Source organism: Streptomyces sp. NPDC028289 (genome assembly GCF_055565975.1).
Window position 1 is genome coordinate 1 of the sequence record NZ_JBVHTI010000022.1, and the last position, 57,671, is coordinate 57,671.

Consider the following 57,671-nt stretch of genomic DNA (forward strand, 5'->3'; position numbering starts at 1 on the left):
GAGCCTGAAGGTGTACCCGGGCTTCCCGCACGGCATGCCGACCACGGAGGCGTCGACGATCAACGCGGATCTGCTGGAGTTCATCCGCTCCTGACGTCCGGAAGAGCCCGCCTCGTCCCGGTGCCGAGCGCCGGCCGCTCACCGTCACGACCGGGGTGCGGCCGCGCCGGTCCCGGGTGTGTCCCTCGGACGGCCGGCGGGGAAAGCCTGCCTCGCCCTCGCAGCCCGGAGTACCGGCTGACTCAAGATCGGCCGCAAGGCGCGCCCAGTCGTCTCGCGCCCGGCTCGTGTACCTGCTCGCGGATGGCGTTTCCACTGGTGAGAAGGGTGCTCATCTGGCCGCCCGCAAGGAACCGCGCGGGTTCGCGGCCCCCGGAGCGGGCGGTCGAAGGGGCCCCCGGGGAGCGGACGGGCAGGGGCGGCGGGGGCGAGGGAACGCGGCCCGCCCCGGACCGTGCCAATCCGGCGCACCCCCCACCCCCACCACTACACCCCGGACAAACGCACCCCCGCCCCCGCCGACCTACCGTGGACCCGAACACCCTGCACACCCACCCCCAACGCGGAAGGGCCGGGACCCGCACATGACCTCCACCCACGCCTTCTGGCTCGCCGGCCGCCAGGCCACCGGCGAGGACACCTTCGACGTCACCAACCCGTGGGACGCCCGTCTCGTCGGCAAGGTCAGCGTGCCCACCGACGCCCAGGTCGAGGAAGCCGTCGCCGCCGCGTACGCCGTACGGGACGAGTTCGCCGCCACCCCGGCCCACGTACGCGCCGCCGCCCTCGACCACGTCAGCCGCCGGCTCGCCGAGCGCACCGAGGAGATAGCCCAGCTGATCTCCGCCGAGAACGGCAAGCCGATCAAGTGGGCGCGCGGCGAGGTCGGCCGTGCCGTCTCCGTGTTCCGGTTCGCCGCCGAGGAGGCCCGCCGCTTCAACAGCGGCGAGGCCCAGCGCCTCGACACCGACCTCGGCGGCCAGGGCCGCCTCGCGCTCACCCGCCGCTTCCCGAAGGGCGTCGTCCTCGGCATCGCGCCCTTCAACTTCCCGCTCAACCTGTGCGCCCACAAGATCGCCCCGGCGATCGCGGCCGGCGCGCCGATCATCCTGAAGCCGGCCCCCGCCACCCCCCTCTCCGGCCTGATCATCGGCGACCTGCTCGCCGAGACGTCCGGTCTCCCGGCCGGCTCCTGGTCGATCCTCCCGGTCGCCAACGACAAGATGGCCGCCCTCGTCCAGGACGAGCGCCTCCCGGTCATCTCGTTCACCGGTTCCGAGAAGGTCGGCTACTCGATCATGGACTCGGTGCCCCGCAAGCACTGCACCCTGGAACTCGGCGGCAACGGCGCGGCCGTCGTCCTCGGCGACTACGCGAGCGACGCGGACCTGGACTGGGCCGCGACCCGCATCGCGACCTTCTCCAACTACCAGGGCGGCCAGTCCTGCATCTCGGTACAGCGGGTCATCGCCGACGCCGCCGTCTACGACCGTCTCCTCCCGCGCATCGTCGCCGCCGTCGAGGCCCAGGTCACCGGCGACCCCGCCGACGACAGGACCGACGTCGGCCCGCTGGTCAGCGAGGCGGCGGCCGAGCGGGTCGAGGCGTGGGTCAAGGAGGCCGTCGAGGCCGGCGCCACCCTGGTCACCGGTGGCGACCGCGACGGCGCCAGCTACGCGCCGACCGTCCTCGCCGACGTACCGGAGGACACCACCCTCTCCTGCGAGGAGGTCTTCGGGCCCGTCCTCACCGTGCAGAAGGTGCACGGCGAGGCCGAGGCGTTCGCCGCCGTCAACGCCTCCAAGTACGGCCTCCAGGCGGGCGTGTTCACCCACGACCTCCAGGGCGCCTTCCGCGCCCACCGCGCCCTCGAGGTCGGCGGTGTCGTCATCGGCGACGTCCCGTCCTACCGCGCCGACCAGATGCCGTACGGCGGTGTGAAGCAGTCCGGCGTGGGCCGCGAGGGCGTCAAGTTCGCCATGGACGACTACACCTACGAGCGCGTCCTGGTCCTCACCGGCCTCGCTCTCTGATCTGCCACGGACGGACCGGAGCGCGACGGAACGGCCGCAGCCCGCTGTGCGGGGGCTGCGGCCGTTCTCCATGTGAGGGGAGCCGTTTTCACGCGGGGGCCCGGCACGGGTGCCTTCCGGTGCCGGGCCCCTTCTCCGTGCCGGCCGCTTCGGACCCTCAACCGGAGAAGCCGACGTGCGCGAGCCGCAGTGGGCCGCGCAGTCCGATGCGGACGTCGTGCACGCCCTCGGCGGCGAGGGGGGCCGTGAGCGAGGTGTAGGTGTACGCGTCGGCGGTCGGCTCGTCGAGGACCAGGGCGGCGAGCGGCGGGGCGCCGTCGAGGGAGATCTCCAACGTGCCCGTGCCCGCCACCCGCGCGGTCACCTCGGTCACCCCCTTGCCGAAGTCGCAGTCCCGGTAGACGAGTTCTCCCGACCCGTCGCCCTGGGGCGTGACCGCGTCGCCGTCCGTCCTCGTGCGGTCCACGATCACGATGCCCGACTGCTCGTCGAAGTCGGCCGCCGCCAGGCCGCGTTCGGAGGCGACCGCCCGCGGCGCCGCCGGCTCGCCGTCCAGGACCACGGTCGTGCGCAGCCGGACGTCCTCGCTGGACGCACCGACCAGCACGTCGTACGCACCGCCCTCCAGGCGCCGTCCGCCGCGTGCCACGTCCCAGAACTCGAAGGCGGAGAGCGGGACTTCGAAGGTCACGCCGGTCCGCTCGCCGGGGCGAAGGGCGAGCCGGCGGTGGGCGAGGAGTTCGCGGCGCGGGCGTACCGAGGACGGTTCCACGGCCCGGGTGTAGAGCTGGGCCACCTCGTCCGCCGGTACGTCGCCGGTGTTGGCGACCGTGAAGGAGACGCGGAGTGTTCCGTCCGTCACCTCCGTCGCCAGGTCCGCGTAGGAGAAGGACGCGTAGGACAGGCCGTGGCCGAACGGGAAGAGCGGGACGCCCTCGAAGTAGAGGTAGGTCTGGCGGGCGCCCAGCACGTCGTAGTCGAGCAGGCCGGGAAGGTCGGCGTCGGAGGCGTACCAGGTCTGCGGGAGGCGGCCCGCGGGGGAGACGTCACCGGCCAGCACGCGGGCGAGCGCGGTGCCGACCGCCTGGCCGCCGTGGGCCGTCCAGAGCACGGCCGGCAGCCGGGCCGCGTCCACCGCGTACGGGTACGACGACACCAGCGCCAGCACCGTGGCCGGGTTGGCCGCGCGGGCGGCCCGCAGGAGGCGCTCCTGGTGCGCGGGCAGGGCCAGGGTCGTACGGTCCTCGGTCTCGCGGCCGTTGATGTGCGGGTCGTTGCCCGCGACCACCAGGACCGCGTCGGCCGCTGCGGCCACCCTGGTGACGGCGTCCGAACCGCGTTCAACGATGATCAACTCGAAGATCGAGGCGTTTTCGGCGGCAACCTTCACCCCGTCGGCGGCGACAGAGACGTGGCGCCCCGTGCCGAGGTGCCGGAGGAGGTGACCGTTCTCGTGGGGTTCCAGGCGGAACGTCTCCTGGACGACCCAGCCGCCGGGCTGGTCCGCGGCGGCGCGGACGAAGCCGTCCTCGGCGACGGAGAGGTAGCGGCCGTCCGGGGCGCGCAGCGTCAGCACCCCCTCGCCCCAGTCGACGAGGGCGAATTCGGTGCCGGTGGCGTCGGAGGTGAGCGGGGGCAGGTCCGTACGGCCCGCGAGCAGCGCCGGGTCCAGGGCGCCCGCCGCGCCGCGCACCTCGTCGGCGGACTCGGGAGCGGGCGGCACGTGCAGGAAGGTGCCGTCCGCGAGCCGCAGCCGGACCCGGTCCACCCCCTCCGCGAACTCCACGCGCTGCGCGCCGAACCGCTCGTACAGGCCCTCCAGAGGAGTGGAGCGGTGCAGCAGAGTGCCGCTGTACCAGTCGAGCTTGCACTCGTCGGCGAGCAGGCCGACCACGGCGATCCGGGCGTCGGGTGCGAGCGGCAGGAGGCCGCCGTCGTTCTTCAGCAGGACGACCGCCTGTTCCGCCGCCTCCTGGGCGAGGGCGCGGTGGGCCGGGGTGTCGAACTCGGCGGCATCCGGGTGCGGGGCGTCGTGCGGGTCGAACTCGCCGAGGCGGAAGCGGACCGAGAGCTGGCGGCGGACGGCCGTGTCGACGTCCTTCTCCGTCAGCAGGCCCTGGCCCAGTGCCCCGTTGACCCGGGCGATGATCTGCCCGCTGTCCGTGCCGTGGTCGGTGAAGCTGTCGACGCCGGCGAGCAGGGCGGCCGCCGTGGCTTCCTCGTGCGTGGCGAAGTAGTGCTCGTGGTCGACCAGGTTGCTGGGCGCGCCGGCGTCCGAGCAGACCAGCAGCTCCTCGTCCGTCCAGCTCCGCAACTGCTCGCGCAGGTAAGGGGAGACGTGGTTGGGGCGGCCGTTGACCAGGTTGTAGGCGGGCATCACCCCGGCCACCGCGCCCGCCTCCACGGTCTCCCTGAAGGCCCGCAGGTCGTACTCGTGCAGCACCCGCGGGCGGACCGAGGAGGAGGAAGTGGCCCGGTCCGTCTCGTTGTTGTGGGCCAGCCAGTGCTTCAGGACGGGGGCGGTGCGCCAGTACACCGGGTGGTCGCCGCGCAGGCCGCGGGTGTAGGCGGTGGCGATGGCGGAGGTCAGCTTCGGGTCCTCGGAGTAGCCCTCCTCGTTGCGGCCCCAGAGCGGGTGGCGGAGCAGGTTCACCGTCGGGGCCCAGACGTTGAGGCCGACCCGGTCGTCGCGGGCGCGCATCGCCCGGACCTCCTTGGACACGGCGTCCCCGACCCGTCGTACGAGATCGGTGTTCCAGGTCGCGCCGAGCCCCACCGCCTGCGGGAACACCGTCGCCGGGCCCATCCAGGCCACACCGTGCAGGGCCTCCTGGCCGGTGCGGAAGGCGGCGATGCCGAGGCGCTCCACGGCGGGCGCGAACTGGTGCAGGAAGGAGACCTTCTCGTCCAGGGTGAGCCGGGCCAGCAGATCGTCGATGCGCTTCGCGAACGGCAGGTGCGGATCGCGGAAAGGCGGCGCGGGCGGCGTTGTTGCGGTCACGTGCGGTTCCCCTTGCGATGGAGCGACGAGGAGCTTTCGAAGCGCTTCGATGCTCATTCGACGCAGGGGCGGGTGTCAAGAGACGCACATCGATATTTCAAGCAGCGCATACGAAGAGGTCAACCGCGTCGGCTTGGAGGAATCTTGGAAGCGACCCTTGTGCACCCCCGGGTGTTCACTTAACCTCGCAGCAACATCGAAGCGCTTCGACTAGCCGGTCCGCCCCAGCGACAGACGACAGGGGACGCACCACAGGGGTCGTAGGTCGGAGGGTCGCTTCAGCTCAGCCAGTTCCACTCGAGACACCGCAGCCGACGGCCACCGCCGGGTGTCCTGGTGCGCCCCGCCGTGCCCGCCAGCCAGCAGCACACCAACACCAACAAACACAACACGAAGGGTTGACGCATTGGCTTCCTCCCCTGCTTAAAGGCGTGGGATTCCAGCGGTCGCCCGCTGGGGTTCCTGCTTCACCGACGACCGCCCCGTCCGGGAGGACTCCCGTTGAGGTCTTACACCGTCTCCACAGGCAGACGCCGCCAGCCCGGCGGCCAGGATGTTGCGTGCCGCGTTCCCGTCGCGGTCATGGACCGTGCCGCAGCACTCGCAGGTCCACTCGCGGACGTTCAGCGGCAGTTTCTCGCGGACCGTGCCGCAGGTTCCGCACAGCTTGCTGGACGGGAAGAAGCGGTCGATCACGACGAGTTCACGCCCGTACCAGGCGCACTTGTACTCCAGCATGGAGCGGAGTTCCGTCCAGGCCGCGTCGGAGATGGCGCGCGCGAGCTTGCCGTTCTTCAGCAGGTTGCGGATGGTGAGGTCCTCGATCACGACCGTTTGGTTCTCACGGACGAGACGAGTCGACAGCTTGTGCAGGAAGTCGCGGCGCCGGTCGGCGATCCGCGCGTGGACCTTGGCGACGCGACGCCGGGCCTTCTCCCGGTTCGCCGAGCCCTTCGCCTTCCGCGACAGCTCACGCTGCGCGCGGGCCAGGCGGGCGCGGTCGCGCCGTTCGTGCTTCGGATTGGCAACCTTTTCCCCGGTGGACAGGGTCACGAGGGAGGTGATCCCGGCGTCCAGGCCGACCGCCGCCGTGGTGGTGGGGGCCGGGGCGATGCTGTCTTCGCACAGCAGGGACACGAACCAGCGTCCCGCCGCGTCGCGGGACACGGTGGCAGTGGTCGGTTCCGTGTCCTCGGGCAGTGGACGCGACCAGCGGATGTCCAGGGGCTCTGCCATCTTGGCAAGGGTCAGTTGCCCGTCGCGCCACTTGAAAGCGCTGCGGGTGTACTCGGCCGACACGCGGGACTTCTTCCGGCTCTTGTAGCGCGGGTACTTCGCCCGCTTGGCGAAGAAGTTCCCGAACGCCGTCTGAAGATGGCGGAGTGCCTGTTGGAGCGGGACGGAGGACACCTCCGTCAGGAAGGCCAGTTCATCGGTCTTCTTCCACTCCGTGAGTGCGGCGGAGGACTGCACGTAGGAGACCCGGCGCTGCTCGCCGTACCAAGCCCGGGTGCGCTCCTCCAGCGCCTTGTTGTACACGAGGCGGACGCAGCCGAACGTGCGCGACAGCTCAGCTGCCTGCTCGCCCGTGGGGTAAAAGCGGTACTTGAACGCCCGCTTGACCTGCCGCGTCATACCTCACACTTTATCAGCTCCCGTGTGAGCGGCCGGAATCGGTCAGTGGACGGTGGACGCCGGTCCGACCTGGCCGCGAACCGGCTCTTCCCGCCCTGCTCCGCAGGAGCCTCGTCTCTCCCCAGCAAGCGGGAAGTACCCCCACCCCAGCCTGAGGGCCGGGGTATCCACGAAGGAAGGCTCTGATGACGCCGAACGCCGCCACCGCCCCCTCCGGGCCGAGCCGGAGAACGTTCCTCGCCTCCACGGCAGTCGCCACCGCTGCGGTGGCGGGCGGGATGCCGCTGCTTGCCGCGTGCGGAGGGTCGGACAGCGGCTCGCGCGACGGGACCACGTCGGGCAAGGCCGCGGACAAGCTGCTCCCGAGCTACGTCACCAGCACCGTCGCCAAGCCGGACCTGCCGTCGAAGAACGGTTCCGCGGCCGGCTACACCGGCAAGGTCGACCTCACGTCTCTCGCCACCTCGGTCCCGGACAAACTCGGCACCGGAGCCCCCTTCAAGATCATGTCCCCGTTCTGGGGTTCCCCGCCGAAGGCCGACTGCGCCTACTACAAGGCACTCGACGCAGCGGCCGGCACCAAGGTCACCTGGCAGAACCAGGACGGCAACACTTACGGCCAGAAGCTCGGCGCCGTTCTCGCCTCCAGTGACATACCCGACATGGTGGTCGTGCCGAGCTGGGAACTGGTCGGCAAGATCTCGAACGCGGTCACCGCGAAGTTCATGGACCTCGGCCCCTACCTGGCGGGCGACAAGGTCAAGAAGTACCCGAACCTGGCTGCCATCCCCTCCGACGCCTGGCGCATGGGCATCTTCGGCGGTGCCCTGCGCGGCATCCCGATGCCGGCCGCCACCGCGAGTTTCATCGTGCCCTACTACCGCAAGGACATCTTCGACAAGAAGGGCTACTCGGTCCCCAAGTCGCCCGACGAATTCCTCAGCTGGGCCAAGGAGGCGACCAGCGCCAAGGCCAAGGTGTACGCCTGCGGCGACATGAACTGGACCGCGTGGAACATCTTCGGCGTCCGTCCCTCCGGGACGCTCGGCTGGAACATCGGGGACGACGGCAGGCTGACGTACCGCATCGAGCAGCCCGAGTACCTGGAGGCCCTGGAGTGGACCCGCAAGCTGTTCGACGCGGGCGTGGTCCACCCCGACGACAAGGCGCGCTCGGGCGACGCCGGCCAGCGGTTCACCGCCGGACAGATCCTCGTCTTCAACAACGACATGTCCACCTGGTACGGGAAGACCGCCGAACAGGCCACGGCCAACCCGGACTTCGAGATCGACGGTTTCGACATCTTCGGAGCCGACGGCGGCGACCCGAAGCTGTGGGCGGCCCAGCCGGCCGGCATCTGGTCGATGATCCGCAAGGGCGCATCCAGGACGACGATCGAGAACGCCCTGGCCGCCGCCAACTTCGCGGCCGCTCCCTACGGCACCAAGGAGCGGATGCTCGTCGACTATGGCGTCGAGGGCACCCACTACACGGTCAAGAACGGCGTCCCGGTCAAGACCGACCAGGGCAACTCCGAGGTGGTCAACGCCTGGGTGATGCTGGCCGCGCCGGCTGCCTACTACGCCCACCCCGACTTCCCGGACGTGGCCCGCAAGCAGGTCGAGTGGCAGCAACGGATGGGTGCCTTCATGAAGAAGACGTCCACGTACGGCATGAACATCGTCGAGCCGACCCGCTACGCCAACCTCTCCAGCCAGTTCGAGCAGCTGGAGATCGACTACGTGCGCGGCAACCGAAAGCTGTCGGACGTGCAGGCGGCCATCTCCACCTGGAAGTCCTCCGGCGGCGACAAGCTGCGCGACTGGTACAAGCAGCTCATCGACAAGAACGGCAGCGGCAACTGATGTCTCTCACGGCCCGGAGCAGGCCCGAGGGGACTCGCCCCGCCGCGGCCGTCGAGGAACCGACGGCCGCGGTCGCCGCCGCCGCGGCGAAGGACAAGACGCCGCGCCAGGCGAGCAGGGCCGGCAGAGCGGGCAAGGTCCCCTGGCGGATCCGGCTGCGCCGGGACCGGGCGCTGATCCTGATGACGCTCCCCGTCATCGTCCTGCTCCTGCTCTTCAATTACATCCCGTTGCTCGGCAACGTCGTCGCCTTCCAGGACTACGACCCGTACATCTCCAGCAACGGAATCACGGCGATCTTCCACAGCCCCTGGGTCGGCTTGGAGCAGTTCTCGCGGATGCTCGACGACCCGTTGTTCTGGAGCGCGGCGAAGAACACCGTCGTCCTGTTCGTGCTCCAGCTGGTCCTGTTCTTCCCGATCCCCATCGCCCTCGCGCTGCTCATCAACAGCGTGGTCCGGCCCCGGGTCCGGGCCGTGGCGCAGGCGATCATGTATCTGCCGCACTTCTTCTCGTGGGTCCTCGTGGTCACCGTCTTCCAACAGGTCTTCGGCGGGGCGGGCATCATCGCGCAGACCCTGGAGAACCACGGGTGGAGCGGCTTCGACCTGATGACCAACGCCAGCCTCTTCAAGTACCTGGTCACCGCACAGGCCGTGTGGAAGGACGCCGGCTGGGGGATCATCGTCTTCCTCGCCGCGCTGGCAGCCGTCAGCACCGACCTGTACGAGGCCGCCGCCATGGACGGCGCCGGGCGCTGGCGCCGCATGTGGCATGTGACCCTGCCCGCGCTGCGCCCGGTGATCGCGCTGCTGTTGGTCCTGAGGGTGGGCGACGCGCTCAGCGTCGGATTCGAGCAGTTCCTCCTCCAGCGGGACGCGGTCGGTGCGGGCGCCAGCGAGGTCCTCGACACCTACGTGTGGAACATGGGTATCCAGAACGGCGACTTCAGTTACGCGGCCGCGGTCGGCCTCGTCAAGGGAGCCATCGGAGTCTGTCTCGTCCTGGGCGCGAACAAGTTCGCGCACCTGCTCGGCGAGCAGGGGGTGTATCAGAAGTGAGCCTCAACACGCAGCTCATCCGCAGTCTCAAGGCTCCTGCCCGCCCCGTGTGGGAGGAGCAGCCCAACAAGGCCGGGCTCACCGCGAAGGGCGGCCTTCTCGTCCTGTGCTGCCTGGGCGTGCTGGGCCCGCTGTGGATCGTGATCGTCACGAGCCTCTCCCCGAAACCGGTGATCGACCGGGTCGGCGGTCTCGTGGTGATCCCCCAGGGCATCAGCTTCGTCAACTACACGGAACTGCTCGGCGGCGGTCAGGTCAGCCGGGCCATCATGGTCTCGGTCGGTGTCACGCTCGTCGGCACCCTGTTCTCGATGACGGTGTCGGTGCTCGCCGCCTACGGTCTGTCCCGGCCGGGCAGTCTGGGCCACCGGTTCTTCCTGATGACCATGATGGCGACCATGTTCTTCGGGGCCGGCCTCATCCCGACGTACCTGCTGGTGCAGTCGCTGGGCCTCACCGACACCTATCTGTCCCTGATCCTGCCGAGCGCGGTCAGCGTCTTCAACATCCTCGTCCTGCGCGCCTTCTTCATGGGCATCTCGCCCGAGCTCACTGAGTCGGCGCGCATCGACGGGGCGGGTGATCTGCGGATCCTCCTGACCATCATCATGCCGCTGTCCCGGGCGGTGCTGGCCGTCATCTCCCTGTTCTACGCGGTTGGGTACTGGAGCGCCTGGTTCAACGCCTCCATCTACCTGAGCGATCAGCAGATGATGCCGTTGCAGAACGTGCTCATCCAGCTGGTTCAGAAGAACACTCAGGCGCCTACAGGGCTTCAGCAGGCAGTGCGTACCGGTCAGCTGTCCGCGCTGGGGTTGCAGATGGCGGTCATGGTCCTAGCCCTGATCCCCGTCGCGATCGCTTCCCCGTTCGTCCAGCGGCACTTCAAGAAGGGGATGCTGACAGGGGCGGTCAAGGGGTAGCCGACTGCGCCTTCTGAGGGGGCGGCGGAGAGCGTCGGCGGCTGCGGGCGCGTGGGGGCCGTTCGCGCAGTTCCCCGCGCCCCTGGGTAGGAATCCGCGCCGCCCGCTGCGAAGTCACCCAGCCGCGGGCAGTCGTGCCTCCCCCAGTGCCTTAAGGGCCTGGCATGTGCCCCCAGGGCGGCACGGGTGGGCGCGGGCGGCACCCTGCCAGCGCCGGTAAGCGTCCCCACCCCCCAAGCCTCACCCCGGACCACCAACCCACCCACGCCCACCGAAGGTTCCCCATGCCCACCTTGAGCCGCAGGACCGTCCTTGCCGCCACCGCTGCGACCGCCGCTCTCACCGCCATCCCCGCCCTCCCGGGCACCGCCAGCGCGGCAACCCCCACCACGTACCGCTGGCGCAACGCGGTGATCGGCGGCACCGGATTCATCACCGGTGTCCTGTTCCACCCCACCACTCCCGGCCTCGCCTACGCCCGTACCGACATCGGCGGCGCCTACCGCTGGGACGACCGGACCGCTCGCTGGACCCCCCTCACCGACCAGCTCGGCTGGGACGACTGGAATCTGTTCGGGGTGGAGGCGCTCGCCGTCGACCCGGCGCACCCGGACCGGCTCTACCTGGCGCTCGGCACCTACGCCCAGTCCTGGGCCGGAAACGGCGCGATCCTGCGCTCGGAGGATCGCGGTGCCAGCTGGACCCGGACCGATCTCACCGTGAAGCTCGGCGCCAACGAGGACGGCCGGGGCATGGGGGAGCGCCTCCTCGTCGACCCCCGGGACAGCGACACCCTGTGGCTGGGCACCCGGCACGACGGACTGCTCAGGTCGACGGACCGCGGGGCCACCTGGGCGGCGGCGCCCGGCTTCCCGGCCGCCCCCGCCGCCTCCGGCCAGGGCGTCAGCCTGCTCGTGGCCGTCGGCCGTGCCGTCTACGCTGGCTGGGCGGACGGCGACGGCGGGGCGAGCGCCGTCAACCTGTACCGCACTTCCGACGGGGCGAGTTGGGAGGCCGTACCCGGCCAGCCCACCGGCACCTCCGCCAAGGTCCCGGTCCGTGCCGCCTACGACCGCCACGCCCGCGAGCTGTACGTGACGTACGCCGACGCCCCCGGCCCCAACGGTCAGGCGGACGGCAGCGTGCACAAGCTCGCCACCGGCACGGACAGGTGGACGGAGGTCACGCCGGTCCCACCCGGGGGCGGCGACACCTTCGGCTACGGCGGGGTCGCCGTCGACGCCCGCCGGCCCGGTACCGCCGTCGTCTCGACGAACAACCGGTGGACGGCCGTGGACACCCTCTACCGGACCACCGACGGCGGCCGTACCTGGACGTCCCTCAAGGACTCCGCCGTCTTCGACGTGTCGGAGACTCCCTTCCTCACGTGGGGCGGCGACCAGCCGAAGTTCGGATGGTGGATCCAGGCCGTCGCCGTCGACCCGTACGACTCGAAGCACATCGTCTACGGCACCGGCGCCACCCTCTACGGCACCCGCGACCTCGTCCACTGGGCCCCGCAGATCCGCGGCCTGGAGGAGACGTCGGTGCTTCAGCTGGTGTCGCCCCCGGTCGGGGAGGCACACCTGCTGAGCGGCTCGGGGGACATCGGCGTCCTGTACCACGAGCGGCTCGCCGCGTCTCCGTCCCGCGGTATGGCCACGAATCCCGTGTTCGGGTCGGCTACGGGGCTCGCGCAGGCCGCGGGCCGGCCGGCGTACGTGGTCCGCGCCGGCTGGGGCGACCACGGCAACGGCGCCTTCTCGGACGACGGGGGCCGGACCTGGACGCCCTTCGCCGCCCAGCCCTCCCTCGCCCACGACGCACCGGGGCCGATCGCCGCCAACGCCGACGGCAGCGTGCTGCTGTGGTCCTTCGTGCACTGGGACGGGACCAAGTACCCCGCCCACCGGTCGGACGACAACGGCGCCACCTGGACCGAGATCTCCTCTTTCCCGAAGGGCGCCACGCCGGTCGCCGACCCGGCCGACCCGACGCTCTTCTACGCGTACGACACCGACACGGGAACGCTCCAAGCCAGCACTGACAGTGGCCGTTCGTTCACGGCGCGTGCTACCGGTCTGCCCTCCGGGGACAGCCAGTTCCAGCTGGTCGCGGCCCCGGGCAGGTCCGGTGACCTCTGGCTCAGCGTCAAGTGGAACGGGCTGTACCGGTCCACTGACGGCGGGGCCGCCTTCGCCAAGATCGCCGGCTGCCGGGCCGCGTACACCCTCGGCTTCGGCAAGGCGGCGCCCGGAGCCGACTACCCGGCGGTCTACCTGGTCGGCTCCACGGAGTCCATCACGGCCGTCTACCGCTCCGACGACGAGGCGGGGTCCTGGACCCGCATCAACGACGACCGGCACCAGTGGGGCTGGACCGGGCAGGCCGTCACCGGTGACCCGCGCATGTACGGCAGGGTCTACCTGGCCACCAACGGGCGCGGCATCCAGTACGGGGACCCCGTCCGATGACCGCCGGACGCAAGCCGCCGGGCCTCTCCGACGCCACCCGCGGCCGCATCCTCTTCGGCGGCGACTACAACCCCGAGCAGTGGCCCGAGGAGACCTGGCACGAGGACGTCCGGCTGATGACGGCCGCCGGCGTCAACTCCGTGACCATGGGCGTCTTCTCCTGGGCGCGGCTCGAACCGCAGCCGGGGGAGCGGGACTTCGGCTGGCTGGACCGGCTCATGGACCTGATGCACGGCCACGGCATCGGCGTCGTCCTCGCCACCCCCACCGCGTCACCGCCGCCGTGGCTCGGCCGGCTGCACCCGGACACCCTGCCCCGGGACGCCGACGGCCGCACCGAGTGGTGGGGCGGCCGCCAGCACTTCTCGCACTCCAGCGCCACCTACCGCCGGTACGCCGCCGCCATCACCGAGGACCTCGCCGCCCGCTACGCCGGCCACCCCGCCCTCACGATGTGGCACATCAACAACGAGTACTGCACCTTCGACCACGGCGACGAGGCCGCCGCCGCCTTCCGCCGCTGGCTGCGCGAGCGCTACGGCACCCTCGACGCCCTCAACACCGCGTGGGGCACGGCGTTCTGGAGCCAGGGCTACGACACCTGGGACGGCATCCTGCCCCCGCGCCACGCCCACTACATGAAGAACCCCACCCAGGTGCTGGACTTCCGCCGCTTCACCTCCGACATGCTCCTGGAGTGCTACGCCGCCGAACGGGACATCGTCGCCCGGCACACCCCGCACATCCCGGTGACCACCAACTTCATGCCGCTCTGGATCGGCCAGGACGCCTGGCGCTGGGCCGCAGAGGAGGACGTCGTCTCCGTCGACCTCTACCCCGACCCGCGGGACCCCCTCGGGGCGCAGCACGGCGCGCTCGTCCACGACCTCACCCGTTCCCAGGCGCGCGGCCCCTGGATGCTCATGGAGCAGGCCGCCGGGCCGGTCAACTGGCGCGGGGTGAACCACCCCAAGCCTCGCGGCCTCAACCGCCAGTGGTCCCTCCAGGCCGTGGCCCGGGGCGCGGACGCCGTCTGCTACTTCCAGTGGCGGCAGTCGAGGCAGGGCGCGGAGAAGTTCCACTCCGGGATGGTCAGCCACGCGGGGGAGGAGGGCCGTACGTACCAGGAGGTCAGGCAGCTGGGCTCCGAACTGGCTGCGATAGCGAAAGAGGTGACCGGCCGTCACATCGGAGCCGATGTCGCGATCCTGCACGACTGGCACTCGTGGTGGGCCGGTGCCCACGAAGGCCGGCTCTCCACCGAGGTGGACCTCCCCGACGTCCTGCACGCCTGGCACCGGGCCCTGTGGGAGTCGAACCTCACCACCGACTTCGCCCACCCCGAACACGACCTGTCCTCCTACGGGCTGGTCGTCGTCCCGCAGCTCTATCTCCTCACCGACGCCGCGATCGGCAACCTCCTCGCCTACGTCCGCGGCGGCGGCACCCTGGTCAGCGGCTTCCTGACCGGCATCGCCGACGAGGACGACCGGATCCGCCCCGGCGGCATGGACGCACGGCTGCGCGAGCTCTTCGGCATCCGCACCCTGCACGAGTGGTGGCCGCTGGACGCGGGGGAGACCGTCGCGTGCGAGGGCTTCCGGGGAGCCCTGTGGTCGGAGGAGATCGAGGCCGCGCCCGGCGTCACGGAGACCGTGCCGTACCAGGGCGGTGAACTCGACGGGCTGCCGGCCGTGCTGCGCAACGGGCGCGCCTGGTACGTCTCCACGCTCCCGGAGCCGGAGGCTCTGCGAAGGCTGCTCGGCCGGATCGCGGCGGACGCGGGGGTGCGCCCGGTGCTCGAAGGGCTGCCCACGGGCGTCGAGGCGGTCCGCCGGGGTGAGCTGCTGTTCCTGTTCAACCACGGGCGTGATCAGGTAAAGGTGCCTGTCATGGGAACACATCGAGACCTGCTGACCGGTGCGACCGTCACCGACGAGACCGTCCTCGGCCGCTACGGAGTGGCGGTGCTCACGCCATGACCGCCACCGGCCCCGTCCACGGCACCTGGGAGCCCGCCCCCGCCGCCCGCTGGGAGGACGCCTTCCTGAGCGGCAACGGCCATCACGGCACCCTCGTGTTCGGTGATCCGAACGACGACCGTGTCATCGTCACCCATCACACCCTCGTCCGCCCGAACGGCGGCGAACACGCCCGCCCGCCCCGCCTGGCGGCCGAACTCCCCGACGTCCAGGACAGGCTGCTCGCCGGGGAGCACGCCGCAGCCGAGAGCCTCACCGACGGCCGTCCGCTCCAGTGGGTGCAGCCCTTCCACCCCGCCTTCCAGATCCGGCTGCGAAGGCCGCACGGCCGGCCCGGCGGCTACCGCCGCTCCGTCGACTTCACCACCGGTGAGGTCACCGCCACCGCCGCCGGCTGGTCCAGCCGGGTCTTCGTCTCCCGCGCGGACGACGTGATCGTGCAGCAGGTCACCGGCGCCGCCGCCCTCGACATCGCCCTCGACCACCGGCTGCCCGGCGCCCCGGCAGGCCTGGGCGTCGGCCATGGCGCGCTGCGCACCCCCGAGGGCGCCCTGCTCAGCCTCCGCGCCCGCTACCCCGACAGCGACCGCGCCTACACCGGCGTCACCCTGGTCGCCGTCACCGGCGGCAGCACCGGGCTCGTCCCGCCGGGCGTCCGCGTCACCGGAGCCGAGTCCGTCCTCCTCCTCACCCGGGTCCGCCGCCACACCGGCGAACTCGACGTGACCGCCGAGGCACGCGACCTGAGCGACCTGCTCGCCGACCGGGAGTCGTACGACGCGCTGCTCACCCGCCACCTCGGCCTCCACCGCTCCGCCTACACCCGCGTCACCCTCGACCTGGCCGCCGACCCGGCCGAACGCGCGCTGTCCGGATCCGAGCTGCTCGGGAAGCCGACCGAAGCGGCCCTCCTAGAGCGGCTCTTCGCCGCCGGCCGCTACCACCTGCTCTCCGCCTCGGGCCTCAACCCGCCCCGCCTGACCGGTCTGTGGACCGGTGAGTGGAACACCGCCTGGTCCGGTGCCTTCACCAACGACGCCAACGTCAACCTCCAGACGGCCTCGGCCGCGGCCGCAGCCCTGCCCGAAGTCACCGAGGCGTGCGCCGCACTGGTCCAGCGTCAGCTCGGCGACTGGCGGGAGAACGCCCGCGCCGTCTTCGGTGCCCGAGGCGTCGTCGCGCCCGCGCACAGCGACGGCGAGTCCGGACTGACCTACCACTTCAGCCGCGAGTACCCCCTGCACCTGTGGACGGCCGGTGCCGACTGGCTGCTCAAGCCGCTCGTCGACCACGACGAGATCCGCGGCGAGCACGATCCCCGTACGGCGGCGGTGCTGGCCGAAGTCGCCCGGTTCTACGAGGACTTCCTCACCCGGACCGACGCCGACGGCCACCTCGTGATCGTCCCCTCCTACTCGCCCGAGAACCGGCCCGCGAACGCGAGCTGGGGCGCGGTCAACGCGGCGATGGACCTCTCGGCCGCCCGGCACGCCCTGCGCACCGCGGCCGACTACCATCCGGGCCCGGACGCCGACCGCTGGCGTGCCCTCGCCGACCGGCTGCCCCCGCACCGGACCAACGCCGACGGCGCGCTCGCCGAATGGGCCTGGCCGGGCCTGGACGACACCTACGACCATCGCCACCTCAGTCACCTCTACGGCGTCTGGCCGCTCGACGAGATCTCCCCGTACGACACCCCGGAGCTCGCGGCCGCCGCCCACCGTGCGCTCGAACTGCGCGGCGCCGAGAACGACTCGGCCCACGGCCACCTCCACCACGCGCTCGTCGCGGCCCGCCTGCGCGACGGCGAGCGGGTCGGCGCCGCCCTCGACCGGGTCCTGGCCGGCGACTTCTTCCACGCCTCCCTGATGAGCGCCCACTACCCGCACCTCGACGTCTACAACGCCGACGCCGCACACACCCTGCCCGCCGTGGTCGTCGAAGCCCTCGTCCAGTCGACCCCGGACCGCCTGGTCCTGCTCCCGGCCCCGCCGGCCGCCCTGAGAAGGGGCCGGATCCACGGCATCCGCACGCGCTTCGGTGCCGAACTCGACCTCTCCTGGACCCCCGACGGCGCGCGGGCCGTCCTCACACCACACCGGTCGCTCCGCATCGACCTGTGGACTTCCTCCGGCAGTCGGCCGCTCGACCTCGTCGCCGGAGAAGACCACGTCCTCACCCTGGGGACGTGGTAGCCACCGCACCTCCCCCCACCCATGGAAGGGACACCATGGCAACACGCACGCACCGCAGGGTCGCCACCGCCCTGATCGCCCCCGCGCTCGCCCTCGGCGCCACCGTCGCCCTCGCCGCGGCCCCCGCCTCGGCCGCCGTCTGGAGCTCCTGCGACCAGTGGGGCAACACCACGCTGAACGGCTACACCCTCTACAACAACATCTGGGGCTCCGGCGCCGGCACTCAGTGCATCTGGGCCAACTCCGGTACCAACTGGGGCGTCAACGCCAACCACCCCAACACCGGCGGCATCAAGTCGTACCCCAACTCCAAGAAGGTGATCAACAAGACGATCACCTCTCTCGGGTCGCTGACCAGCAGCTACAACGTGACCGTCCCGTCGTCCGGCGCGTACAACACGTCGTACGACATCTGGGACACCGGCTACGCCAACGAGATCATGCTCTGGGTCAACAAGACCGGTGCCGTCGGCCCGCTCGGGACCTCGCAGGGCACCCTCACGCTGGGCAGCAACACCTGGACCGTCTACAAGGGCAACAACGGCTCGAACAACGTCTATTCGTTCGTCCGCAGCTCCAACTCCACCTCCGGCACGGTCGACATCCTGCCGATCCTGAAGTGGATCAAGGACACCAAGGGCTGGTTCGGCAATGTCACCATCGGTGACGTGCAGTTCGGCTTCGAGATCACGTCCTCGTCCGGCGGCCTGGACTTCACCGTCAACAGCGAGAGCGTGAGCAGCAGCTGAGCCGCCGGGGCGGCCCCGCCACCGGCGGGGCCGCCCCTTGCGCGGTCACGCCCGGTCGACCTCGGCGCGCAGCGCGTTGTAGTCCGCGAAGGCGGTGTCGACGTCCGCCCGGGTCAGGCCGTAGCGGGCCAGGTCGTAGCTGTGGACCCGGGTCCCCCTGGGGCGGGCGGCGACGGCCGGGAGGCGGGCCGCGTCGGCCTCGGTCCAGCGGGCGCCGACGGCCGCGTAGAGCTTCGGGGCGCCCGCGGCCGGGTCGGCGCCCAGCCAGGAGTACGGCACGTCGACGAGGGAGTCGCGGGGGATGCCGGCGCGGGACGCGAGGCCGCGGCGGGCCGAGCGGGCCAGCAGCTCCAGCCAGGTGGCGCCGATCCGTTCCAGGTCGAGGGGGCGGGTGTTCACCGCCATGCCGTGCTCGACCAGGCTGCAGAACGAGGCCACGGCGGTGGCCGGATCGCGGTGTGTCCACACGATCGTGGCGTCCGGGAAGACCGCCCGCAGCGCGTCCAGGTTCTCCAGGTGCAGCGGCGACTTCAGCACCCAGCGACGGCGCGGGCGGCCGTACTGGAGCACCTGGTAGACCTGCTTGAGGTAGCGGTAGTCGGCGCCGAAGTCATGGCTCTCGTGCCAGGGCAGGTACTCGGGGATCACCGCCTGGGACAGCGGCATCACCGTGTGCGGCAGCGCGAAGGTGCACTCCTCCGGGCCCTCGGGGCGCAGGTTGTGGATGTGGCGGAAGTCCGGGGCGAAGAGGTTGATGCCCCCGACCAGACGACGGGCGGTCGTGATCGCCTTCTCCCGTTCCGCGGGGTCCTCGTGGAGGCCGGGGGTCAGTAACTCCCGGAGCAGCGGGCAGCGGTGGTCCGCCGAGAGGGAGAGGATGCCGTGGGTGAGCGTGGTGGCGGTGCGCGGCAGGCCCACCACGAACACCGGGCGCTCGACGGGCTCGCGTCCGATCTCGGGGCGTTCGGCCAGCAGCCGGCGGATCCGGGCGCGGTTGGCGAGATGCCGGCCGACGTGCCCGCGTGCGGACAGCCAGCCGACCGGGGTCAGATGCTCGGCCGCCGCCCAACATCGCAGCAGGTGGCGGAAGTCGTCGGTGAACCGTTCGTCGCCCTCCGCCGGGCCGGCCGCCTCCAGCAGCCGGTCGAAGGCCCGGTCCGGGGTGCGGCGGGCGCGGAAGCCGGGTCTGAGGAGCAGGTTGGCGAGCGTGAGGGGGAGCGGGTCCAAGGCCACGGCAGCGGAACCCTTCGTGGGGGGACAGGGGAGGGGATACTGACTACCCCCTCCGACTGCCCGCCCACACCGCCGAGTTGAGACATTTACCGGCCGGTAACGGGAGGCGTCGCGATCCGGCCGGGCTACTCCGTGACCGGCAGCTCCGCCTCGTCGCGCAGGAACAGCGGGATGCGGTCCAGCGGCGCGTCCACCGTCACCGCCGTACCGCCCTCGTACGACTCGCCCGTCCACGCGTCCGTCCACCGGGCTCCCGCCGGCAGATACACCGTCCGGACCGTGGCGCCCGCCGTCAGCACCGGCGCCACCAGGAGGTCACGGCCGAAGAGGTACGCGTCGTCGACCGTCCAGGCCGCCTGGTCCCCGGGGAACTCCAGGAAGAGCGGCCGCAGCACCGGGAGGCCCTCCTCGTGGGCCTCCCGCATGACCCGCAGGACGTACGGCTTCAGGCGCTCGCGCAGCCGCAGGTACTTCTCCAGGATCGCGCCGGCCTCCGCGCCGTACGACCACACCTCGTTCGGGCCGCCGGTCATGTCGGGGCCCAGCGGCATGCCCGGGTCGCGGAAGCCGTGCAGGCGCATCAGCGGGGAGAGCGCGCCGAACTGGAACCAGCGGACCATCACCTCGCGGTAGGCCGGGTCGTCCGGGTCGCCGCCGTGGAAGCCGCCGATGTCGGTGTTCCACCAGGGGATGCCGGAGAGCGCGGTGTTGAGGCCGGCCGCGATCTGGTGGCGCAGGGTCGTGAAGTCGGTGCCGATGTCGCCGGACCACAGCGCGGCCCCGTACCGCTGACTGCCCGCCCACGCCGAACGGTTGAGGGTGACGACCTCCTCGCCCGCGGCCCGCAGGCCCTCGTGGAAGGTCCGGGAGTTCTCGGCGGGGTAGCTGTTGCCGACCTCCAGGCCGGGGCCCGCCCAGTAGCGTAGGTTCTCCTGGAAGCCCGGCTTCAGCTCGGGCTCGCAGGCGTCCAGCCAGAACGCCGTGATGCCGTACGGGTCCAGGTAGTTCTCCTTGACCCTCGACCACACGAAATCCCGGGCGTCCGGGTTGGTGGCGTCGTAGAAGGCCACCTGGACGGTCGACGCCACCTCCTTGTCCGGCCAGTCGGCGTGCGCCGTCGGGCCGTACTGGGTGCCGATGAAGTAGCCGCGCTGCTCCATCACCGGGTGGTTCTCGGACAGCGGCGACACGGACGGCCAGACACTCACCACCAGCTTGATGCCGAGCTCGTCGAGTTCGCGGACCATCGCGGCCGGGTCCGGCCACTCCTTCAGGTCGAACTTCCACTCGCCCAGGTGGGTCCAGTGGAAGAAGTCGCAGACGATCGCCGAGATGGGCAGCCCGCGTCGCTTGTACTCCCGGGCCACGGCGAGGAGTTCGTCCTGGGTGCGGTAGCGCAGCTTGCACTGCCAGAAGCCCGCCGCCCACTCCGGCAGCATCGGCGAACGGCCGCTCACCGCACTGTAGTTGCGCTGGCCGTCGGCCGGGTTGCCGACGGTGATCCAGTAGTCGAGCTGGCGCGCCGAGTCGGCCACCCAGCGGGTGCCGTTGCCGGCCAGCTCCACGCGGCCGATCGCCGGGTTGTTCCAGAGCAGGGTGTACCCGCGGCTGGAGACCAGGACCGGGATGGAGACCTCGGCGTTGCGCTGGACCAGGTCCAGGACGAGGCCCTTCTGGTCCAGGCGCCCGTGCTGGTGCTGGCCCAGGCCGAACAGCCGCTCGCCCTCGTAGGCGGCGAACCGCTGCTCCAGACGGTGGTAGCCGTTGCCGACCGCGGTGTACAGGCGCGAGCCGGGCCACCAGAAGTGGGCGCGCTCCTCGGCCAGCACCTCCGCGCGGTCGTCGGTGCGCAGGAAGCGGACCAGGCCCTCGGCGGAGACTTCGACGGTCAGGGCGCCGACCGTCAACTGCCCCTCTCCATCACCGATCTTGACGGTCGACCCGGTGGCGGGGGGCTCGTCGAGCAGGGCGCCCGGCAGTCCTTCGAGGATCGGACCGCCGAGCCGGGCCCGCACCCGGACCGCGTCCGGACCCCAGGGCTCGATCCGCAGCGTCTCCTGACGGCCGCTCCACTCCAGGGCCCCGTCCCGCTCGCGGAACGTGCCGACGGTGGGGGAGGACTGCGCGAGGCTGACCTTGGGCTGCGGCGTGGCAGACGGGTTTTCGGCAGGCTGATTCACGTGCGCGCTCCTGAATGAGTGCAGACATGGGGGTGCCCCGGCTCGGCAGGACAGGGTGAGAAGGGAGAGCGGTTCAGGACCCGGCCGGTGCCGGTCCCGTGCTCGCCCGTACCGTCAACTCGGGTGCGATCAGCACGACTTCTTCGCTGCCCCGGCCGTCCAGCTTGGCGACCAGGTGTTCCACGGCGTGCCGGCCCATTTCCTGCGCGGGGATGGCGACCGAGGTCAGCCGCACCGAGGCCTGGACGGCGACCTGGTCCGGGCAGATCGCGACCACGGACACGTCCTCCGGCACGGCCCGGCCCTGCTGGCGCAGCAGCGCGAGCAGCGGCTCCACCGCGGACTCGTTCTGGACGACGAAGCCGGTGGTGCCGGGGCGTTCGTCGAAGATCCGGGCCAGCGTGGCGGTCATCGCGTCGTACCCGCCCTCGCACGGCCGGTGCAGCACCCTCAGGCCCAACTCCCGGGCCCGGGACCGGAGTCCGTCCAGGGTGCGCTCGGCGAAGCCGGTGTGCCGCTCGTAGACGGCCGGGGCCTCGCCGATGACAGCGATGTCACGGTGACCGAGCTTCGCGAGGTGCTCCACACACAGCGCGCCGGTCGCCCCGAAGTCGAGATCGACGCAGGTCAGCCCGGAGGTGGAGGCGGGCAGGCCGATGAGCACGGAGGGCTGGTCGGTCTGCCGCAGCAGCGGCAGCCGCTCGTCCTCCAGCTCCACGTCCATCAGGATCATGGCGTCGGCGAGCCCGCTGCCGGTGACCCGGCGCACCGCGTCCGGCCCCTCCTCGCCGGTGAGCAGCAGCACGTCGTAGCCGTGCGCGCGGGCCGTGGTGGCCACCGCGATCGCGATCTCCATCATCACCGGCACGTACATGTCCGTACGCAGCGGGATCATCAGCGCGATGATGTTCGACCGGCTGCTGGCCAGGGCGCGGGCGCCCGCGTTCGGGTGGTAGCCCAGCTCCCGGATGCTCTGCTCGACCCGCTGCCGGGTGATGGCGGAGATGGACCGCTTGCCGCTGAGGACATAGCTCACCGTGCTCGCCGAGACTCCGGCGTGCTGGGCGACCTCGGCGAGGGTGACCATCCAGCTCTCCAAGCTTTGTGAAGCGCTTCGACAGTGCGCATTGCTGACAGGTGGCGAGTGAGGGTGGTTCGACAGTAGCTTCAGTGCGGGTGGGTGTCCATAGGATGTCGAAGCGCTTCGACAACGAATTGCCGGGGCGGCTTCGGCAATCTCTCCAGGGGGCGGCGGCCACAAAGAGGTCGTACGGCCGTCTGAGGGTCGTACCCGAACCGTCCCCCGGAAGGACCCCCCGATGCAACACCGCAGACCGCGCCTGTCCAAGACGGCGAAGACGCTGCTGGCCGCCTCGGCCGCGCTCGCCGCCGCCGCGGGCGTCACCGTGGCGCAGGCCGGCGAGCCGAGCAGGAGGTGCGCCACCTTCGACACCGTCACGCTCGGCAAGTATTACCTCAACAACAACCTCTGGGGGCAGGGCAAGGGCACCGGCACCCAGTGCGTCTGGGACGACTCCCAGGCGGGCTCCACCTTCTCCTGGGGGACGTCCTGCACCTGGGCGAACAACACCTTGAGCACGGACGCGGACGTCAAGTCGTACGCGAGTACGGTCCTCGGCTGGCACTGGGGCTGGAAGGTCGACAACGCGTCCACCGGACTGCCGACCCTGGTCCGCCGCAAGCTGCTGGGCAACGACAAGTACCTCTCCGGCATCGAGTCCGGCGCCGAGGTCTTCAAGGGCTCGGGGCGGCTGGACACCACGTCGTACTCCGTCGACATCGGCTGAGAAACGCGTCGGGGCGGCCGGCCCGTCAGCCGATCGGACCGCGAGGGCTGGTAGGTACGGCCCGTTTCGGGTACCAACGATCCAGTAGCACTGGTCGGTAACGAACGGTCCCCGACAACCCCTTTCGTGGCGAGGTGAGCCTCAATGTCCGCCCCCACCACCAAGAAACCCACCGTCACCGAGCGGGAGGCCCGCCAGGTGGCGGAGGCCGCCCGGGAACAGGACTGGCGCAAGCCCAGTTTCGCCAAGGAACTGTTCCTCGGGCGCTTCCGGCTCGACCTCATCCACCCGCATCCGCTCCCGGCGGACGAGGACGTGCAGCGCGGCGAGGAGTTCCTGGCCCGGCTGCGCGAGTTCTGCGAGACGAAGATCGACTCGGCGCTCATCGAGCGCGAGGCGCGCATTCCGGACGAGGTGATCGCCGGCCTCAAGGAGCTCGGCGCCCTCGGCATGAAGATCGACACCAAGTACGGCGGCCTCGGGCTCACCCAGGTCTACTACAACCGGGCCCTGTCCCTGGTCGGCTCCGCGAACCCCGCGGTCGGCGCGCTGCTCTCCGCCCACCAGTCCATCGGCGTCCCGCAGCCGCTGAAGATCTTCGGCACCCAGGAGCAGAAGGACGCCTTCCTGCCGCGCTGCGCCCGCACCGACATCTCGGCGTTCCTGCTCACCGAGCCGGACGTCGGCTCGGACCCGGCCCGCCTGGCCACCACCGCCGTACCGGACGGGGACGACTACGTCCTCGACGGCGTGAAGCTCTGGACCACCAACGGCGTGGTCGCCGACCTCCTGGTCGTCATGGCCCGCGTGCCGAAGACCGAGGACAACAAGGGCGGCATCACGGCCTTCGTCGTCGAGGCCGACTCTCCGGGCATCACCGTCGAGAACCGCAACGCCTTCATGGGCCTGCGCGGCATCGAGAACGGCGTCACCCGGTTCCACCAGGTCCGGGTCCCGGCCGCCAACCGCATCGGCGCCGAGGGTGCGGGCCTCAAGATCGCCCTCACCACGCTCAACACCGGGCGGCTCTCGCTGCCCGCGATGTGCGTGGGCGCCGGAAAGTGGTGCCTGAAGATCGCCCGCGAGTGGTCGGCGGTCCGCGAGCAGTGGGGCAAGCCGGTCGCGCTGCACGAGGCGGTCGGCTCCAAGATCAGCTTCATCGCGGCGACCACCTTCGCCCTGGAGGCGGTCGTCGACCTCTCCTCCCAGATGGCCGACGAGAACCGCAACGACATCCGCATCGAGGCCGCCCTCGCCAAGCTCTACGGCTCCGAGATGGCCTGCCTGATGGCCGACGAGCTGGTCCAGATCCGCGGCGGCCGCGGCTTCGAGACGGCCGAGTCGCTGGCGGCCCGCGGCGAACGCGCCGTCCCCGCCGAACAGCTCCTGCGCGACCTGCGCATCAACCGCATCTTCGAGGGCTCCACGGAGATCATGCACCTGCTGATCGCGCGCGAGGCCGTCGACGCCCACCTCTCGGTCGCCGGCGACCTCATCGACCCCGACAAGTCCCTCCAGGACAAGGCGAGGGCGGGCGCGAACGCGGGCGTCTTCTACGCCAAGTGGCTGCCCAAGCTGGTCGCGGGACCGGGCCAGCTCCCCACGTCGTACGGCGACTTCAAGCACGGCGTGGACCTCGCCCCGCACCTGCGCTACGTGGAGCGCCACGCCCGCAAGCTGGCCCGCTCCACCTTCTACGCCATGTCCCGCTGGCAGGGCCGGATGGAGACCAAGCAGGGCTTCCTCGGCCGGGTCGTGGACATCGGCGCCGAACTGTTCGCGATGAGCGCGGCCTGCGTCCGCGCCGAACTGCTGCGCCGCCAGGGCGACCACGGCCGCGAGGCCTACCTGCTCGCCGACGCGTTCTGCAGGCAGGCCCGCATCCGCGTCGACGAGCTGTTCACCCGCCTGTGGTCGAACACCGACGACCTGGACCGCAAGGTCGTCAAGGGCGTGCTCGGCGGCTCCTTCGAATGGCTGGAGCAGGGCATCGTCGACCCGTCGGGCGAGGGCCCGTGGATCGCCGACGCGACCCCCGGGCCGTCCCGGCACGACAACGCCCGCCGCCCGTTCAAGTGAGGCCCTGCACGTGAGGGCCCTCGGCTGAGGGCCCTCCGGTGAGTCGCTGAAGTAGCGATTCAGCAGTATTTGTCGCTCGGATCCCGCGTCGTCCAGGAGCAGGAGTCGACCTTGGCGCCACTCGCCTTGGTCAGCGTCGCCGTGTCGCTGGTGTTGTTCCACACGTAGGCGCGGCGGTTCTGGTACTTGTCCGACGCGGTGTCCGTGCCCCGGCCGGTGTGCACCTTCATCGTCTTGTGGGCGCCGATCTTGACGCTCTTGAAGACGTAGCGGTGGTTGGAGGCGTCCTTCAGGACCCAGCCCCCCAGCGAGACGGCCGAGCCGCCGGTGTTCTTGATCTGCACCCACTCGGCGTTGAGGCTGGCGTTGGAGCGGTTGTCGCTGCCCGGGCTGTCGAACCAGACGTGGTAGACGGTCACGCCGCCGGCCGCCTGGGCCGGGGTGCTGAACACGGTGCCGGTGAGCAGAGCGGCGCCCGCGAGCGCGGGCAGGGCGGTGCGTATGCGTACAGAACGCATGGAGAGATCCCCCCAGGATGTCTTCCGGTCGGACCGGTCGTCCCCGCCGGCCCGACAGAAGTGTTATCACATGATCTTCACGTGAACCTCACAAAGGGAATTACGCGCCATAGGGCGCTAAGAACTGATAAGGCACCCGGGTGAGGGACGCGCTGTCCTCCCGGCCCCCGGATGCGGCCACAATGGGGGGATGACCGACAGTCCCGCCAGTCCGGCACCCCTCGCCGACCCGCACCGCGTGTACGACCCGCTCGTGGGCGACGGCCCGAAGGACGTGGTGATCCTCGGCTCCACCGGATCGATCGGCACCCAGGCCATCGACCTCGTCCTGCGCAACCCCGACCGCTTCCGGGTCACCGCCCTGTCCGCCCACGGCGGCCGGATCGCCCTCCTCGCCGAGCAGGCGCACCGGCTGCGGGTGCGCACCGTCGCGGTCGCCCGCGAGGACGTCGTACCGGCCCTGCGCGAGGCGCTGACGGCGCTGTACGGCCCCGGCGAACCGCTCCCCGAGATCCTCGCCGGACCCGACGCGGCCACCCAGGCCGCCGCCACCGACTCCGCGGAGTGCCACACGGTCCTCAACGGCATCACCGGCTCCATCGGCCTCGCACCCACCCTCGCCGCCCTGGAGGCGGGCCACACCCTCGCGCTCGCCAACAAGGAGTCGCTGATCGTCGGCGGCCCGCTGGTCAAGGCGCTGGCCAAGCCCGGCCAGATCATCCCGGTCGACTCCGAGCACGCGGCGCTCTTCCAGTCGCTGGCCGCGGGGACGAGGGCCGACGTCCGGAAGCTGGTCGTGACCGCCTCCGGTGGCCCCTTCCGCGGCCGTACGAAGGCCGAGCTGGCGAACGTCACCGTCGAGGACGCGCTCGCCCACCCCACCTGGGCGATGGGCCCGGTCATCACGATCAACTCCGCGACCCTGGTCAACAAGGGGCTGGAAGTCATCGAGGCGCACCTCCTCTACGACATTCCCTTCGACCGCATTGAGGTGGTCGTGCACCCGCAGTCGTATGTCCACTCGATGGTCGAGTTCACGGACGGATCCACGATCGCGCAGGCGACGCCCCCCGACATGCGGGGGCCGATCGCCATCGGTCTCGGCTGGCCCGAACGGGTCCCGGACGCGGCGCCCGCCTTCGACTGGAGCAAGGCCTCCACCTGGGAGTTCTTCCCGCTGGACAACGAGGCCTTCCCCTCCGTGAACCTGGCCCGGCACGTCGGTGAGCTCGCGGGCACCGCGCCCGCGGTGTTCAATGCGGCCAACGAGGAGTGCGTCGAGGCCTTCCGGTCCGGTCTGCTGCCCTTCAACGGCATCATGGAGACCGTGACCCGGGTGGTCGAGGAACACGGCACCCCCCGTACGGGAACTTCGCTCACCGTGCCGGACGTACTCGAAGCGGAGACCTGGGCACGGGTCCGGGCCCGGGAACTGACAGCGCAGAAGGCGACCGCGGAGGCGCGTGCATGACAGCCCTGATGATGATCCTCGGCATAGTCGTCTTCGTGATCGGCCTGCTGGTCTCGATCGCCTGGCACGAGCTGGGGCATCTCTCCACCGCCAAGCTCTTCGGCATCCGCGTCCCGCAGTACATGGTCGGCTTCGGCCCGACCATCTGGTCGCGCCGCAAGGGCGACACGGAGTACGGCATCAAGGCCGTCCCGCTGGGCGGCTACATCCGCATGATCGGCATGTTCCCGCCGGGCGCCGACGGCAGGGTCACCGCCCGCTCCACCTCACCCTGGCGCAGCATGATCGAGGACGCCCGCTCGGCAGCCTTCGAGGAGCTCCAGCCCGGCGACGAGTCCCGCCTCTTCTACACGCGCGCCCCCTGGAAGCGCGTGATCGTGATGTTCGCGGGCCCGTTCATGAACCTGGTCCTCGCGGTGGCGCTCTTCCTCACCGTCCTCATGGGCTTCGGCATCAGCCAGCAGACCACCACGGTCAGTTCGGTCTCCCAGTGCGTGATCGCGCAGAGCGAGAACCGCGACACCTGCAAGTCGACCGACGCCGCCTCCCCGGCCGCAGCCGCGGGCCTCAAGGCGGGCGACAAGATCCTCTCCTTCAACGGCGTCCGGACCACCAGCTGGAACCAGCTCTCCGACCTGATCCGGTCCACCCCCGGCAAGGAGGTCGCGATCGTCGTCGACCGCAAGGGCCAGGACGTCACCCTGCACGCGAAGATCGCCACCAACCAGGTCGCCAAGAAGGACTCCAGCGGCCAGATCGTCGAGGGCCAGTACGTCACCGCCGGCTTCCTCGGTTTCAGCGCCGCCACCGGCATCGTCCGTCAGGACTTCGGCGACTCCCTGACCTGGATGGGCGACCGCGTCGGCGACGCCGTCGACTCCATCGTGAGCCTGCCCGGCAAGATCCCGGCCCTGTGGGACGCGGCCTTCGACGGCGCCCCGCGCCAGGCGGACTCCCCGATGGGCGTGGTCGGCGCGGCGCGGGTCGGAGGCGAGATCTTCACCCTGGACATCCCGCCGACGGAGCAGCTGGCGATGGCCCTGATGCTCGTGGCCGGCTTCAACCTCTCCCTCTTCCTCTTCAACATGCTCCCGCTGCTGCCGCTGGACGGCGGCCACATCGCGGGCGCCCTGTGGGAGTCGCTCCGCCGCCACCTGGCAAAGGTCCTGCGCCGCCCGGACCCGGGCCCGTTCGACGTGGCGAAGCTGATGCCGGTGGCTTATGTGGTGGCCGGGGTGTTCATCTGCTTCACTCTCCTCGTCCTGGTCGCCGACGTGGTTAACCCGGTGAAAATCTCCTAGCCATACGGCGTTCGAGGCGGCCCGGAACACTGAGTTCCGGGCCGCTTCCATTGAGTGGGTTTACAGGTGGGGGATGTGCTCGCTCCCGTGCCGGTGCCGTAATCTCGAAGCCTGGAACCCGCCTACGACGGGACCTGGACCTAGATCCACGACTTGGGGTTGCACAGCAGATGACTGCGATTTCTCTCGGCATGCCGTCCGTTCCGACCAAGCTCGCCGAGCGCCGGAAGAGCCGGCAGATCCAGGTCGGCTCCGTTGCGGTCGGCGGAGACGCCCCGGTCTCGGTCCAGTCGATGACCACGACCCGTACGTCCGACATCGGCGCCACCCTCCAGCAGATCGCCGAGCTGACGGCCTCCGGCTGCCAGATCGTGCGGGTGGCCTGCCCCACCCAGGACGACGCCGACGCGCTCGCCACGATCGCCAAGAAGTCGCAGATCCCCGTCATCGCGGACATCCACTTCCAGCCGAAGTACGTCTTCGCCGCGATCGAGGCCGGCTGCGCCGCCGTCCGCGTCAACCCCGGCAACATCAAGCAGTTCGACGACAAGGTCAAGGAGATCGCGGCGGCCGCCAAGGACCACGGCACCCCGATCCGTATCGGCGTCAACGCCGGTTCCCTGGACCGCCGGCTGCTCCAGAAGTACGGCAAGGCGACCCCCGAGGCGCTGGTCGAGTCGGCCCTGTGGGAGGCGTCCCTCTTCGAGGAGCACGACTTCCGGGACATCAAGATCTCGGTCAAGCACAACGACCCGGTCGTGATGATCGAGGCGTACCGGCAGCTCGCCGCCCAGTGCGACTACCCGCTGCACCTCGGTGTCACGGAGGCGGGCCCGGCCTTCCAGGGCACCATCAAGTCGGCCGTCGCCTTCGGCGCCCTGCTCTCCCAGGGCATCGGCGACACCATCCGCGTCTCCCTCTCCGCGCCGCCGGTGGAGGAGGTCAAGGTCGGCAACCAGATCCTCGAGTCCCTCAACCTCAAGCAGCGCGGCCTGGAGATCGTCTCCTGCCCGTCCTGCGGTCGCGCCCAGGTCGACGTCTACAAGCTCGCCGAAGAGGTCACCGCCGGTCTCACCGGCATGGAAGTACCGCTCCGGGTCGCCGTCATGGGCTGCGTCGTGAACGGCCCGGGCGAGGCCCGCGAGGCCGACCTCGGCGTCGCCTCCGGCAACGGCAAGGGCCAGATCTTCGTCAAGGGCGAGGTCATCAAGACGGTCCCCGAGTCGAAGATCGTGGAGACCCTCATCGAGGAGGCCATGAAGCTGGCCGAGCAGATGGAGGCGGACGGCACGGAGTCGGGCGAGCCGTCGGTGTCGGTGGCGGGCTGACGCCGTCCTCGGGCGACGGGGAGGGTTCTTCGCCCCCGCCGCCCCTACCCGTCCCATCCTCAAGAGGTGCAGCCCCTGACACCCCCGCCCAGGGGCTCCGCCCCTGGACCCCGCTCCTCAAACGCCGGAGGGGCTGAGTCGGCTGCATGCCGGAGGACCGAGGGCGTCTTCTTCCAGCCCTCGGGCGTTTGAGGGCGCGGCCGGAGGCCGGGGCGTACCCCCACCATCCAGCCCGTCCGGCGTTCGAGGACGGGGCCGGAGGCTCAAGTGGGGGTCTGGGAGCGGAGCCCCCAGGGACGGAACCCCAGGCTGCGGCCGCTTCACAGCACACGGGGCGGCACGGCCAAGCTTCCGCAGGTACAGTGCGGAGATCAGCAGAACCCATCAGCGTGAGGCCCCGCACGTGTTGACGCAGACCACCTCACGGGTGCTCGAACCGAGTGACCTGGACGCCGCGCTCGCCGTACTCGACCGCGAGCCGGTCGAGAACGCCTTCGTGACCTCACGTGTCCAGGTGGCCGGCCTCGACCCCTGGCGTCTCGGCGGCGAGATGTGGGGCTGGTACGAGGACGGCATGCTCACGTCCCTCTGCTACGCCGGCGCCAACCTGGTCCCGATCTGCGCCACTCCGCGTGCCGTCCGCGCCTTCGCCGACCGGGCCCGCCGGGCCGGCCGCCGCTGCTCCTCGATCGTCGGCCCCGCCGAGGCCACCGCCCAGCTGTGGCGCCTCCTGGAGCCGCACTGGGGCCCGGCCCGCGAGGTGCGCGGCCACCAGCCCCTGATGGTCACCGACCGCATGCCCGCCGACATCACCCCGGATCCGTACGTCCGTCGCATCCGCAAGGACGAGATGGAGGCGATCATGCCGGCGTGCGTGGCGATGTTCACGGAGGAGGTGGGCGTCTCCCCGCTGGCCGGCGACGGCGGCCTCCTCTACCAGGCGAGGGTCGCCGAACTCGTGGGCTCCGGCCGCTCGTTCGCCCGGCTCGACGACAACGGCAAGGTCGTCTTCAAGGCGGAGATCGGCGCGGCCACGGCCGAGGCGTGCCAGATCCAGGGCGTGTGGGTAGCCCCCGAGTACCGGGGTATGGGCATGGCGGCGCCCGGCATGGCAGCGGTCCTGCGGTATGCCCTCGCCGACGTCGCCCCCGTGGTGAGCCTCTACGTCAACGACTTCAACACGGCGGCACGGAGGACGTACCTGAGGGTCGGCTTCCAGGAGGTCGGAGCGTTCATGAGTGTTCTCTTCTAGGCCGACGTCCAGGTCACTCGCCCCGCAAGAGGCGCGGAGAACTACGCGACCAGCCATAACGCACCCGCACCCGGACGACCACGCTCCACCCGCTGTACCCTCCCCCCATGGACCTCGTGATCGGCCCCCTGGACCTCCCCTCCCACGTCGACGAGGCCCTCGCAGTCCAGGCCATCGCATTCGGCCTCGGCCCCGACGAGGTGGCGGTCCGGCGTCAGATCGTCCTCCGTCACATGCAGTACCCCGGGGCGAGGGCTCTCGGCGCCACCAGCGAGGGGCTCCTCGTAGGGTTTGTCTACGGCATGCCGAACAGCCGCACGCACTGGTGGTCCACCGTCGTGGAGCCGTATCTCCGCGCGCAGGGCAACGCCGACTGGCTCGACGACTCCTTCGTGATCACGGAACTGCACGTGCACCCCCGCCACCAGAACCGCGGCATCGGCCGCCGCCTGATCACGCTCATCACCGACGGCGCCACCGAGCCCCGCTCGATCCTCTCCGCGATCGACACCGACAGCCCGGCCCGCGGCCTCTACCACTCCCTCGGCTACGTCGACCTGGCCCGCCAGGTGCATTTCCCCAGTGCCCCGAAGCCGTACGCGGTGATGGGCGCGCCCCTGCCGCTGCGCCGTCAGTGACCCGTCGTCGCTAACCGATTTCCACCGGCACAGCGTGCCCGGCTAACCTCCTAGCCATCACCCTTTTCCGGCAGGAGTACGAGAACCATGGCGAACGCACCGGTCCAACGCATGTCCCAGTTGATGGCGAAGACGCTGCGTGACGACCCGGCGGACGCCGAGGTCCTCAGCCACAAGCTCCTCGTCCGCGCCGGCTACGTCCGCCGTACGGCGGCCGGGATCTGGTCCTGGCTGCCGCTCGGTCTGAGGGTGCTGTCGAACATCGAGCGGATCGTCCGCGAGGAGATGGACGCGATCGGCGCCCAGGAGGTGCTGCTGCCGGCCCTCCTGCCCCGCGAGCCGTACGAGGCGACCGGCCGCTGGGAGGAGTACGGCGCCGAGCTGTTCCGCCTCCAGGACCGCAAGGGCGGCGACTACCTCCTCGGCCCGACCCACGAGGAGATCTTCACCCTGCTGGTGAAGGACCAGGCGTCCTCCTACAAGGACCTGCCGGTCATCCTCTACCAGATCCAGAACAAGTACCGTGACGAGGCCCGTCCGCGCGCCGGCATCCTGCGCGGCCGCGAGTTCCTCATGAAGGACTCCTACTCCTTCGACCTGGACGAGGACGGCCTCGCCAAGTCGTACGCCCTGCACCGCGAGGCCTACCGGCGGATCTTCGAGCGCCTCGGCCTCGACTACCGCATCGTCGCCGCCACCGCCGGCGCCATGGGCGGCTCGAAGTCGGAGGAGTTCCTGGCCCCGGCCGAGGCCGGCGAGGACACCTTCGCCGACTGCCCGAACTGCGACTTCGCGGCCAACACCGAGGCGATCGCCTACGAGCTGAAGCCGGTGGACGCGTCGGGCGTGCCCGCGCTCGAGGAGATCCCGACCCCGGACACCCCGACCATCGAGACCCTCGCCGCGCACCTCGGTGTCCAGGCCTCCGCCACCCTGAAGAACCTCCTGGTGAAGGTCGACGGCGAGATCGTGGCCGTCGGCGTACCGGGTGACCGCGAGGTCGACATGGGCAAGGTCGAGGAGCACTTCGCCCCGGCCGCCGTCGAGCTGGTCAGCGAGTCCGACTTCGCCGGCCGTCCCGACCTGGTCCGCGGCTACGTCGGCCCGCAGGGTCTCGGCGAGAAGGTGAAGTACATCGCCGACCCGCGGGTGGCCCCGGGCACCGCCTGGATCACCGGCGCCAACAAGGAGGGCACGCACGCCAAGAACGTGGTGGCCGGGCGTGACTTCGAGGTCGACGAGTACGTGGACGTCGTGGTCGTGCTGGAGGGCGACCCCTGCCCGAAGTGCGGCACCGGCCTGAAGCTGGACCGCGCCATCGAGATCGGCCACATCTTCCAGCTGGGCCAGAAGTACACCAACGCCCTCAAGCTCGACGTCCTCGGCCAGAACGGCAAGCCGGTCCGCGTGACGATGGGCTCCTACGGCATCGGTGTCTCCCGTGCCGTCGCCGCCCTGGCCGAGCAGACCGCCGACGAGAAGGGCCTGGTCTGGTCGCGTGAGGTCGCCCCGGCCGACGTGCACGTGGTCGCCGCCGGCAAGGCCCTGCAGACCGAACTCGCCCTGGACGTCTCCGAGAAGCTGCGGGCGGCCGGGCTGCGCGTCCTGGTCGACGACCGGGCCGGGGTCTCCCCGGGTGTGAAGTTCACCGACGCCGAACTCATCGGCGTACCGCAGATCCTGATCGCGGGCCGCCGCTCCGGTGAGGGCGTCCTGGAGCTCAAGGACCGCAAGTCGGGCGAGCGCGAGGAGCTCACGGTGGATGAGGCGATCGCCCGCCTGACCGCCAACTGAGCCTCAACTCCCGCCGCAGCGGCCGCCGGTGACACACCGGCGGCCGCTGCCGCTTTTCAGGAACGTCTCAGACAGTTCTTCCGCCCCGTATGGGATCCTCACAGACTTCTCTCAGGCCGGTGCCCGAACGTAATGCGTGACAGAGAGTCACGCAGGAGGGGATCGGTCATGACCGAGAGAGTGCAAGGCGAAAAGTCCCGGGAAAGGGGCGCGGCCGCAGCGGTCCGCCGGGGTACCCGGCGCACGGCGGCCCTGGCGGCGGCGGTCACGCTCGCCGCGGCGGCCGGGGTGTTCGCCCTGGTCGGCACCATGCAGTCGGACGCCGAGACGGCGGCGAGCAGCGGCACGGGTACGACGTCGAGCTCCAGCAGCTCCGGAAACAGCTCCGACTCGGCTTCGAGCACGGACACTTCCTCGTCCTCCCAGTCGACCGACTCGTCCAGCTCCTCCAGCTCGTCATCCTCGGACCTCCGGTCCTCCTCCGACGGGCTCACCTCCGGCAGCGGATCGAGTTCCACCGACGCCGCCTCGGGGGCGTCATGACCGCCGCCGGTACCCCGCGGCCGACGGCCGCCGCCGAGTGGCGTGCCCTCGGTACCACCGTCCGCCTGGTCGTCACCGACCGGGCCCTGCTGGACTCCTGCAACCTGCTGCTCGCCCGGCAGCTGGCCGAGGTCGAGGCGGCCTGCAGCAGGTTCCGCACCGACTCCGAACTCGCCGCCCTCGACACCAGCCACGGCCGCCCGGTCCGGGTCAGCCCGCTGCTCGCCGAGGCCCTCGCCGTCGCCCTGCGCGCCGCCGAGGCGACGGACGGCGCGGTGGATCCGACCGTCGGCTCGGCGATGGACGCGATCGGCTACGACCGCGACTTCACCCTCGTCCGCGAGGACGACCGCCCGGTCTCCCTGCGGGTGCGCCGCGCGCCTGACTGGCGCAAGGTCACCCTGGACCCGGCGACCGGCACGGTCACCGTCCCCGAGGGCGTCCGCCTGGACCTGGGCGCGACGGCCAAGGCCTGGGCCGCCGACCGGGCCGCGCGGATGCTGGCCGACACGGCCGGCTGCGGGGTGCTGGTGAGCCTCGGCGGCGACACCGCCGTCGCCGGCGAGCCCCCGGCGGACGGCTGGCGGATCCGCGTCCAGGACATCACCGGACCGGTGGACGAGACGCCCGCGCAGGGGTCGTACGACACCGTCGGCCTGCGCTCCGGCGGTCTCGCCACCTCCGGCACCGGCGCCCGCCGCTGGCGGCGCGGCGGCTACGACCTCCACCACATCGTCGACCCGCGCACCGGGCTGCCGGTGCGCTCCCCGTGGCGCACGGTCTCGGTGGCCGCGGCCGACTGCGCCGACGCCAACGCGGCGACCACCGCGGCCCTGGTCAAGGGCGCGGGCGCACCACGCTGGCTGACCGGTCTCGGCCTGTCCGCCCGCCTGGTCGCGCACGACGGCACCGTCGTCACCACGCCGGGCTGGCCCGCCCCCCGCGCGGCGCTGGAGGCGGCGGCGTGACCTCCGAGACCCTCTGGTACGCCAACCGGGCCACCGGCGCCGTCTGCCTGGTCCTCTTCACGGTGGTCGTCCTTCTCGGCATCGCCGTCCGCCTGCGCACCCGCCTCCCCGGCCTCCCGCGCTTCGGCACGATGAGCCTGCACCGCACGCTCTCCCTCTCCGCCACCGCCTTCCTGGCCCTGCACATCACCGTGGCGGTCGTCGACGGCTACGTGAACATCACGGCGCTGGACGCCCTCGTCCCCTTCGTCTCCGACTACCAGCCGCTCTGGCTCGGCCTCGGCACGGTCGCCTTCGACCTCCTGCTCGCGGTCCTCGTCACCAGCCTCCTCCGCGACCGCCTCGGCCACCGCACCTGGCGCGCCGTGCACTGGCTGGCATACGCGTCCTGGCCCGTCGCCCTGGTGCACGGCATCGGCATCGGCACGGACGCCGGCACCGACTGGATGACCTGGCTGACCGTCACCTGCACGGCGACGGTGATCACCGCCTTCGCCCTGCGCACCGCCCAGGCCGTCCGCGCCGCCCGCCAGACCCCGGCCGCACTGCTGCACACCGAAGGGGCCCACTGATGACCACGCTCTTCACCGACGTCTACATGCCCCCGCGCCTCCTGGCCCCCGGCGGCACCCCCGCCGACCGCACCACGCACGAACAGCGCTACGGCCCCCTCGCGTACGGCGATCCGGCGGCCCTCCTGCGCACCCTGGCCGAATCCGGCCTCACCGGCCGCGGCGGGGCGGGCTTCCCGGCGTACCGGAAGTTCGTCGCGGTCGCCGACGCGGCCCGTCGCACCCAGCGCGCACCGGTCGTCGTCGCGAACGGCGCGGAGAGCGAGCCGGCCAGCCACAAGGACCAGACCCTCCTCCGTCTGTCACCCCATCTGGTCCTGGACGGACTGCAGTTGGCGGCCGAGGCGGTCGGCGCGGCGGAGGCGTACCTCGCCGTCGAGAACGGCGCCTCCTACCTGGAGTCGGCCCTCGCCCAGCGCCGCGACCCGGTGCGCGTGCAGGTCGTACGCCTGCCCGCCCGCTTCCTCTCCGGCCAGGCCTCGGCCCTCGTCCAGTACCTCTCCGGCGGCCCCGCCCGCCCCACGCACCCGACCCCGCCGGTCCGCGAACGCGGGGTGCGCCGCGCCCCCACCCTGGTCCAGAACGTCGAGACCCTGGCCCACCTGGCCCTGATCGCCCGCTACGGCGCCGACTGGTTCCGCTCCGCGGGCACCCCCGCCGAACCGGGCAGCGCCCTGTGCACCCTGCACGTGCCGGGCCGCGAAGTCCGGGTCGTGGAGGCCCCGTACGGCATGCCCGTCGGTCGACTCCTCCCTCTGGAGGGCGCGTCCGCGGCCCTGGTCGGCGGCTACCACGGCACCTGGATCCCCGCCGCCGAGGCCGCCCAAGTCCCCCTCTCCTCCACCTACTTGGGCGCAGGCGTCCTGGCTGCCCTCCCCGCCGACCGCTGCGGCCCGGCCGAAACGGCCCGCGTCCTGCGCTACCTGGCCCTGGAGTCGGCAGGCCAGTGCGGCCCCTGCCTCAACGGACTCCCGCGGATGGCCGCGGCCTTCCAGACCCTGGCCACCCCCGGCCCCCAGGGCACCGCCCGCACGGACCTCTCCCGCTGGGCGGGCCTGGTGACGGGCCGCGGCGCGTGCCACCACCCCGACGGCACGGTCCGCCTGGTCCGCAGCGCCCTCACGACGTTCGCAACGGAACTCGACGCCCACGCGAACGGCCACTGCACCGCAACCGACCGCACCCCGCTGCTCCCCGTACCCACCGAACGGATCTGACATGGACCAGCACATCACCATCGACTGGACCTCCTGCCAGGGCCACGGCCTGTGCGCGGAACTCCTCCCGGAGCACATCACCCTGGACGAGTGGGGCTACCCACTGGTCGACGGCCGCCCCATACCCCCACGCACGAGGAGGCGAGCCCGCAGAGCGGCGGCGGACTGTCCTGCCCTGGCCCTGAAACTGAGGGAGGAATAATTCCCTGGGGGCGCGGGGAACTGCGCGACCAGCCACAACGCACCCGCAGTCGGGGAACGACCCACACCACCCCCGCACCACCCCCACACCACCCCCGCACCGCCCCTGAAAGCGCCCTACAGCCACCCAGCGAACTCCAGCAACAGTTCCCCGTCCTTCGGCCGCCCCACCCGAAGCGCTCGCACACCCGACTCCACCGCCCGGAACAACGTCCACCCCCGCAACCGCTCCTGATCCACCTCGAGCGACTCCGCAAGCCGCTTGATCCGTCGCCGGGTGATGGACGCCCCGGACGGTGAGGCGATCAGATCCTCCACCCGGTCCCGCACCAACCGCGCGAGATCGAACGCACACTCCCCGACCACCGGATCCGGCCCCACCGCCAACCACGGCATCCGCTCCCCGGCCAGCACCTTGCTCTGCCGGAACGTGCCGTGCAGCAACCGCTGCTCGGGCGGCGCGACCAGCAACTCCTCCCGGGCCGCGACCGCCGCCGCCACCAACGGCCCCACCTCGGCGTCACCGGCCGCCCAGGCCATCGCCGCGGCCTGCCGCCCCGTCCGCTCGGTCACCGTCTCGAAGACGAGCCCCTCCGGCGGCGGCACCCAGAGCCGCCGGAGCATCCCCGCCGCCTCCAGCAACGCCTTCGCCTCGGGCAGCGACCGCACCGAGACCTCCGGATGCAGCCGCTCAAGGAGCAGCACGCCCGCGGGCCCGTCGGCCTCCAGCACCTGCACCGCACCGAGCCCGCCCCAGTGCGCCAGCGCCGCCGCCTCGCTCTCCGGGCGGGCCCGCCGCGGCGCCAGCTTCAGTACGGCAGGCGAGTCGTCCGCCCGCCGCACCAGCAGGACCACACTGCTGCGGCCGCCCGGCACCTGAACCCGCTCCACGGTCAACTCGCGTCGCGCGACGGCCTGTTCCACCGCACCCGGCAGCTTCTCCAGCCAATCGTCACCGTCCGGCACCGTCTCACCGAGCGCCCTCACCAGGCGCCGCGGCGGTTCGAAAGCCATACGCGAGTCGTTCCTTTCCTGCCTCTGAGGCCCTAGGGAGTCGCCGAAACCGTGAGCGAGGGCGAGGCCGACCCACCGGCCGCCGCCCCGGAACCCGCACCGGAACCCGCCCGCTCGGCGAGCCCAGGGAAGGCTACGCTCTCTCCGCGCCAGCGCACCGCCCGCACCGCGGCCTCCCGTAGCGCCGCGGCCGCCGAGCCGCGCCGCTCGCCGGAGGACGCCCGGACCAGGTCGGAGTAGACGTCGGCCACCCGCTCCTCCAGCTCGGCCGCGAGCCGTACCGCCGTAGCGGTGTCCGTGACGGCGAACGGCAGCGCGTACGCGGCGCTCGCGGCGACGGGCGCACCGCCCAGGTCCCGTACCTCGCGGGCCAGCGCGTCCCGGCCGGCCCGGTGCGCGTCGTACGCCGAGCGTGCCTCGGCCAGCCGCTGCCCGCCGATCTGCCCGCCGACGACGCCGTAGCCGTACACCGCCGCGTGCTCGGCCGCCAGCGCCGCCTGGAGCGCTTTGAGGACGCCCGCCTCCGCCTCGTCGCTCACCGGTCACCCTTCGTCAGCAGGTACGCGTGCCCGGCCCCGGCCGCCGCCACCCCGGCCAGCAGCCGGGCCAGTTCGCCCGGCACGTCCAGCAGCGCCTTGGTCCGCTGCTCGGCAAGGCTGCGCTCGGCGGCGGCCAGCGAGGCGAGCGCGGACTTCTCGTCGGCGGGCACGGTCGGCGAGGCCGACGGGGACGCCGTGGGCGAAGAGGAAACCGTCGCTGTGGGGGAGGCCGTGCCCTCCTCGAACGCCGCCGCATGCGCCGCCACCTCCGCCCGCAGCGGCCGCAACCGCTCCGCGAGCGCGGGATGAACGGCGACGACGGCGTCGTACTGCCGCATCAGCCCCCGGCTGTCCCGTGCCGCACGCGTGCGTGCCCGCGCGGACACCGACGTACTCCCACCGCTGCCGGCGGAGTCCGAATCAGTGGAGCAGCCCACCAGCACGGCAGCCGAGGCCACCGAAACGATCAGGCTCCTTCTTCGCAACAGCGAGGGGAACGACACGGCAGACGTCCTCAGGGGGGTCGTACGAACACGTGGGCGGACATGCACCCGACCGTGATCACGTTACCCGTGCGCCCCTCGAACTCATGTCACCGGCTCGACAGCCAACTCAAGGGGCGCGGGGTTGTATCTGATGTGCGGCTCCGCCGCGCGGGCGCGACAAGCCCCCCACCACCCGCACCCGCCCGACAACCTCAGCCCCCCCGACCCCCAGGGCGATCGGCCCCACCGCCGGAGGCACCCGCACGCAACACCCCCCGCGACCCGATACCCTTTGACCAGACGCGCGACCCATCCCACAACAGCACACGCGGCCGAGGAGTCACCCGGATGAGCACCACCCAGAGCGAGAGGCTGCGAGAGCTCCTGGAACCGCTCGTCACCTCCCAGGGACTGGATCTCGAAGAGATCGCCGTGGACTCCGTCGGACGCAAGCGCGTGCTGCGCGTCGTCGTCGACTCCGACACCGGGGCGGACCTGGACCAGATCGCCGATGTGAGCCGTGAGCTCTCGGCGAAGCTCGACGAGACGGACGCGATGGGCGAGGGGGAGTACACCCTGGAGGTCGGCACCCCCGGCGCGGAACGCCTGCTCACGGAGCACCGGCACTACCTGCGCGCCGTGGACCGCCTGGTCAGGTTCCAGCTGGCCGAGGGCGGGGAACTGGTCGCCAGGATCCTGGACGTCGACGACGAGGGCCTCGACCTGGAGGTGCCCGGCGTCAAGGGCCGCAAGGCCACCGGCCGCCGCCTCGGGTTCGCCGAGATCGAGCGGGCGCGTGTGCAGGTCGAGTTCAACCGCAAGGACAAGACGGACATGACGGAAGAGGAGGAGGCGTAGCCGTGGACATCGACATGAGCGCCCTGCGGGGCTTGGTTCGGGAGAAGGAGATCTCCTTCGACCTGCTGGTCGAAGCGATCGAGTCGGCCCTCCTCATCGCCTACCACCGCACCGAGGGAAGCCGCCGCCACGCGCGCGTGGTGCTCGACCGGAACACCGGGCACGTGACCGTGTGGGCGAAGGAGGACCCCGAGGACCTGGAGGAGGGGCAGGAGGCGCGCGAGTTCGACGACACCCCGTCGGACTTCGGGCGGATCGCCGCCACCACCGCCAAGCAGGTGATCCTGCAACGGCTGCGCGACGCCGAGGACGACGCCACGCTCGGCGAGTACGCCGGCCGCGAGGGCGACATCGTCACCGGAGTGGTCCAGCAGGGCCGCGACCCGAAGAACGTGCTCGTCGACATCGGCAAGCTGGAGGCCATCCTGCCGGTGCAGGAGCAGGTCCCCGGCGAGACCTACCCGCACGGGATGCGGCTGCGGTCGTACGTCGTACGGGTGGCGAAGGGCGTCCGCGGTCCCTCCGTCACGCTCTCCCGCACCCACCCGAACCTCGTGAAGAAGCTCTTCGCGCTGGAGGTGCCGGAGATCGCCGACGGGTCCGTCGAGATCGCCGCCATCGCCCGCGAGGCCGGTCACCGTACGAAGATCGCGGTCCGTTCCACCCGTTCGGGCCTGAACGCCAAGGGCGCGTGTATCGGCCCCATGGGCGGCCGGGTCCGCAACGTGATGGGCGAGCTGAACGGCGAGAAGATCGACATCGTCGACTGGTCGGACGACCCGGCCGAGATGGTGGCGAACGCGCTGTCCCCGGCCCGCGTCTCCAAGGTCGAGGTCGTGGACCTGGCGTCCCGGTCCGCCCGGGTGACCGTGCCGGACTACCAGCTGTCGCTGGCGATCGGCAAAGAGGGCCAGAACGCCCGGCTCGCCGCCCGGCTCACCGGCTGGCGGATCGACATCCGCCCGGACACCGAGCAGGCGGCCGAGTAGATCACCCGGCGGGGCCCCGCCGGGTCTCCCGTCGGGGTTCACCCGGACGAGGGGAATAGTTCCAAGCCGCAGGTGGCTTGGATTACGACAACGGGCGTTCGATCTTTGCCCCGAAGGGGTGAGGTCGGTTCGGGGAGGTAGACTTAGCAGTGTCTGGCCGGACGCAAGCCCGCGCATGCCCTGAGCGCACCTGTGTGGGGTGCAGGCAGCGAGCGGCCAAGACCGAACTGCTGCGGATCGTGGCGATCGAGGACGAATGCGTCCCCGATCCTCGCGGTACGCTGCCCGGCCGGGGTGCATATGTACACCCCGCCCAGGTCTGTCTGGACCAGGCGGTGCGCCGCCGGGCACTCCCGCGGGCGCTGCGCGCCCCGGGCCCGCTGGACGTAAAGGCGTTGCGCCGGTACGTCGAGCAGTAACACCGTAAGAAGCGTCGTTCGGAACGTCCGTGCGGCTCTGGTACCCCGCGAGTTGGAAGTAGGTCGAGATTGCGATGAGCACTCGATGAGCACGCGATGAGTACGCCCATGAAGTAGCGACGGTCCGGACGCACCCGGACCTAAAAGGAGCGAAGTGGCTAAGGTCCGGGTATACGAACTCGCCAAGGAGTTCGGGGTTGAGAGCAAGGTCGTCATGGCCAAGCTCCAGGAACTCGGTGAATTCGTCCGTTCGGCGTCCTCGACGATCGAGGCGCCCGTAGTACGCAAGCTGACCGACGCGTTCCAGGGCGGTGGCAAGCCCGCCCCGCGCAAGGCGGCCCCCAGGCCCGCGGCGCCCTCTCCGGCGCAGGCGGCACGTCCTGGTGCCCCGAAGCCCGGCGCCCCGCGTCCGGCCGCCCCGCAGCCGCAGGCGCAGGCTCCGGCGGCCCCCGCGGCCCCGCAGGCGCCCGCGACCCCGGCTCCGGCCCCGGTCACCCCTGCGCCGGCCGCCTCCGGCCCGCGTCCCGTCCCGGGCCCGAAGCCCGCGCCGCGTCCGGCTCCGGCCGCGCCCGAGTTCACCGCTCCGCCGGCGCCTCCGGCCGCCGCGGCGCCGAGCCCGGCCGCCGCACAGGGCCAGCGTCCGCAGGGCGGCGGTCCCCGTCCGGGCCAGGGTGCCCCGCGCCCCGGTGGCCGTCCGGCCCCCGGCCAGCGCGATGCCCGTCCCGGTCAGGGCGCGCCGCGTCCCGGTGGCCAGGCCCCGCGTCCGGGCGGTGCCCGTCCGGCCGGTCCGCGCCCCGGTAACAACCCCTTCACGTCCGGTGGCTCCACCGGCATGGCCCGCCCGCAGGCCCCGCGCCCGCAGGGCGGCCCGCGCCCCGGTGGTCCCGGTGCCCCCGGCGCAGGTCCCCGTCCGCAGTCGCCCGGCGCCCAGGGCGGCGGTCCGCGTCCGCAGGCTCCCGGCGGTTCCCGCCCGAGCCCGTCCGGTATGCCCCGTCCGCAGGGCGGTCCGCGTCCCGGCGGCGGCTCCGCGGGCCCGCGTCCGAACCCCGGCATGATGCCGCAGCGTCCCGCTGCCGGCCCGCGTCCCGGCCCCGGCGGCGGCGGTCGCGGTCCCGGCGGTGCGGGTCGTCCCGGCGGTGCCGGTCGTCCCGGTGGCGGCGGCGGCTTCGCCGGTCGTCCCGGTGGCGGCGGTGGCGCCCGTCCGGGCGGTGGCGGCGGCTTCGCCGGTCGTCCCGGCGGCGGTGGCCCCGGCGGCGGTGGCGGCGGCTTCGGCGGCGGCCCCGGTGGCGGTGGCGGCGGCGGTCGTCCCGGCTTCGGCGGTCGTCCGGGCGGTCCCGGCGGCCGTGGTGGCACGCAGGGCGCCTTCGGCCGTCCCGGCGGTCCGGCGCGTCGCGGTCGCAAGTCGAAGCGGCAGCGTCGCCAGGAGTACGAGGCCATGCAGGCCCCGAGCGTCGGCGGCGTGATGCTGCCGCGCGGCAACGGCGAGACCATCCGTCTCTCCCGCGGCGCGTCGCTCACCGACTTCGCGGAGAAGATCAACGCCAACCCGGCGTCGCTCGTCGCGGTCATGATGAACCTCGGCGAGATGGTCACGGCCACGCAGTCCGTCTCCGACGAGACGCTGCAGCTCCTCGCCGACGAGATGAACTACACGGTTCAGATCGTCAGCCCCGAGGAGGAGGACCGCGAGCTGCTCGAGTCCTTCGACATCGAGTTCGGCGAGGACGAGGGCGACGAGGAGGACTTGGTGGTCCGTCCGCCGGTCGTCACCGTCATGGGTCACGTCGACCACGGTAAGACCCGACTGCTCGACGCCATCCGCAAGACGAACGTCATCGCGGGCGAGGCCGGCGGCATCACCCAGCACATCGGTGCCTACCAGGTCTCCACCGAGGTCAACGACGAAGAGCGCAAGATCACCTTCATCGACACCCCGGGTCACGAGGCGTTCACCGCCATGCGTGCGCGTGGTGCGAAGTCGACCGACATCGCGATCCTGGTCGTCGCGGCCAACGACGGCGTCATGCCGCAGACGGTCGAGGCGCTCAACCACGCCAAGGCGGCCGACGTCCCGATCGTCGTCGCGGTCAACAAGATCGACGTCGAGGGTGCCGACCCGACCAAGGTGCGCGGTCAGCTGACCGAGTACGGCCTGGTGGCCGAGGAGTACGGCGGCGACACGATGTTCGTCGACATCTCCGCCAAGCAGGGTCTGCACATCGACTCGCTGCTGGAGGCCGTGGTCCTCACCGCGGACGCCTCGCTCGACCTGCGGGCCAACCCGGCCCAGGACGCGCAGGGCATCTCGATCGAGTCCCGTCTCGACCGCGGCCGCGGTGCCGTGGCGACGGTCCTCGTGCAGCGAGGCACCCTGCGGGTCGGCGACACGATGGTCGTGGGCGACGCCTACGGTCGCGTCCGCGCCATGCTCGACGACAACGGCAACAACGTCGCCGAGGCCGGCCCCTCCACGCCGGTGCAGGTCCTGGGTCTCACCAACGTCCCGGGTGCCGGCGACAACTTCCTCGTGGTCGAGGAGGACCGTACGGCCCGCCAGATCGCGGAGAAGCGTGCGGCGCGCGAGCGCAACGCGGCCTTCGCGAAGCGCACGCGCCGCGTGTCCCTGGAGGACCTGGACAAGGTGCTCAAGGCCGGCGAGATCCAGCAGCTCAACCTCATCATCAAGGGTGACGCTTCTGGTTCCGTCGAGGCCCTGGAGTCCTCCCTGCTCCAGCTGGACGTCGGCGAAGAGGTCGACATCCGCGTCCTGCACCGCGGCGTCGGTGCGGTCACGGAGTCCGACATCGACCTGGCGATGGGCTCCGACGCCATCGTGATCGGCTTCAACGTCCGTGCGGCCGGCCGCGCGGCGCAGATGGCCGAGCGCGAGGGTGTGGACGTCCGGTACTACTCGGTCATCTACCAGGCGATCGAGGAGATCGAGGCGGCCCTGAAGGGCATGCTCAAGCCGGAGTACGAGGAGGTCGAGCTCGGTACGGCGGAGATCCGCGAGGTCTTCAAGTCGTCCAAGCTGGGCAACATCGCCGGTGTCCTCATCCGCTCGGGCGAGGTCAAGCGCAACACGAAGGCCCGCCTCGTCCGCGACGGCAAGGTCATCGCGGAGAACCTCAACATCGAGGGCCTGCGCCGCTTCAAGGACGACGTCACCGAGATCCGCGAAGGCTACGAGGGTGGTATCAACCTCGGCAACTTCAACGACATCAAGATCGACGACGTCATCGCGACGTACGAGATGCGCGAGAAGCCGCGGGTGTAACACCCACGGTTGGTGCCGGCCGACGGGATTTCGGTTCCGTCGGCCGGCACGTTTCCCGCAGACCCCGGGCCTCCGCCCACCCACCACCCGACTCGGTCGGCCAGTAGGTACCGTCTCGGTCCGCCGAACAGGCACCGCCCGAGGGGCACCTTTTCAGCGCACCGAGTCGGGTGGTGGGTGGGCGGAGCCCCGCGGCGGGGCCTCTCGACCCACCGAGTCGGGCGGGTGGGTGGGCAGAGACCCGGGTCCGGGCGCAGCCCGGTGGCGGGTGGGGAAAGTCGGTCGAGCCCCCGGCAGGGACGGGGTACCGTTCCTGACAGGGCCATCGATCCCGTACCGGCGGGTTAACCGGATACATACATGTACGTGGGGACCCTGTCCTTCGACCTCCTCCTCGGCGACATCCACTCGCTCAAGGAGAAGCGCTCCGTCGTCCGCCCGATCGTCGCCGAACTCCAGCGGAAGTACGCCGTGAGCGCGGCCGAGGTGGACCACCTGGACCTTCACCGCAGGGCCGGCATCGGCCTTGCCATGGTCTCCGGCGACGCCGCGCACCTGACCGACGTACTCGACCGGTGCGAACGGCTGGTCGCCGGCCGCCCCGAGGTGGAGCTGCTGTCCGTCCGACGGCGCTTCCACGGCGACGACGACTAGACCTGAGACTTGAGAACGACGAGAAGAAAGAACGGGAGACGGACCAGTGGCCGACAACGCGCGGGCGAAAAGGCTGGCGGACCTCATCCGAGAGGTGGTGGCCCAGAAGCTGCAGCGCGGGATCAAGGACCCGCGGCTCGGTACCCACGTCACCATCACGGACACCCGGGTCACGGGTGACCTCAGGGAGGCGACCGTCTTCTACACGGTGTACGGCGACGAGGAGGAGCGGAAGGCCGCGGCCGCCGGTCTGGAGAGCGCCAAGGGCATTCTCCGGTCCGAGGTCGGCCGGGCCGCCGGCGTGAAGTTCACGCCGACCCTCGCCTTCGTGGCGGACGCCCTCCCGGACACCGCCCGGAACATCGAGGACCTCCTCGACCGGGCGCGCCAGTCCGACGCGAAGGTCCGCGAGGCCTCCGCGGGCGCTGCCTACGCCGGTGAGGCCGACCCGTACAAGAAGCCGGGCGAGGACGACGCCGACGAGACGGACGACGCCACCGAATGACCAGCAAGCCCACCCCGCCCGACGGCCTTGTCATCGTCGACAAGCCGTCGGGCTTCACCTCGCACGACGTCGTCGCCAAGATGCGCGGCATCGCCCGCACCCGGCGCGTCGGGCACGCCGGCACCCTCGATCCCATGGCCACGGGCGTCCTCGTCCTCGGTATCGAGCGGGCCACCAAGCTCCTCGGGCACCTCGCCCTCACGGAGAAGGAGTACCTGGGGACCGTCCGCCTCGGGCAGAACACGGTCACGGACGACGCCGAGGGCGAGATCACCTCGTCCACCGACGCCTCCGAGGTCACCCGCGAGGCCGTCGACGCCGGCATCGCCAAGCTGACCGGCGCCATCATGCAGGTCCCGTCCAAGGTCAGCGCCATCAAGATCGACGGCGTACGGTCGTACAAGCGCGCCCGGGACGGCGAGGACTTCGAGATCCCGGCCCGCCCGGTGACCGTCTCGTCGTTCGCCGTGTACGACGTCCGGGACGCCGTCGCCGAGGACGGCACCCCCGTCCTCGACCTGGTCGTCTCCGTCGTCTGCTCCTCCGGTACCTACATCCGCGCCCTCGCCCGCGACCTCGGCGCCGACCTGGGCGTCGGCGGCCACCTCACCGCGCTGCGCCGCACCCGCGTCGGGCCGTACAAGCTGGACTCCGCGCGCACCCTCGACCAGCTCCAGCAGGAGCTGACCGTGATGCCCATCGCGGAGGCGGCCGGAGCCGCGTTCCGCCGCTGGGACGTCGACGACAGGCGGGCCCGCCTGCTCGCCAACGGCGTGCGCCTGGAGATGCCCGACGAGTACGCGGGCGCCGGCCCCGTCGCCGTGTTCGGCCCCGAGGGCCGCTTCCTGGCCCTCGTCGAGGAGCAGAAGGGCAAGGCGAAGAGCCTCGCCGTCTTCATCTGAGCCCACGGGGTCCGCCGTGCCCGTCGGGCCCTGCCCGTGGAGCGGCGACCACGGGGTCTGACGCCGCCGCCGCTCCACGGTCCCCCCTCGGTTCCCCCACCCCTAGGGTGTATCCACCCGCCCCGGGCTATTCACCCGACCGAGCAGGCGCTCGGAGTGAACCGGGGGAGCGGAGGGGGGCGCGTTCACCGCCCGCTCTGTCCCGCTGATCATTTCGCGCCTACGGTCGAAGACAGCCGGAGACAAGGGCACGGATGTACGGGCGGGGAGGTTCGATCATGGCGGGACGCGGCCTGCGCACCGGGAGCGGTCGCCGGACGTCGGACGGTACGCGGGAGGCGGCGCAGGACACGGGGCCGGGGCTGGACGAGCGGTTGGTCCGGGTCCGCGACCTCGCCGGACGCCCGCGCGGCACCGGCTTCCTGGCCGATCATCACGGGACGCTGATCACCAGTCACGAGGCCGTCGACGGCCTCGCCCGGATCGTGCTGCACGCGGCCGGGGACCGCACCTGCGTGGTCGGCTCGGACGCCGTCGTCCCGCTGCCCGCCTACGATCTGGCCCTGGTCCGCACCGTGGGCCTCGCCGTGGACCCGCTCCCGATCACCGTACGTGAACGCATCCCGGCCGGCGCCTACGTGCGCATCGCCGCCGACCGCTGGCGCGAGGCCCGGGTGCTGGCCGCGACCCAGGTGACGTACACCGCCACGGACCGCTTCCACCTCCTCGAGGACGCCCTGGAGCTGGCGATCGGCACGGCGGGCCGGGACGCGCTGCGCCTGGGCGGCGGGGCGGCCGGCGGCCCGGTCCTGGACGCGGAGACCGGCGCGGTCCTGGCCGTCCTCGGCACCGCCCTCCAGTCCGGCCAGCGGGACGTGGGCTTCGCCGTACCCCTCCACCACCCCGACAGCGGCCCCCTCGCCGACCTCCTGGCCACCAACGCGGCCACGGTCCCGGCCTACGGCATCGACCTCAACCTCGCGGGCGTACTGGAACTGACGGCCACGTCCGTAGCCCAGGACGGCCCCCCAGGCGCCCTCTCCGGCTACGCGGGCCACCACGTGCCAACGCCCCGCCCCGGCTCGCCCCGCGCCAGCTCACCCCACTTCGAAACGCCCCACTTCGCAACGCCCCACTTCGCAACGCCCCGCACCGGAGCGCCCCAAAGGGGCGCGGGGAACTGCGCGACCAGCCCTCACCCACCCGCAGCCGCCCCACCACCTCTCACGGCACTCGCAGGCGAACACGCCGACCCCGTACAACCGGTAGAACGAGCCGCAACCGCAACGGAGCTGTCGGCCTTCGCCGAAGGCACCGGCACCGGCACCGGCACCGGCAGCCGCACCGTCCTGGCCCTGGTCGGCGCCCCCGGAACGGGCCGCACCACCGAACTCGCCGCCCTCGCCGCCCGCCGCAACCGCACAGCGAACCCGGCCCCCACCCTCTGGCTCCGCGGCGCCGACCTCAAGGACGCCGACGACTCCGTCGCCGACGCGGCCCGCCGCTCCCTGGAGCGCGCGGTCCGGATCGTCGCCGCCTCCCGCTCCCAACTCCCCTGCGACCTGGGTGAGTTGACCGTGGAGCGGCTGGCCCGCCTCGCCGCCCGCGCCGGACGCCCGCTCCTCCTCCTGCTCGACGGCCCCGAGGAGATGCCCCCGGTCCTCGCCCACCGCCTCCCCGCCTGGACCGAGGGCACCGCCGACTGGTTGCGCGACACCGGCGCCCGCCTGCTCCTGGCCTGCCGCGACGAGTACTGGGAGCACGCCGGCGCCGAGTTCCCGCCCGCCCTGCTGCACCAGGGCACCGGCGACCCCGCCTGCGTCCGGCTGACCGACCTCACCCCCGACGAGGCCCGCCGCGCCCGCTCCCGCTACGGCATCCCCGACAACGCCCTCATCGACCGCGACGCCCGCCATCCCCTCACCCTGCGCCTGCTCTCCGAGGTCCGGGCCGCCCTCCCGGACGCCCCGGCCGACCAAGACCCGATCGACCGGCACGACGTCTTCGCCGCCTACCTCGACCTCATGTGCCTGCGCATCGCGGTCCGCCTGGGCGCCGAGAACGGCCTGCGCGGTACGGCCGTACGACGGCTCGCCGCCCGGGTCTCCGGACAGGTGCACGAGGCCGCCCGGCGCAGCCTCGGCCCCGGACAGGGCGAGCTGGACCGGGAGTCCTTCGAAGCGGTGTTCCCCTGGGGACCCGTCCCGGCCCACCTCGGCGGCGGCTCCGGCTGGGCCTCCGCCGTGCTCACCGAGGGACTCCTGGTGCCCGCCGGCGGCGGCTACCGCTTCGCCCACGAAGAGCTCGCCGACTGGATCCAGGGGATGCACCTGGACTTGGACGAAGCCCTCCACGCCCTCGTCCACCGCCCCCGCACCCCCCTGGGCGCCCACCCGCTGCCCGTCCCGCGCCACAGGGTCGGCCCGGTCGTGCAGGCCCTGCTGCTGCTCGACCGGGAGTACGGGCCCACCCAACTCACGCCGCGACTTGACGAGTTGCTGCACGCCCTCGACCTGGACCCCGGCTCCTGGTGGGCGGCACGCCTGCTCACCCAGACCCTGCTGCGGCTGCCCGACGCGACGCCGTACACCGGGGTGCTGCGGCTGCTCGCCGACCGGGTCGTGGGCCGCCGGCGCGCCGCGGCCGCCGAGTCCGGATCCCCGTTCGGGCCGGAGTTCGGCCCGGAGTTCGGCCCGGAATTCTGGACCGCGCTCGCCCTCCCGGCCGCGAACCGCTTCGACCTGCTGCGCAGGCTCGTGCTTGCCGACGAGCCGCTGCCGGAGCCGGATCCGGCTCCGGCTCCGGAGACCGCGGGCCTCGGCCGCTTCGGAGCCCGGCCGACCCGGGTACCGGTTCAGCCGACGACGGAAGAGCCCGAGGGCACCGCCCCCCGCTACCTGGACGCCGTGGCCCGACTTCTGGCCGCCGACCCCGCCGCCGTACAGCCGTGTCTCACCCGGTGGTTCGACGACGAGCGGCCGTTGCCCGCGATGCCGCACGCCACCGTGGCGACGGCGGCCCAGGCGTTGCTGCACACCCACCGGCACCGAGCCCTGGACGAGCTGACCGAGGTGCTGGTGGACGCGGCACACCGGCGCGGCGACGAACTGCTCGCCGTGCTCGCCGAGGACGAGCCGTCGGCGGTGTGCCGGGCCGTCGACCGCTGGGCGCACGACGAGCGCCCGGCCCGCCGGGTGGCCGCCATGGCCCACGGGCTGCGCACCGCCCCGCACGTGCACAGCGAACCCGACCGCGAACTGCTCCGCTACGCGGCGCTCGCCCTGCTCGCCCGCCCCGCCGACTGCACCCTGCACGGCGGCGCCCTCGCCCTGCTGGTCCGCGACCCGGTGACCCGCGCCCGCCATCTCCCGCAGGCGCTCCGGCACTTCGCCGACGGCGACCACCAGCTGACGCCCGCCGCCCTGGTCCCCGCCCTGGCCACCCACTCCGACGCGGTCCTGGAAGCCTTCCGGGCCCGGCTGCGGGGACCGGACGCCGGACAGGTACTGCGCACGCTCGCCCACGTCACCGCGCCCGCCCTCGCCCACCGGGTCACCGAGCTGGTCCTGGAGGCCGCCGAGCTGCGGCCGGAGCTGGCCGGGCAGGTGGCCGCCTTCGTCGAGCGCCGCCTGGACCAGGGCGCCGAGGCCCGAACCGTCCTCCTGCCGGTGGTCACCGAGCTGCTCGACGACGGTCCCGAGCCGGTCCGGGCGGCCCTCGCGACCGTACTCGGCGCGGGCGGCACCCCCGCCTCCCGACCGCTGCGCGGGGAACTCCTGGAGTTCCTGCTGGAGCGTGAACGCGACCCGGGCGTCCTCGACGCCCTGCTGCACGCGGCCGCCGCACAGCGCGAGGACGACGGCGACGGGATGCGCGAGCTGGTCAGGCGCACCGGGCTGCTGCTGGTCCGCACCCCGGACGGGGCGACCCTGTTCGACCGCGGACTGGTCGACCTCGGCCGGCACGTCCCCGGATTCGCCGCCCTGATGGCCCGCTGGCTCACCGACACCCCGCAGGAGTGGGCCGCGGTGGTCGGGCCCAGCACCCGCCGCATGCTGGGAAACCTGGCGGGCATGCGGGTCCCGGCGTGAGCGCGGACACGTGCGCCCGGTCACAGCGACCGTGCCGGTGTGAGACGGGTCCGGCAAACATGGCACCCTTAGACCTGCGTAAGACGGACAACGGACACAGGTTCGAGGAGCGGACACAGTGCAGCGCTGGCGTGGCTTGGAGGACATCCCCGAGGGCTGGGGGCGCAGCGTCGTCACCATCGGGTCCTACGACGGGGTGCACCGCGGTCACCAGCTGATCATCCGGCATGCCGTGGACCGTGCCCGTGAGCTGGGCATCCCGGCCGTCGTCGTGACCTTCGACCCGCACCCCAGCGAGGTCGTCCGCCCCGGCAGCCACCCGCCGCTGCTCGCCCCGCACCACACCCGCGCGGAGCTGATGGCGGAGCTGGGCGTGGACGCGGTGCTGATCCTTCCCTTCACCACCGAGTTCTCGAAGCTGTCGGCCGCCGACTTCGTGGTGAAGGTCCTGGTCGACAAGTTGCACGCCAAGGCCGTCGTCGAGGGCCCCAACTTCCGCTTCGGCCACAAGGCCGCGGGCAACGTCGAGTTCCTCATCGAGCAGGGCAAGGTGTACGACTTCGAGGTCGAGGTCGTCGACCTGTTCGTGCGCGGGGAGGCGGGCGGCGGCGAGCCGTTCTCCTCGACCCTGACCCGGCGCCTGGTCGCCGAGGGCGACATGGCCGGCGCCCGCGAGATCCTCGGCCGCCCGCACCGGGTGGAGGGCGTGGTCGTGCGCGGCGCCCAGCGCGGCCGTGAGCTGGGGTTCCCCACCGCCAACGTGGAGACCCTCCCGCACACCGCGATCCCCGCCGACGGCGTCTACGCCGGCTACCTGCACGCGCAGGGCGAGGTGATGCCGGCCGCGATCTCCGTCGGCACCAACCCGCAGTTCGACGGCACCGAGCGCACCGTGGAGGCGTACGCCATCGACCGCGTGGGCCTGGACCTGTACGGCCTGCACGTCGCCGTCGACTTCCTGGCCTACGTCCGCGGCCAGGCCAAGTTCGACTCGCTCGACGCCCTGCTGGAGCAGATGGCCGAGGACGTCAAGCGCTGCCGGGAGCTGGTGGCGGCCGAGAACGCCTGATCCGGCGGAGGCTCGGCGATACGCCGAAGGGCGGCCGGTGCGCGAGGCACCGGCCGCCCTTCGGCGTTCCGGCTACTGCTGCGGCGGCTGCTCCTGCGGGGGCTGCGGCGGCTGCGGGGGCTGCTGCGGGTAGCCGTATCCCGGCTGCTGCGGGTAGGGCTGGGTGCCGGGCTGGGGCTGCGGCTGGGCCTGGGGCTGGCCGTACAGCTCCTGCTGTGGGTACGGCTGCTGTTGCTGGGGGTACGGCTGCGGGGGATACGGCTGCCCGGGCGGCGCGTACGGCTGGGGCTGGCCGGGTGCGTACGGCTGCGGCTGGCCGGGCGCGTAGTACTGCTGCCCGGGCAGGGGCTGGCCGGGCATCGGCGGGGCGGCCACCGGCGGCGGGTTGCCGTCGTTGGTCCACAGGCCGTGCATCTGCTGATGCCGGACGAAGTCCTCGGCGACCATCGCCGCGAGGTTGAAGTACGCCTCCCGCACCTTCGGCCGCATCATGTCGAGGTCGACCTCGGCACCGGCGGACAGGTGCTCGTCGAAGGGGACGACCACGACGCCCCGGCAGCGCGTCTCGAAGTGCGCCACGATGTCCTCGACCTTGATCATCTTGCCGGTCTCGCGGACCCCCGAGATCACGGTGATGGACCGCGACACGAGGTCGGCGTAGCCGTGTGCGGACAGCCAGTCCAGCGTCGTGCTCGCGCTGCTCGCCCCGTCCACGGAGGGCGTCGAGATGATGATCAGCTGGTCGGCCAGGTCGAGCACCCCGCGCATGGCGCTGTACAGCAGACCGGTGCCGGAGTCGGTGAGGATGACCGGGTACTGCTTGCCCAGCACGTCGATCGCGCGCCGGTAGTCCTCGTCGTTGAACGTGGTCGAGACGGCCGGGTCGACGTCGTTGGCGATGATCTCCAGGCCGGACGGCGCCTGCGAGGTGAACCGCCGGATGTCCATGTAGGAGTTGAGGTACGGGATCGCCTGGACCAGGTCACGAATGGTGGCCCCGGTCTCGCGGCGCACGCGGCGGCCGAGCGTGCCGGCGTCCGGGTTGGCGTCGATGGCGAGGATCTTGTCCTGCCGCTCGGTGGCGAGCGTGGAGCCCAGCGCGGTGGTCGTGGTGGTCTTGCCGACACCGCCCTTGAGACTGATCACCGCTATCCGGTAGCAGGACAGCACCGGCGTGCGGATCAGCTCCAGCTTCCGCTGCCGCTCGGCCTCCTCCTTCTTCCCGCCGATCTTGAACCGGGAGGACGCGGCGGCGGGCCGGCCGCTCTTCGCCTTCTGCTTCTTGTTGTTGAGCAGCCGGTCGGAGGACAGCTCCACGGCGGCGGTGTAACCCAGCGGCGCGGCACCGGGGTTGGTCATCTGCCGCTGGTCGTGCTGGATGGGCTGCGGCCAGGCGGCGCCGGCCCGGGGGTCGACGGGCGGCTGGGGCTGCGGGGCCTGCGGCTCGGCCGGCTGCGGGCTCTGCGGCGCCGGCTGCGGTGCCTGTACGGCGCGCGGGTCCTGCGGGGCGGCCTGCGGCGGCTGGGGCTGCGGCTGGCCCGGCGGGGGGAACCCGTAGCCGCCGGGCTGGACCGGTGCCTGCGGCTGTCCGGGCTGCGGGAAGCCGTAGCCGCCCGGTGCCTGCGGCGGCGCGACGGGGGCGCCCGGCTGGGGGAAGCCGTAGCCGCCCTGCGCGTCGGGCACGGCCGGCTGCGGGGCGTACGGCTGCGGCTGTCCGGGCTGCGGGGGCGCCGCGGGCTGGTTCCACGCGGCGGGCGCGGGCTGCGGGGCCTGCGGCCGGAACGGCTGCGGACCCTGCGCGGCGGCGGGCTGGGGCTGCGGCTGTCCGGGCGCGGGCTCAGGGGCTGCCGGCTGGACCGGCCACTGGGCGGCGGGCGCGGGGGCGGCGGGCTGGTACGACGGCGGCAGCGGCGGAACCACCGCCGGAGGCGTCGGCGGGGGAGCCCAGGCGGCGGGCACGATGTCCTCGGGAGCCGGGGGCGCGTCCTGCGGAGGGGCCGGAGGCGCGGGGACGGCGGGGGGTTCGACGGGGGCGACGACGGCTACGGCGTCGTCGGTCTCGGCGCGAGCCTCGTCGTTGTCGTTGTCGTCGTCATGGGTGTCCACATGGGTGTCCACGACGTCCACGACGTCCACGACGTCCACGACGGCCACGACGTCCACGGCGTCCTGGGACTCGTCTTCGTCCGCCGTGTCGTCCGCCGGGTCGGCTTCCCACACGGGCTCGTCCGTCTCGGCCGTAACGTCGGCACCGGCATCGGCACCGGCATCGGCGTCGGCATCGTTGGCGGCGACGGCGTCGAACTCGTCGCTCGGCGCCCCGTCCTCGGCCTCCTCCTCGTCGGCGTCCTCGTCGGCGTCTTCGGCATGCGCCTCGGAGTTCACCGGAAGGGCGACGGCCGCGGCCTCCGATTCGGCTTCCTCCGCCTCCTCTTCCCGCTCTTCGGCGGCGGGCTGCCCGGCGGCCTCGGCCGTCTCGCGCCTCAACGCGGCGGGGGAGAACCGCATCGTCGAACCGCTTTCCAGGTCACCGTTGTCCTCCTCGGGCTCCGGTGCCGGCTCCTCGGCGGTGCTCGGCTGCGGCTCGAAACCGACCGGCAGCTGCGGTACGGCGGCCGGGCCGCCGACGGGCGGCGCGGCCGGGGGCGGGGGCGGCGTGAACGGTGCCTTGGGCGGTGCGGCCGGTGCCCCGGCGTCCGCGCTCGGCGCCGGCAGCGTGAACGGCGCACCAGGCGTGGAGGCGGGCGGAGGGGTGAACGGAGCCCCTGGCGTTGACGCGGGCGCGGGAGTGAACGGCGCTCCGGGAGTTGACGCGGGAGGCGCGGTGAAGGGCGCACCCGGCGTCGAAGGGGGCGGCGGTGTGGCCGGCGCACCCGGCGTCGGGGCGGCCGGCGCCGAAGCCGTCGGAGGCGTGAAAGGTGCCCCGGGCGTCGCGGTGGGCGGCGGAGTGAACGGTGCGCCCGGAGTTGACGCGGGCGGCGGAGTGAACGGCGCTCCGGGAGCCGACGTCGGCGGTGGTGTGAACGGCGCGCCCGGAGCAGAGGTCGGCGGAGACGGCGGCGGGGTGAAGGGCACCCCTGGACCGGGCCTCCCGCCCCCCTGCTGGGCGTGCGGAGGAGGGGTCAGCCCGGGGATCGGCGCCCCCGGCGGGAACGGCGAACGAGGCTGAGCGGCATGCCCCGCACCGGCACCCGGACCTGGACCGGCAGCCCCCGGACCCGGCCCGCTCTCCGCGTCGGAACCGCCCGCGGGTCCCGGACCGCCCGCTCCGCCGGTTCCTGGACCGGAACCGTCGGCCGCGTTCTGCGTGTACCAGGCGGGCGGCGCGTAGTCGATCGTGAACTCGCCCGTCATCTCGTTGAGGGACTCCGCGTCGGGCTGGTCATCGCCGGGTGTGGCCCAGCCCCCGCGGATCCCGTCCCGATCGCTGCTCACAGTTCCTCCTGGTGTGGTCGAGCACCCTCATGCCGTGCCGGCGCGACGACCATGTCGTGTCGTTCTCAGCATCCGTATTCGTGTGAGGTAGTCCGATCCACCGGCTCTCCCCCTCGGGACACCGGCGCCGTATTGACGGTCCGGACGTCGTGCCCCCCTCCCAGCCTAATCACCGTGAGCCGCACCTCGGCAGGCCCGTCCGCCTCTCGTCGGAGGTCCGCCTGGTCACACCCTGCCCGGAAGTGGTGTGCGGGGCCTTCGTATTGCCGAACAATCGATGAACAAAACGGGCAAGAACCGTCAGTTCGGGTACCAGTTGGCGTGCGCCGCGTCCGGGTGAGCAGACGAAGCGGGCGAACTGGCCCCGGGAAACGGGACATTGCGCGCGGATGTCACGGGGGACGGGGGAGGGCGAGGTGAGCACGGTGAAGGCGGGCGCAGGGAAAGGCGGTCGCAGGGACACGAAGGGGCGGCACGCGTGCGTGCCGCCCCTCGATGCGCTGCCCGCCTACTGGGCGGCCAGCCCGCCGTTGCGCTCGTTCGGCTCCAGGTCGAACTCCCCGTCCCGCGCGCCCAGCACGAACGCCCGCCACTCCGCCTCCGTGTACCGCAGCACGGTGCCGTGGTCGAGCGAGGACCGCATGGCCACCGCACCCTCGGGCAGGTAGGCGATCTCGACCCGCTCCTCGTCCTGCTCGGTACCGGGCGCGCAGTGCCACTCGACGCCCGAGATGTCGAGCGCGTAGAGCTCGTCCCGTTCCCGCTCCTTGCGCGCCTTCATCTCCTCAGCCGTCTCGCTCATCCCGCAGCGACCCCTTCCCCTCGTGTCTGGGCTGTGACCGTCACACTACTGGCGGTGGCACCGGCCTCGTACTTTCTTCCGGATCCCCGGGACAGAGCCCCTCACCGGCACTGGTACCCTTGACGACGGCCGTTTGTGTACGCACCCCCGGAGTCCCTCGCGGACCCTGGAGGCAGCGCCCAGCGGATCCCCGCCTCCCGAGTAACGGAAGCTCCCCCGAGACAAAGACCGGGGGCACTCGGTGGCCATTCAGACTACGAGGAGTTCGAGTGTCGCTCGACGCCGCAGTGAAGAAGCAGATCATCTCCGAGTTCGGTACCAAGGAGGGTGACACCGGCTCCCCCGAGGTCCAGGTCGCTCTGCTGTCCCGTCGGATCTCCGACCTGACGGAGCACCTCAAGACCCACAAGCACGACCACCACTCCCGCCGTGGTCTGCTGATCCTGGTCGGTCAGCGCCGTCGCCTCCTGCAGTACCTGGCGAAGAAGGACATCCAGCGCTTCCGTGCGCTGGTCGACCGCCTGGGCATCCGCCGCGGTGCGGCGGGCGCCAAGTAAGACGCCGTGAAGGGAGCGGTTCCCGGAGAGACACCCCGGGGCCGCTCCCTTTGCCGTACGTGCGGAAACGTGCGGAGTGTCACTGACGCTTTGTAGTGTGGTAGCACAACGCAATACGCACGACACAGCAGGACAACGAAGAAGGAGAAGCGCACCCAAGCCGCCGCCGGTCCTCGGTAGTGGCCCCCGGGGGGAAGCGAGCCCCGGGTGCTTCGATCGAAGACCGGCCCGCACAGGACGGCGCGCTTCTCCGCAACCGTCCCCCCGCCACACGGGCGGATCGGGACAAAAGACGTAACGCAGACGAAAGTAACGGAGAAAACGCTAGTGGAGAACGAGACCCACTACGCCGAGGCTGTCATCGACAACGGCGCCTTCGGCACCCGCACCATCCGCTTCGAGACGGGCCGCCTGGCCAAGCAGGCCGCCGGCTCCGCCGTGGCGTACCTGGACGACGACACCATGGTGCTGTCGGCCACCACCGCCTCCAAGAACCCCAAGGACCAGCTCGACTTCTTCCCCCTCACGGTGGACGTCGAGGAGCGGATGTACGCCGCCGGCAAGATCCCGGGTTCCTTCTTCCGCCGTGAGGGCCGGCCGAGCGAGGACGCGATCCTCACCTGCCGTCTGATCGACCGCCCGCTGCGCCCGTCCTTCAAGAAGGGCCTGCGCAACGAGATCCAGGTCGTCGCCACCATCATGGCGCTCAACCCCGACCACCTGTACGACGTCGTCGCGATCAACGCCGCGTCCGCGTCCACCCAGCTGGCCGGTCTGCCCTTCTCCGGCCCGATCGGCGGCGTCCGCGTCGCGCTGATCAACGGCCAGTGGGTCGCCTTCCCGACGCACACCGAGCTCGAGGACGCCGTCTTCGACATGGTGGTCGCCGGTCGCGTCCTGGAGGACGGCGACGTCGCGATCATGATGGTCGAGGCCGAGGCCACCGAGAAGACCATCCAGCTGGTCAAGGGCGGCGCCGAGGCGCCGACCGAGGACGTCGTGGCCGCCGGTCTGGACGCCGCGAAGCCCTTCATCAAGGTCCTCTGCAAGGCCC

The 57,671-nt window shown here is 71.9% G+C and carries 43 protein-coding genes (1 of these 43 running past the window's edge); 31 read left to right on the forward strand and 12 right to left on the reverse strand.

The features are described from left to right. Nucleotides 1-584 precede the first annotated feature (584 nt). The gene (locus tag ACZ4UV_RS51305) at nt 585-2,033 is read left to right on the forward strand and encodes an aldehyde dehydrogenase family protein (protein WP_451016176.1); all 1,449 of its coding nucleotides are present in this window, start codon (nt 585-587) and stop codon (nt 2,031-2,033) included. A gap of 157 nt (nt 2,034-2,190) precedes the next feature. Here the strand turns inward: ACZ4UV_RS51305 and ACZ4UV_RS51310 are convergent, their stop codons facing one another. Both ACZ4UV_RS51310 and ACZ4UV_RS51315 read right to left on the reverse strand, forming a co-directional pair. Then, nucleotides 2,191-5,034 (reverse strand): glycoside hydrolase family 3 C-terminal domain-containing protein, encoded by a 2,844-nt coding sequence (locus ACZ4UV_RS51310; RefSeq protein ID WP_467850044.1) that lies wholly within the window; start codon nt 5,032-5,034, stop codon nt 2,191-2,193. 423 nt (nt 5,035-5,457) lie between these two features. Continuing rightward, nucleotides 5,458-6,669, reverse strand: a complete 1,212-nt coding sequence (locus ACZ4UV_RS51315; RefSeq protein WP_451021146.1) for an RNA-guided endonuclease InsQ/TnpB family protein — start codon at nt 6,667-6,669, stop codon at nt 5,458-5,460. Between the two features lie 185 nt (nt 6,670-6,854). On the opposite strand from ACZ4UV_RS51315, the gene ACZ4UV_RS51320 reads away from it, so the two are divergent. The 7 genes from ACZ4UV_RS51320 to ACZ4UV_RS51350 all read left to right on the forward strand — a co-directional run bounded on the left by ACZ4UV_RS51320 (nt 6,855) and on the right by ACZ4UV_RS51350 (nt 17,918). Continuing rightward, nucleotides 6,855-8,534 carry an extracellular solute-binding protein gene (locus ACZ4UV_RS51320; RefSeq protein WP_451022354.1) on the forward strand — a complete coding sequence of 560 codons (1,680 nt, stop codon included), beginning with the start codon at nt 6,855-6,857 and terminating at the stop codon, nt 8,532-8,534. Then, the gene (locus ACZ4UV_RS51325) at nt 8,534-9,595 is read left to right on the forward strand and encodes an ABC transporter permease (protein WP_451022355.1); all 1,062 of its coding nucleotides are present in this window, start codon (nt 8,534-8,536) and stop codon (nt 9,593-9,595) included. The genes ACZ4UV_RS51320 and ACZ4UV_RS51325 overlap by 1 nt, the downstream gene beginning before the upstream one ends. Beyond that, on the forward strand, nt 9,592-10,518 hold the full coding sequence (locus ACZ4UV_RS51330) for a carbohydrate ABC transporter permease (protein ID WP_451022356.1): 927 nt from the start codon (nt 9,592-9,594) through the stop codon (nt 10,516-10,518). The genes ACZ4UV_RS51325 and ACZ4UV_RS51330 overlap by 4 nt, the downstream gene beginning before the upstream one ends. Before the next feature lie 284 nt (nt 10,519-10,802). Continuing rightward, a complete protein-coding gene (locus ACZ4UV_RS51335; protein ID WP_467850050.1) occupies nt 10,803-12,992 on the forward strand; it encodes a 1,4-beta-glucanase in 2,190 nt (729 codons plus the stop codon). Then, nucleotides 12,989-14,974 (forward strand): beta-galactosidase, encoded by a 1,986-nt coding sequence (locus ACZ4UV_RS51340; RefSeq protein ID WP_467850053.1) that lies wholly within the window; start codon nt 12,989-12,991, stop codon nt 14,972-14,974. Before ACZ4UV_RS51335 ends, ACZ4UV_RS51340 begins: the two co-directional genes overlap by 4 nt. Then, the gene (locus ACZ4UV_RS51345; RefSeq protein WP_451018528.1) at nt 14,971-17,169 is read left to right on the forward strand and encodes a glycosyl hydrolase family 95 catalytic domain-containing protein; all 2,199 of its coding nucleotides are present in this window, start codon (nt 14,971-14,973) and stop codon (nt 17,167-17,169) included. The genes ACZ4UV_RS51340 and ACZ4UV_RS51345 overlap by 4 nt, the downstream gene beginning before the upstream one ends. A 35-nt stretch (nt 17,170-17,204) precedes the next feature. Beyond that, entirely contained in the window at nt 17,205-17,918 is a 714-nt protein-coding gene (locus ACZ4UV_RS51350) for a glycoside hydrolase family 12 protein (RefSeq protein WP_390041054.1), read from the forward strand. 45 nt (nt 17,919-17,963) lie between these two features. On the opposite strand, the gene ACZ4UV_RS51355 is transcribed toward ACZ4UV_RS51350, so the two are convergent. The 3 genes from ACZ4UV_RS51355 to ACZ4UV_RS51365 all read right to left on the reverse strand — a co-directional run bounded on the left by ACZ4UV_RS51355 (nt 17,964) and on the right by ACZ4UV_RS51365 (nt 22,418). Next, the gene (locus ACZ4UV_RS51355; protein WP_467850058.1) at nt 17,964-19,151 is read right to left on the reverse strand and encodes a sulfotransferase family protein; all 1,188 of its coding nucleotides are present in this window, start codon (nt 19,149-19,151) and stop codon (nt 17,964-17,966) included. A 125-nt stretch (nt 19,152-19,276) separates the two neighbouring features. Beyond that, a complete protein-coding gene (locus tag ACZ4UV_RS51360) occupies nt 19,277-21,331 on the reverse strand; it encodes a glycoside hydrolase family 31 protein (protein WP_467850061.1) in 2,055 nt (684 codons plus the stop codon). Between the two features lie 73 nt (nt 21,332-21,404). Next, complete coding sequence (locus ACZ4UV_RS51365) at nt 21,405-22,418, reverse strand: LacI family DNA-binding transcriptional regulator (RefSeq protein WP_390041058.1); 1,014 nt, start codon at nt 22,416-22,418, stop codon at nt 21,405-21,407. A 232-nt stretch (nt 22,419-22,650) separates the two neighbouring features. Between ACZ4UV_RS51365 and ACZ4UV_RS51370 the strand changes: the two genes are divergently transcribed. Continuing rightward, a complete protein-coding gene (locus ACZ4UV_RS51370; protein WP_467850064.1) occupies nt 22,651-23,139 on the forward strand; it encodes a hypothetical protein in 489 nt (162 codons plus the stop codon). Nucleotides 23,140-23,283: 144 nt separating this feature from the next. Continuing rightward, nucleotides 23,284-25,218 (forward strand): acyl-CoA dehydrogenase family protein, encoded by a 1,935-nt coding sequence (locus tag ACZ4UV_RS51375; RefSeq protein ID WP_351492423.1) that lies wholly within the window; start codon nt 23,284-23,286, stop codon nt 25,216-25,218. 59 nt (nt 25,219-25,277) lie between these two features. Here ACZ4UV_RS51375 and ACZ4UV_RS51380 read toward each other — a convergent pair whose 3' ends face one another. Further along, complete coding sequence (locus ACZ4UV_RS51380) at nt 25,278-25,736, reverse strand: lamin tail domain-containing protein (RefSeq protein WP_451018534.1); 459 nt, start codon at nt 25,734-25,736, stop codon at nt 25,278-25,280. A gap of 190 nt (nt 25,737-25,926) precedes the next feature. Here ACZ4UV_RS51380 and dxr point away from each other — a divergent pair, with 190 nt between their 5' ends. The 6 genes from dxr to ACZ4UV_RS51410 all read left to right on the forward strand — a co-directional run bounded on the left by dxr (nt 25,927) and on the right by ACZ4UV_RS51410 (nt 33,520). Beyond that, on the forward strand, nt 25,927-27,207 hold the full coding sequence (gene dxr, locus ACZ4UV_RS51385) for a 1-deoxy-D-xylulose-5-phosphate reductoisomerase (protein ID WP_451018535.1): 1,281 nt from the start codon (nt 25,927-25,929) through the stop codon (nt 27,205-27,207). Nucleotides 27,208-27,215: 8 nt separating this feature from the next. After that, the gene (locus tag ACZ4UV_RS51390; protein WP_467850105.1) at nt 27,216-28,508 is read left to right on the forward strand and encodes a M50 family metallopeptidase; all 1,293 of its coding nucleotides are present in this window, start codon (nt 27,216-27,218) and stop codon (nt 28,506-28,508) included. Between the two features lie 170 nt (nt 28,509-28,678). Continuing rightward, nucleotides 28,679-29,836, forward strand: coding sequence for a flavodoxin-dependent (E)-4-hydroxy-3-methylbut-2-enyl-diphosphate synthase (gene ispG, locus ACZ4UV_RS51395; RefSeq protein WP_382718118.1), 1,158 nt, complete (start codon nt 28,679-28,681; stop codon nt 29,834-29,836). Between the two features lie 403 nt (nt 29,837-30,239). Beyond that, nucleotides 30,240-31,088 (forward strand): GNAT family N-acetyltransferase, encoded by an 849-nt coding sequence (locus ACZ4UV_RS51400; RefSeq protein ID WP_390041066.1) that lies wholly within the window; start codon nt 30,240-30,242, stop codon nt 31,086-31,088. Nucleotides 31,089-31,195: 107 nt separating this feature from the next. Continuing rightward, nucleotides 31,196-31,726, forward strand: coding sequence for a GNAT family N-acetyltransferase (locus ACZ4UV_RS51405; protein ID WP_390041068.1), 531 nt, complete (start codon nt 31,196-31,198; stop codon nt 31,724-31,726). An 87-nt stretch (nt 31,727-31,813) separates the two neighbouring features. Then, nucleotides 31,814-33,520, forward strand: a complete 1,707-nt coding sequence (locus ACZ4UV_RS51410) for a proline--tRNA ligase (RefSeq protein ID WP_390041070.1) — start codon at nt 31,814-31,816, stop codon at nt 33,518-33,520. A 98-nt stretch (nt 33,521-33,618) separates the two neighbouring features. On the opposite strand, the gene ACZ4UV_RS51415 is transcribed toward ACZ4UV_RS51410, so the two are convergent. Next, nucleotides 33,619-34,038, reverse strand: coding sequence for a hypothetical protein (locus tag ACZ4UV_RS51415; protein WP_467850071.1), 420 nt, complete (start codon nt 34,036-34,038; stop codon nt 33,619-33,621). Nucleotides 34,039-34,059: 21 nt separating this feature from the next. Between ACZ4UV_RS51415 and ACZ4UV_RS51420 the strand changes: the two genes are divergently transcribed. From ACZ4UV_RS51420 to ACZ4UV_RS51435, 4 genes are read left to right on the forward strand one after another with little or no spacing between them, the layout of a single operon-like run. Then, a complete protein-coding gene (locus ACZ4UV_RS51420; RefSeq protein WP_467850074.1) occupies nt 34,060-35,031 on the forward strand; it encodes an FAD:protein FMN transferase in 972 nt (323 codons plus the stop codon). Continuing rightward, nucleotides 35,028-35,603: a ferric reductase-like transmembrane domain-containing protein gene (locus ACZ4UV_RS51425; protein WP_351492443.1), complete on the forward strand. Its 576-nt coding sequence runs from the start codon at nt 35,028-35,030 to the stop codon at nt 35,601-35,603. The genes ACZ4UV_RS51420 and ACZ4UV_RS51425 overlap by 4 nt, the downstream gene beginning before the upstream one ends. Further along, entirely contained in the window at nt 35,603-36,820 is a 1,218-nt protein-coding gene (locus ACZ4UV_RS51430; protein ID WP_467850077.1) for an NADH-ubiquinone oxidoreductase-F iron-sulfur binding region domain-containing protein, read from the forward strand. Before ACZ4UV_RS51425 ends, ACZ4UV_RS51430 begins: the two co-directional genes overlap by 1 nt. Nucleotide 36,821: 1 nt before the next feature. Then, nucleotides 36,822-37,022 (forward strand): ferredoxin, encoded by a 201-nt coding sequence (locus tag ACZ4UV_RS51435; RefSeq protein ID WP_451018539.1) that lies wholly within the window; start codon nt 36,822-36,824, stop codon nt 37,020-37,022. A 116-nt stretch (nt 37,023-37,138) separates the two neighbouring features. Here ACZ4UV_RS51435 and ACZ4UV_RS51440 read toward each other — a convergent pair whose 3' ends face one another. From ACZ4UV_RS51440 to ACZ4UV_RS51450, 3 genes are read right to left on the reverse strand one after another with little or no spacing between them, the layout of a single operon-like run. Beyond that, entirely contained in the window at nt 37,139-38,035 is an 897-nt protein-coding gene (locus tag ACZ4UV_RS51440) for an aminoglycoside phosphotransferase family protein (RefSeq protein WP_467850081.1), read from the reverse strand. A gap of 32 nt (nt 38,036-38,067) precedes the next feature. Further along, nucleotides 38,068-38,574, reverse strand: coding sequence for a DUF4439 domain-containing protein (locus tag ACZ4UV_RS51445; RefSeq protein ID WP_451018541.1), 507 nt, complete (start codon nt 38,572-38,574; stop codon nt 38,068-38,070). Further along, nucleotides 38,571-39,041, reverse strand: a complete 471-nt coding sequence (locus ACZ4UV_RS51450) for a hypothetical protein (protein ID WP_451018544.1) — start codon at nt 39,039-39,041, stop codon at nt 38,571-38,573. The genes ACZ4UV_RS51445 and ACZ4UV_RS51450 overlap by 4 nt, the downstream gene beginning before the upstream one ends. 366 nt (nt 39,042-39,407) lie before the next feature. On the opposite strand from ACZ4UV_RS51450, the gene rimP reads away from it, so the two are divergent. From rimP to ACZ4UV_RS51495, 9 genes are all read left to right on the forward strand, one after another. Further along, nucleotides 39,408-39,917: a ribosome maturation factor RimP gene (gene rimP / locus ACZ4UV_RS51455; RefSeq protein ID WP_467850084.1), complete on the forward strand. Its 510-nt coding sequence runs from the start codon at nt 39,408-39,410 to the stop codon at nt 39,915-39,917. 2 nt (nt 39,918-39,919) lie between these two features. Next, nucleotides 39,920-40,906 carry a transcription termination factor NusA gene (nusA, locus tag ACZ4UV_RS51460; protein ID WP_351492456.1) on the forward strand — a complete coding sequence of 329 codons (987 nt, stop codon included), beginning with the start codon at nt 39,920-39,922 and terminating at the stop codon, nt 40,904-40,906. Nucleotides 40,907-41,055: 149 nt separating this feature from the next. Continuing rightward, the gene (locus tag ACZ4UV_RS51465; protein WP_451023033.1) at nt 41,056-41,325 is read left to right on the forward strand and encodes a YlxR family protein; all 270 of its coding nucleotides are present in this window, start codon (nt 41,056-41,058) and stop codon (nt 41,323-41,325) included. Between the two features lie 154 nt (nt 41,326-41,479). Continuing rightward, nucleotides 41,480-44,602 (forward strand): translation initiation factor IF-2, encoded by a 3,123-nt coding sequence (gene infB / locus ACZ4UV_RS51470; RefSeq protein WP_451023034.1) that lies wholly within the window; start codon nt 41,480-41,482, stop codon nt 44,600-44,602. A gap of 360 nt (nt 44,603-44,962) precedes the next feature. After that, nucleotides 44,963-45,256, forward strand: coding sequence for a DUF503 domain-containing protein (locus ACZ4UV_RS51475; protein WP_046732584.1), 294 nt, complete (start codon nt 44,963-44,965; stop codon nt 45,254-45,256). A 46-nt stretch (nt 45,257-45,302) separates the two neighbouring features. Then, nucleotides 45,303-45,761 carry a 30S ribosome-binding factor RbfA gene (gene rbfA, locus ACZ4UV_RS51480; protein WP_351502553.1) on the forward strand — a complete coding sequence of 153 codons (459 nt, stop codon included), beginning with the start codon at nt 45,303-45,305 and terminating at the stop codon, nt 45,759-45,761. Continuing rightward, nucleotides 45,758-46,663, forward strand: coding sequence for a tRNA pseudouridine(55) synthase TruB (gene truB, locus ACZ4UV_RS51485; protein ID WP_451023317.1), 906 nt, complete (start codon nt 45,758-45,760; stop codon nt 46,661-46,663). The genes rbfA and truB overlap by 4 nt, the downstream gene beginning before the upstream one ends. 278 nt (nt 46,664-46,941) lie before the next feature. Continuing rightward, nucleotides 46,942-50,754: a trypsin-like peptidase domain-containing protein gene (locus ACZ4UV_RS51490; protein ID WP_467850090.1), complete on the forward strand. Its 3,813-nt coding sequence runs from the start codon at nt 46,942-46,944 to the stop codon at nt 50,752-50,754. 118 nt (nt 50,755-50,872) lie between these two features. Further along, nucleotides 50,873-51,823, forward strand: a complete 951-nt coding sequence (locus tag ACZ4UV_RS51495) for a bifunctional riboflavin kinase/FAD synthetase (protein ID WP_351502547.1) — start codon at nt 50,873-50,875, stop codon at nt 51,821-51,823. 72 nt (nt 51,824-51,895) lie between these two features. Here ACZ4UV_RS51495 and ACZ4UV_RS51500 read toward each other — a convergent pair whose 3' ends face one another. Together ACZ4UV_RS51500 and ACZ4UV_RS51505 are read right to left on the reverse strand one after the other, a co-directional pair. Beyond that, complete coding sequence (locus ACZ4UV_RS51500; RefSeq protein ID WP_467850093.1) at nt 51,896-55,258, reverse strand: SCO5717 family growth-regulating ATPase; 3,363 nt, start codon at nt 55,256-55,258, stop codon at nt 51,896-51,898. A 508-nt stretch (nt 55,259-55,766) separates the two neighbouring features. After that, complete coding sequence (locus tag ACZ4UV_RS51505) at nt 55,767-56,060, reverse strand: DUF397 domain-containing protein (RefSeq protein WP_181804473.1); 294 nt, start codon at nt 56,058-56,060, stop codon at nt 55,767-55,769. Between the two features lie 269 nt (nt 56,061-56,329). On the opposite strand from ACZ4UV_RS51505, the gene rpsO reads away from it, so the two are divergent. Beyond that, nucleotides 56,330-56,617 carry a 30S ribosomal protein S15 gene (gene rpsO / locus ACZ4UV_RS51510; protein ID WP_004924725.1) on the forward strand — a complete coding sequence of 96 codons (288 nt, stop codon included), beginning with the start codon at nt 56,330-56,332 and terminating at the stop codon, nt 56,615-56,617. A gap of 327 nt (nt 56,618-56,944) precedes the next feature. Continuing rightward, nucleotides 56,945-57,671, forward strand: partial view of a polyribonucleotide nucleotidyltransferase gene (locus tag ACZ4UV_RS51515; RefSeq protein ID WP_467850098.1) — the 5' end (the start) only. The gene runs 1,499 nt beyond the window's last position; 727 of the gene's 2,226 nt are visible here — the first part of the coding sequence; it begins with the start codon at nt 56,945-56,947; the stop codon falls past the right edge of the window.

Bases quoted from the DNA above. Each gene is read 5' to 3' on its own strand.
- ACZ4UV_RS51305 (WP_451016176.1), top strand. From the start codon at position 585: ATGACCTCCACCCACGCCTTCTGGCTCGCCGGCCGCCAGGCCACCGGC.
- ACZ4UV_RS51315 (WP_451021146.1), bottom strand. From the start codon at position 6,669: ATGACGCGGCAGGTCAAGCGGGCGTTCAAGTACCGCTTTTACCCCACG.
- ACZ4UV_RS51320 (WP_451022354.1), top strand. From the start codon at position 6,855: ATGACGCCGAACGCCGCCACCGCCCCCTCCGGGCCGAGCCGGAGAACG.
- ACZ4UV_RS51325 (WP_451022355.1), top strand. From the start codon at position 8,534: ATGTCTCTCACGGCCCGGAGCAGGCCCGAGGGGACTCGCCCCGCCGCG.
- ACZ4UV_RS51335 (WP_467850050.1), top strand. From the start codon at position 10,803: ATGCCCACCTTGAGCCGCAGGACCGTCCTTGCCGCCACCGCTGCGACC.
- ACZ4UV_RS51340 (WP_467850053.1), top strand. From the start codon at position 12,989: ATGACCGCCGGACGCAAGCCGCCGGGCCTCTCCGACGCCACCCGCGGC.
- ACZ4UV_RS51345 (WP_451018528.1), top strand. From the start codon at position 14,971: ATGACCGCCACCGGCCCCGTCCACGGCACCTGGGAGCCCGCCCCCGCC.
- ACZ4UV_RS51350 (WP_390041054.1), top strand. From the start codon at position 17,205: ATGGCAACACGCACGCACCGCAGGGTCGCCACCGCCCTGATCGCCCCC.
- ACZ4UV_RS51365 (WP_390041058.1), bottom strand. From the start codon at position 22,418: ATGGTCACCCTCGCCGAGGTCGCCCAGCACGCCGGAGTCTCGGCGAGC.
- ACZ4UV_RS51370 (WP_467850064.1), top strand. From the start codon at position 22,651: ATGCAACACCGCAGACCGCGCCTGTCCAAGACGGCGAAGACGCTGCTG.
- ACZ4UV_RS51375 (WP_351492423.1), top strand. From the start codon at position 23,284: ATGTCCGCCCCCACCACCAAGAAACCCACCGTCACCGAGCGGGAGGCC.
- ACZ4UV_RS51380 (WP_451018534.1), bottom strand. From the start codon at position 25,736: ATGCGTTCTGTACGCATACGCACCGCCCTGCCCGCGCTCGCGGGCGCC.
- dxr (WP_451018535.1), top strand. From the start codon at position 25,927: ATGACCGACAGTCCCGCCAGTCCGGCACCCCTCGCCGACCCGCACCGC.
- ACZ4UV_RS51390 (WP_467850105.1), top strand. From the start codon at position 27,216: ATGATGATCCTCGGCATAGTCGTCTTCGTGATCGGCCTGCTGGTCTCG.
- ispG (WP_382718118.1), top strand. From the start codon at position 28,679: ATGACTGCGATTTCTCTCGGCATGCCGTCCGTTCCGACCAAGCTCGCC.
- ACZ4UV_RS51405 (WP_390041068.1), top strand. From the start codon at position 31,196: ATGGACCTCGTGATCGGCCCCCTGGACCTCCCCTCCCACGTCGACGAG.
- ACZ4UV_RS51410 (WP_390041070.1), top strand. From the start codon at position 31,814: ATGGCGAACGCACCGGTCCAACGCATGTCCCAGTTGATGGCGAAGACG.
- ACZ4UV_RS51420 (WP_467850074.1), top strand. From the start codon at position 34,060: ATGACCGCCGCCGGTACCCCGCGGCCGACGGCCGCCGCCGAGTGGCGT.
- ACZ4UV_RS51430 (WP_467850077.1), top strand. From the start codon at position 35,603: ATGACCACGCTCTTCACCGACGTCTACATGCCCCCGCGCCTCCTGGCC.
- ACZ4UV_RS51435 (WP_451018539.1), top strand. From the start codon at position 36,822: ATGGACCAGCACATCACCATCGACTGGACCTCCTGCCAGGGCCACGGC.
- ACZ4UV_RS51440 (WP_467850081.1), bottom strand. From the start codon at position 38,035: ATGGCTTTCGAACCGCCGCGGCGCCTGGTGAGGGCGCTCGGTGAGACG.
- rimP (WP_467850084.1), top strand. From the start codon at position 39,408: ATGAGCACCACCCAGAGCGAGAGGCTGCGAGAGCTCCTGGAACCGCTC.
- ACZ4UV_RS51475 (WP_046732584.1), top strand. From the start codon at position 44,963: ATGTACGTGGGGACCCTGTCCTTCGACCTCCTCCTCGGCGACATCCAC.
- truB (WP_451023317.1), top strand. From the start codon at position 45,758: ATGACCAGCAAGCCCACCCCGCCCGACGGCCTTGTCATCGTCGACAAG.
- ACZ4UV_RS51490 (WP_467850090.1), top strand. From the start codon at position 46,942: ATGGCGGGACGCGGCCTGCGCACCGGGAGCGGTCGCCGGACGTCGGAC.
- ACZ4UV_RS51505 (WP_181804473.1), bottom strand. From the start codon at position 56,060: ATGAGCGAGACGGCTGAGGAGATGAAGGCGCGCAAGGAGCGGGAACGG.